Consider the following 56683-nt stretch of genomic DNA (forward strand, 5'->3'; position numbering starts at 1 on the left):
CTTGTCCCCTACGGCCCCGCCGGGGGTGGTGGCGGGCGGGCGCGCGCGGTGCGGGGCCGGGGGGGGGGGGGAGAGGGGCAGGGGAGCGCCGCGGCGCCCCCCCCCCGGGGGGGCCCCCCCCCACCTGGGGTGGGCTCAGCCGTTGACGAGGAAGGACGCGTTGTTGTTCTTCGTCACTCCCAGGTTGATGTTGCCGCAGGCAGGAACCGTGTCGTATGGACCGGACCAGTTGCTGTAGAAGAAGACCTGGACGTTGCCGTAGCAGACACCGGGGTACTGGTACGTGGCTGAGGCGGCATTGTTCTTGACGGGGATGCCCTGGCCCGGGCCGGGACTGAGGAAAGCACCGGCGTCGGACAGGTTCGAGAAGCCTCTGAAACCGGTGCTGAGGTCCCAGCCGGCCACCGAGCCGGACTGGTTGCTGTTGTACCAGAGACAGAATGCCCGCGCGCCGAGGCAGTTGGGATTGTTCGGGGCTGCCTGGGCGGGCGCCGTGCCGGCCAGGGTCGCCATGGTCGCCGCCGATGCGACGATCAGACCGGTCAACGCACGTTTGAACGGCACTGTTTACTCCCTTTGTTGAGGTTCATACGGTGAGTGCACCTCCGGCAGGTTAGGACTCGTTTTCGGATGGAATGCCGCGGTCCGGGGCCGTCCAGCGCGCTGCTGTGGCGGGCGGCGTCCGTACTGCCGACTGGCGCGGTCACGAGTATTGCCAAGGCTCCGCTGTGCCTGCATTGACTGTCAGCGCAAGCCTCTCTGGCATGTAGTGCACTGCGAGCCGTCCGGCGGCGTGCTCGCCTCCGCTCATGCGACGACCGGGCGTTAAATTCAAACTGGTGTTCGCATAGGGCGGGGTGATGATTTCCAACCTCGAAGTTTCGTGACGGTCCGCCGACGGAGTCGGTGGACCGTCTTCGTGCCATGGGCTGGGGGCGGGCAGGCCGAGAGCCCGAGTGTCGCCTCGGGGTGGCGCCGGGTTCCACTGCACCGGGTGTTGAGCTGCTGTCGTAGGGACGGGAGATTTGTCGGTCAGCCGGGGTTCGGCAGGAGTGCGAGCCGGTCGGTTCTGAGCCGCTTCGATGGCTTGAGAGACTTGGCCGCTCGGAGCTTCGTGACGACTCGACCGCCAATGGGGAGACGCGACTCGATCGCTGCTGTAGGACAACGTCGGCGAGGTCGTCTGCGGATGACGTGTGTGACGGCAAGCCGGCGGAGGTGACCGTGCCCAAGATCTGGGCCGGAGTGGACATCGGCAAGGATCACCACCACTGCGTGGTGATCAACGCGGACGGTGAACGGCTGCTGTCCCGCCGGGTCCTGAACGACGAGACCGAGCTGCTCCAGCTCATCGGTGACGTCCTGGCGATATCCACCGACGTGCTGTGGGCCGTCGACCTCAACCACGGCGCCGCCGCCCTGCTCATCGGCCTGCTCCTCAGCCACGACTACGAGCTGTCTCCTTGAGCCCAGCGGTCACACTCCTGTCCCGTCGGTCAAGATCGCCTGTCGAGCAACAGGGCCCGCAGCGTGCAGCAGCCGGCCGAGCTCCGCCGGACGGGGCCGTGGTCACAGACCAAGGGCTGCGGGCCGGGGCCGGCCGGCGGTTGCGTACGAGACGCGGCCCCGAGGCCGGGGGCGCGGCCGGGGGCGCGGCGGCCGGACGTAAGGCCGGCGGGGCAGCGCCAGACGTACGGCGGCCCGAGCCGGCCCAGCCCGGACCGGCGCTGCGGCAGGCGGCGGGGAACGGGCCGGGCAGCCGCGGGGCACAGGGACGGAGCGGCTCGGGCGTACGGGACCGGGCGCGGCCGGCGCGGGCACCGCGTGGCCGGACGCAGCGGACGGGAAGCAGCCCGGCGCGGCGCGTCCGGCAGGCTGGCGGCGGACAGCAGAGGCGGGGCCCGCGGGCGGGGCCGGGACAGGCACGGGACAGCCCGGCAGGCGGACGGTGGCGGGCACGGGCGCCGCGCGGCCGGGGACAGAGGGCCGGAACGGGCGTAGCGGGCGGGAGCGGCGTGGGAGCGGGATCGGCCGGACAGCAGCAGCGCGGAGGCCCGGCCCGGCCGACGTGGCTGGCACGGCATGGCTGACGGGTGGCCGGGCGCGGCCCGGCGGGACGGGCGGCACGGGGAGCGGGAGCGCGCACGGCCCGGGACCGGGGACGGGATGTGCGGACGGCCGTCGGCCGCGGGGCGCGGGCGGCCCGGCCGCCGTCACCAGCGCACTACGACTGGCTTGCAACTCGGCATCGTCAGCGGGGCTCGATGGCCGGCTGCTTTGCGGGAGAGGGCGGCGTCCGGCCGCCGCGCGGGGTGCGCCGGCGGCCGGTTCGTCCGGCTCACGACCCGTCGGTCTGCGGTTGCCGGCGGCGCTGGTAGCCGGCGCCGAGCCTTTTGAGCTTGCGGCGTACCCGCTCGCCCGTCGGCGCCGGCTGGCCGGAGGCCAGCACCGCCTGTTCCCACGCGCGGCCGGTGGTCGCGTAGCAGTCGGCAACCTCATGCTCGGCCGGGGCAAGCTTGTTCAGCACCCGGTTGACCCGCTCGTGATCCGCCATGTCCGGTGCCGGGCCCACGCCATCCATCAGGAGGTCGGGATCGTCGAGAGGTACCACGCGCCGGCGGTGCGCGGTGCGTTCCCACACTTCGCTGTCAGTGGTCTGCTGGCACACCGAGTACATGGGCCCGGCCGTCGGCGAACTGCGCGGGGCCGGCCGAGAGGTGGACGCCGAGGTCCTGGCGCACATCTCCCCGGCCCGCAGCTCGGTGGTGAACTACTACGGCTCCATCACCGTCGACTACGAGCACGAACTGGCCCGGCTCGACGAGCGTTGACACCGGCCGTTGAGGACCGTAGCCATGGACGATCCCGGAGCCGGACTGTAGAGCAGCGGCGTCACCTTGACGAACCGAAGTGACGTATCCGAGGTTGGTTCCACTGGCCGGGTGGGCACAGCGCCCGGCCCGATGATCTCGGGAACCGGGCGCTGGGCGCTCGCGGCGTGGAGCGTTGGCGGTGGCGCGGCTCCGTCTCCGCGCCGCTGACGTGTGTTGCGTTGGGCCGTGCCTCGGCCCGCTGCTCAGCAGCGGTTCGCGGTGCCGGTGGACCAGAGCGGGTGGGTGATGTCGCGGTAGATGGTGAAGTTGCCGTCGTTACTGATCCGCGCGAACGTCGCGCCCTGGCCCCAGGTGCCGGAGTCCCAGATCGGGATGTCCTCCTTGGTGTACACGACGAGGTTACCGTCGCCCTGGAAGACGGCGTAGGCACCGGGGTTGCCGTCGGTCGCGGTGTCCCACAGGTACTTGCCCGCAGGCGAGGTGCAGTAGAGGACGAAGTTGCCGTCCCCCTGCATGATCAGGTAGCCGCGGTCCGACTGGTAGTGGTCGTCGGGGTTGAAGCGGAAGTCGGGCTTGAAGTAGATGTGGGCCGCCTGCGCGGGTGAGGCGCTCGCCATGGCGATGCCGACCACCGCGAGGCATGCGGTGAGCGTGGTCATGAGTTTTCTTCGGAGCGGCAACGGTACCTCCTAGGGCGGGGTTTCCGGTTGGTTGCGTCACCGGCGTCGGCTGACGTCGCCGGCCTGTCCTGATACTGACGAAAGCGCAGCAGGTACTCCATCCCAGAAATCTGGGGGGTGCGCACGGGGCGGGGGCGGTTCAGTCCCCACGGGCACCCTTGAGGGGCGAGGGGGCCAATCCCCCGCCGGCGCCGCGCGCCGGTCGGTGAGGACAGCTAGCGCATCTCTCTTTGATGGGTTGGTCGGTTGATCGGATGTGTCCGTCCGATGGGTGATCACCGATGCGATGTGGGACCGGATCGAGCCGTTGATGTCGGCGGATCCGGTCCGCGGGCGGCGATGGGCCGACCACCGCCGCACCCTTGAGGCCATCGCGTGGAAGTACCGCACCAACTCGCCCTGGCGGGACCTGCCCGACGAGCTCGGCTCTTTCCGGACCGCTCACAAGCGGCTGATCAGATGGGCCGTGGACGGCACCTGGGAGATGATCCTCACCACCGTCCTGGCAGCGGCGGACGCCGACGAGGACATCGACTGGACCGTGTCAGTGGACTCCACGGTTGTCCGGGCTCACCAGCACGCTGCCGGAGCACTCCAAAAGGGGCGGCCCGCACCGGCGAGCCCGCCGATCACGCGCTCGGACGCTCCCGCGGCGGGCTGAGCACCAAGGTCCACCTGGCCGCGGACGGCCGCGCACGGCCTCTCGTCTTCACCGTCACCGCGGGCCAGGCAGGTGACGCACCCGCCTTCGAGACGGTGATGTCCCGCATCCGCGTGCCCCGCACTGGTCCGGGCAGGCCTCGGACCCGGCCCCTGGCCGTTCTCGCCGACCACGCGTATTCCTCCCGCGCCATCCGCAGCCACCTACGGCGCCGGGGTATCCGTGCGGTCATCCCGCAACCGTCCGACCAGATCGGTCACCGCCTGCGGCGAGGCCGGCTCGGTGGCGCCCGCCGCTTCGACGGGGCCCGCGCCTGCCGCCTGGCGGTCTTCCGCTGGACCACCCGCTACAACACCCGCCGACGGCACTCGGCGAACGGACAGCAGGCACCGATCGCTTACGAACAGCAGTCAGCTGCCTTGACACTCGCCGCATAACGACACGAACAGGTGTCCACTCCTCGGGGACAAGGCCCGTTCTCGGTGTTCGCCGTACCTATCCAGTACCTGAGCGGCGAGCGTCGTCCAGGACGTCACGCAGTGCCCAGTAGGCGGGTTTCGCCTCGTACGTCGCGTCCCAGGGAAGAGCGTTTCCCGGACTCGGGGGATAGTGTCGCAGGTCAGCCGTGGAGCCGTACTTGTCGGTGAAACCCCAGGTCGAGAACGAGGTGCAGTTGGGTTCTTCGCTGCAGACTGCGAGTTTCCCCGCCAACTGGCGGGCCTGGATGTCCTCTTCGTCCTCGTCGACGAGGACGTCCGCCTCCGAGACCCGGGCCTTCAGGCCGAGTTCGGCCAAAGCCCGGACCTTGCGTCGGAAGACCTCGGGGTCGGTACGGTCGCCGACGGCGTATTCGTGGTCCTGGAAACCGACGCCATCGATCGGAACGCCCCGCTCCTTCAGCCGGATCAGCAGCGCGTAGAGGGCGTCCCAGCGTGGACCGTCCTCCTCCACCCCGTACTCGTTGAGGTACAGCACCGCGTGCGGGTCGGCCTCGCGGGCAGCGTGGAAGGCGATGTCGATGTACTGCTCACCCATCGCTTCGAACCACAGCTGTGGCCGCACGCCCCGGTTGCCGTTGGAGTAGTCCTCATCCTCGTCGGACATGGGCTCGTTCACCACGTCCCATTCCGCCACCTTCCCCCGGAAGTGGCCCGCTACCGCGCGTATGTGCTCCACCATGACGCGCCTGCGTTGCTCGTGCGTCATCTCGGCACGCATCCATGCGGGCAGGGCTTCGAACCAGACGAGGGTGTGGCCGTGCACCTTCATCCTGTTGGCCTCGGCGAAGTCCACCAAGGTATCGCCTTCCGCGAACGCGAACACGCCGCGTCGAGGCTGGACGAACTGCGGCTTGAAGTCGTTCTCCGGCGTCAGCATGGAGAACTCCTCACCCGCCGTCCGGCGGTAGGCGCTGTCAGTCAGCAAGGGGCCCGCGGCCAGGGCGGTTCCCATACGGATCGGGCGTGGGAGAACCGCCGCCAGATCACGCATCGCATCGCTGGATCGGGGCACTCGCAGGCCGGGCGCGTCCACGACGGACATCCGGCCCCGTCCCAGTGACCGCGCGTGGAGATCGCTGAGGGTCCAGCCCTTCCCGCGGGCTCCCGCATCCGCGCCGAACCAGATGCGGCCACTGCCGAAGACGTCCCGCGCGGGAACGGTTCCCACGACCCTGCCGTCGGCCTCCAGCACAAGCCTGTGTGCGCGGACTTCGACGGCGAGGCGGACTTCGAGCCCCAGGCCGCTCCCGAAGGTCCGGGTCATCGCAGGTCTGTCGGAGTCCCCGTCCCAGCGGTCGATCCGGAGCCTCCCGCCGACCACGCCGATGCGCACGCCGCGCCGTTCGTAGCGCCATTCGTCGTAGATGACCGGCGTCTCACCGTACAGATGCAGGTAGGCATCCGTGTCATCCGTGCGCCGCAGGCCGGCTTCGATCCGGACATCCCCTCGGAACACCATGTGGGGACCGCGCAGGTTCACCGGTGGGTTCGGCTGTCCGCCGGTACCGTCCTGGCGTGTGATGCGCCGGTCGAGGGGTGTGACCCGTACCCCTGCGGGCGTGGGCTTCCCGCCGGCGAAGTGAGCCCAGTCCCTGCCGTTCAGGAGGTCCTCCACAGGTCCCCCCGCGGGCGCGGAGGTGCCGGCACGGTCCCCCGAGACACCAGCGACCAAGGCACACACGACCGCGACGACAGCGCTCTTCCGAAACCGCATGAACAGCAGCACTCCGTATCCTCAGCCCGTCTTCCGACGGCATCGCCGCCCTCAGCCACACCGCCGCCGAGCACGGTCCTCCCCGACCGCGGCAAGAACGGTGCACAACCGATCGCGCCCCCGCTGTGACCGATCGCCATTGTCTCAGGTGCGAGTGAGGGACCGTCGGCCGAGGACCGTTCGGGAACGACGGCCGGAAAGCGGTCGGTACGGTCGGCGGTGGGCCGGTACGGTCGGCAATGGGACCGTTTCATCCTGATTCCGCAGCTCGCGGTGCTGGTGTGGTCCGGGAGTGACGGACTCCTGCCGGTCAGCATCATGATCACTGCGGGGGTGATCGTCGGTCACCTCTGGACCCGGTGTTCGCGAGGACGAGGAGGGCCCGCAGGAGGGTGGTCGCGTGGCGGGCGTTCGTGCGGACCCCGGTCAGGATGCGCCAGGACTCGAGGTGGGCGAACCCGTGCTCGCCGGCGGCGCGTTCGCGGCTGATCAGCCGGTTCGCTTCCTTCTCGGCATCGGTGATCGGTGGTTCCGGGCGGGCTTGCGGCCGGTGACGATCACGGGGGCGTCGTCGGGCTGGTCGTCCAGGCCGACGAAGCCGAGGTCGGCCAGGGCGCCGAGGCCGGCCTCGCGGAGATGCGCGGTGATCTTGTCGTGGCGGGCGGCGGTGATCTCGCTGGACCGGCCGGGCCGGGCGGAGGGGATACCGGCCAGCTCCGCGCGCAACAGCTCCGCACGTTCCTCCGGCTCAAGCCGCTGCTGCACCGTCCGCGTCAGCACATCCGTCATGCCGCGGAACTTAGAGTTTGTCTCACGTGGTCTGAGCGGTGTGGGACATGGTGCTGCTCGTGGCTGGTGATCTTTCCTCTCGTCTTCTCCCTGACGGTCTGTGGGCTCTGACGGAGCCCTTGCTGCCGAAGTTCGCGCCTCGGAAGCAGGGCGGGGGCACGGCCCCGGTCGACGAGCGGCAGGTGTTCGCTGCGGTGGTATACGTGCTGGCCAGTAGGTGTGCATGGCAGTTGCTGCCCGGTACGTTCGGCGTCTCGCCGGCGACCGCGCACCGGCGGTTCACCGCCTGGACGAAGGCAGGAGTCCGGCGAAAGCTGCACCGGGCAGTTCTGGACGAGCTCGGGGCCCGCGGTGAGATCGACTGGACCTTGGCCATCGTGGACGCCGCCAACGTACGGGCGAAAAAGGGGGTTCGCTGACCGGGCCAAACCCGGTCGACCGAGGCAAGAAGGGCAGCAAGCTGCACGTTCTGTCCGATGCCCAGGGACTTCCTCTCGTCGTCGGCGCCTCCGGCGCGAACGTTCACGACACCCACGCCCTGCGGCCGCTGGTGCGGGGGATACCGGCGGTGCGCTCCCGGCGTGGACCGCGCCGCCGTCGGCCGGTCAAGCTCCGGGCCGACAAGGCATATCACTCCGCTGGGCACCGCAGATGGCTCCGCGAGCGGGGCATCGCCCCGCGCATCGCCAGGCCCGGCATCGAGTCCGGCGAACGACTCGGCCGTCACCGCTGGCGGATCGAGCGAACGATCAGCTGGCTCTTCGGCTACCGCCGCCTCACCGTCCGATACGAACGCAAGGGTGATCACTTCCTCGGCCTCGCCGCCGCCCTCACCTGCTACAAGAAACTGGCGAAAGCGGCCACGTGAGACAACCTCTAAATCATCGAGGATTTCTGAGTTCACTCGGGCGTAAATTGGGAGCCTCCGTCGAATCGGTAATCGGCGGAGGCTCCCAGGTGTTCGACGGCAACGTCAGCGGACAACTGCTGTGGCGGGCGAGTCGTCAGGCCCGTCGTTGGTTGAGTTGAGGGCGATGTCGAAGGTGTCGATGGCTTGGCGTTGCAGGTGAAGTCGGACGTGGGCGTAGGCGCCGGTTGTGACGCCGATGTGGGCGTGGCCGAGTCGCTCGTTCTCCACCTCTCCCGTTCTGATGTTCCGTCAGGTAAGTCGGCATCTGATCGGCATCAGTCCCCGAACTGTCCGAGACGGCTACCCGGACAAGCGCCTGGTCTGCGGTGTCACCGCAGCCTGGCTCGCACAGAAGCGCAGGCGGGAAGCCTGCTCGGTACGGTGCACGATGTTCTGCGAGGTCTTCGACCGGGAGGAGTGCCCGTATACAGTGAAGACCGCCCTTGACCTGCACAGAGCAGGCAGGGAGCCGTCTTCCGGGAGTCCAAAGTGCTGCGTACTCTGTTCAAGTCCAAGATCTAGCGTTTGGGCGTTTCCGCAGGTCAGAGCCCTGATCGCCGCCTCCAGGTCAGCAAACGGTCAGCATCGGGCCGGACGGTTTCCGGCTTGCTGACCTGCACCGCGGCAGGGGGCCTGCTGCCCTGCCCTGGGACTATTCCCGGCGCGGGGACGGATCCGCCGGGAAGGCCAGGCCGGTGACGTTGCCGGCCTGGACGATCGGGCCGTGCTGGGTGCCGCCGGAGACGGTGTTGTGCACCGTTGCTGGGCGGCCCGCTGCGGCCGCCAGTCGGCGCAGCGACGCCCCGAGAGCACTCAGTTCCTCGCCGGTGAGCGCCCCGGCTTCCACCAGCCCGCAGAGACGAGTCTGCCACTCGGCCGCGATGCCGGACGCGGCGCGCCCGTCCGCCCCGGTGCCCGTGAGGAGCAGCCGCGCACGTGCGTCGTCCAGGCCGGTGATCGCGACGGTGTCCGCGCCCGCACGTGCCAGGAACCGGCCCATCAGTGCGCGGGCGTGAGTCCAGGAATCGGTGACCATGAGGGAGACCAGGGTGGTGGCCCCCGATGCCGCCATCGCGGCCAGTTCTGCGTCCATCGCGTCCTCCTGGATGCGCGGGGATGAAATCTTCCGGTCGACGGTCAGACCGTGTCGGTCGGCGGCCCGGGGTCGGACGCCGGTTCCGCTCCGGTCTCGGGAGCGGGAGGTCTCGGCGGATCGAATCGGCGTAGGAGGTCCTCCGCGGTCTCGTGGCGGTTGTGCTGCTCGATGAGCTGCGAGAACTGTCGGGCCAGCATCGCCCGCCGGTCGTCGTCCTCCGTGAAGCCCATAGCTTCGAAGAACCCCGACAGGTGGTCTGCAGCCGAGGGCTCACGGGCTGGGAGATCGGCGGACTCCGTGCCGATGTCCGGCGTCCAGGGTCCTCCTGGCCGGTTCGGCAGCATCTCGAGCAGGCGCTCGGGGATGTCGGCGTCGTTGGCGGCGGAGGTCAGCTGCGCCAGCAAGGGGAGGTCGGCCACGGTCTTGGCCACGTGCTCGTCGTTCCTGGTGAGCCACCACACGACGGCGCTGCCGGTGTCCTTGAGGGCGTCCTCGCCCAGATACCGGCGCTTGCTCTGCTCGTACTTGCGCTGGTGCTCCCAGACCGCCTCGTCCTTGCGCACGCCGGCGAGCCGATCCAGACGCTCCTGGTCCTCGTCGGGCAACGTGAGGTTGATGTCCTCCGCCATCGCCCGGAGGTGGCCCGTGGAATCCGGGCACATGCGGCTGAGGGCGCCACCGAGTTCGTGCCGAAGGAGCGAGGCGTGGCCGGGTTCCCGCTTCTCGGCAATCGCGCGGGCCCGGCTGAGGACCGCGTCGACGGCGAGGCCGGCCGGGTTGACGACCGTGCCGCGCCCCGGACCGTCGGCGAAGCACCACCGTACGGTCGCTGAGAAGACGAAGTGGTAGTCGTCCCAGAGGCTCGGGAGCGCGACTCGGTTGACGCGGTACTCGGTTCGCTCCACCGGGGCAGCCGTGAGCTGCTCCTCGAAGCTGACCGGCACCGGGCCGCGGCGCTGCGAGGCCACCCGGAAGGTCACCGCGGGCAGTACGAGAAGAAGCGCGGCCAGCGCCGGCCAGGTCCAGCCGGGCCATCGCTGCACCAGGCCGACGATGGTCAGCAGCAGGCCGCACAGAACAGTGAGGAACACGGTCGTCGTCTTGCGTGTGGTCGTCATGATCGACTCCCTCTGGCCGATGCCGACGGGGTGGTAGGACCGAGGTTCTGTGCCACGCCGATCTTGTGGAGCAACAGGTCGGTCGTCTCGGCGGAGTGGGCGCCGGCGCCCGGAGAAGCGCACTCCGCCTGGCGCGCGGACGCGTACAACGCGGCGAACGCCGCGCCCCGGTCCTCCCCGCATCGGTCGGCGGCGGCGACCAGCAGGTCGAGGAGGACCTCCCCCCGGTCACCGGCGCCCTCGGCCGCCCAGTGCAGCCAGCTCTGTATCTCTGCCCGTGGTGCCACGCGTCGGCCTTCCGGCCGCGACACCGCGTGGGTCAGCACGGCACGCCAGCACGTGATCAGCGAGCGTCGTACCCCGTCCTCGTCGACCAGGGCGCGAGTGGTGACGGAGCGGTCCGTGAGCGGCTCCGGATCGCTGACGCGCAGAAAGATGGCCAGGTCGGTCGGTGCGAGGTCGCCGCGTGCCAGCCGGTCGAGCAGCCTTCGGCGTAGCCGTCGGCTGCCGGCCACCAGGTGGCACAGGGCCTGCAGCGCATGGGCCGTGCCGCGCTCACGCCGGGCGAGATGGTGCAGCCGGATCAGGGCGTGATCCGGATGGTCCAGCGCGAGGACGTCGGCGCAGACCTGGACCAGCACCTGGGCGAACTCACCGGTCAGCTGGCGGTACGCGCACCACTGGTAGATCCGCTCGCGGAAGTCCCTGCCATGGGCGGGGTCCGCGAGACCGCAGGTGAGGGCTTGGACCGCGGCCTCCGACCGGGCTCTGCCCGCTCCCTGTGCGCTCCACCGATCGGCGAGCGCGGCGAGCGCGTCGGGCCGCCCGGTTCGCAGATACTCACCCGCCAGCCGGGCCACCAGGCCGTCGCGGACGTCCGGCACGAGATGCGGGTCGCTCGACTCGACGACCCGCGCGGCCCACGCGCCGAGGTGCGGCCGCAGGTCGGGCATGTGGTCCCAGAAGTGGGCGCGGACGGCGGAGTCGTAGTCCAACTCGGTGAACCGCACGCGACCGTCCGGCCCGGGGCGGGCCGAGATCTCCGACAGCCGCTGGGCGAGGTCCTTGCGCTGGAGGAGCGGAGTCTCCTCCTCGGGGGCCCCGACCGTGCTCAGCAGAAGTGCGGCCGCCCGGTGGACCACGTCGGCGTGCGCGCCGTGGAGCATGGACACGGCGACCATCAGGGCGCGTTGGGAGGCGTCGGGCAAAGCGGCGACACGGTCGGCGACTTCGGCGCGGCGCCCGGCGCGCGCACGTTTCGCGGCCGCGCACCACTCGGGGAATCCCTCGCCGGTCCCGGCCGTTTCGCGGGCACGGCGTATGCGGTCGGCGAAGTCGGCGATCTCCCGCATGGGTTTGTGTTCGCTCAGGAACTCGTCGACAGTGACGTCGTTCCGGAGGAACTGCTCGTACGGCACGCCGTGGGCGCGCAGGTGTCGTCTGAGAACCTCCATGGGGAAAGCCGGCGGTCCGATCTCGACACGGAAGTGCTGCAGGTCGGGATCGAGGGCCCCTTCGTGCGGCATGACGACGACGAGATGGGCCCGCCGTTCGCGCACCGTCTGGCGCAGGGCGGGGAGGCCGCCCCGGGCCGCATGCCACGGACCGGCCTCCGCGGTGGACAGGTCGAGCAGCAGCCGGTCGCCCGGGTCGACGAAAGCCGGGTCGTCGTACAGCGGCAGCTCGTCCCGCTCGGCGGGCAGGAGTTCGCGGAAGGCACCGTCGGGACGGTGGTGTTCGCGCAACAGCACGCGAGCCGTGGCCGAGCGACCGCTGCCGGGAGCACCGTCGAGGATGACGGTGCCCGTCTCCTCGAGCGTGTCGCGTGCCCTTCCCATGTTGACCGGAGCGACTAAAACCCTCCGGGTCCAGCGCAGTTGGTCATCGGGAAGCTGCCGGAAGACCGGCTTTCGGGGTTCGTCGGCAGCGGAGCCGAGGTTGACGTAGATGTGGCCGTCGCCCGTGTGCGTGACGCCTCGCGTGCTCTCGACCCAGGTGGTGTGTTCTGTGCTCACCGTCGGTCGTCCTGGGGCCGCTCCGGCTCCCCGAACCGCTGGTGGACGTCCCCGTGGTGGTCGCCTTCGGTGTACGTCGTCCCGGTGCCCGAGATGTAGCGGTCGCCCGACACATGGCGTGAGTTGTTGTAGATGCTGCCGCTGCCCGTGTGGACCGTGCCGTGGGAGTTCTTCACGATCGTGCCGCCGACGTCACCGCTGAAGTCGCCCGCTTGGACGGACGTTCCACTCACGTCCTCGATCGAGTTGTGCACGCTGGTCGACGTCGGCGACGGCTCGCCGGGCTCGATCAGGTCCCGCAGCTCGGGCACCAGCTCGGCGACCAGATCGCCGATACGCCGGACGCCGGCCTCGGTGTCGTGGGTGCTGTCGAACGGTACGGACTGCAGATCGGCGAGCCGCGCCAGCTCGGGGGGCAGGGCCGCTTTGTTCAGCCGGTCGGTCTTGCGGCCGTCCAGCACGGGAACGACGACGAGCCCGCACTCGAACGCGGCCTCGATCTCCTTGCGCACCCAGTCGTCGGGATCTTGCAACCGACTGCGGAAGTTCGCCCAGTCCGGTCCTATGACGGCCAGCAGCACGCAGCTGTGGCGTAACGCGGTCAGGAGAACCTCGGGGTAGGCCTCCCCTGGGGTGATGGACCTGGACGCGCGGAAGACACGGTCCTGGCCGAAGCGACGTGACAGCTCCTGGTCGAGGAGGGCCGCGGTCCGCTCGCCGTCGCCGGTGCGGTAGTTGATGAACACGTGGGGCATGCCAGTGACTCCTTCATATGGTGGAGGGGCGCGACAACGTGCCGAGTCGCGGTCCCAGCCGGCGTACGGAGGAATGGTTCGCGTGGCGCGCCAGGGCGCGGGTGAGCCGTCTCAGGTCGGTCGTGACCGTGGCGGAACCCACGGCCTCCACTCCGTCGAGCAGGGGCGCCGCCAGGTCGCAGGCGTGGTCGATCTCGCCGGCCGACGCGTAGGCGAGTGCGCGGCGGACGCCGTACCTGACCTGGGTGCGAACCGCGTCCTCGCCGACCAGGGCGAGTTGTCGGTCCAGTTCCTCGCTCGCCTCCCGCGGCTGTCCGAGATCGACCAGGCACCAGCCGGTGACCATGCCGACCGGATCGGGAAGGTGCATGGTGCCGATCACCGGCTCGTCGGTCCCTTCGTCCTGGAGAGAAAGAAGCGCACGCGCGCGGTCCAGCGCGTCCAGACAAGCCCGGCGGTCACCCGCCAGGGCGTGGCCCTGGGCTTCGCGCTGTGCGGCGAGCCCGCGTATCCGCGGGGGCAGGGCCCTGCTCTGCGCGCGACGGGCCAGAGCGACCGTCTGCTCGGCGTCGTCCCGGTACAGCGTGATCAGGGCCCGGCGGACCAGCGCGTAACCCGCCAGTGCCCGGTCGCCGCCGGCGGCCGCCAGATCGACCGCGCGCTGCGTCCACCACAGAGCCGCCTGCTCGTCCCCGGTCTCCTGCACCAGCCAGCCGACGTATTCGGCGTACCGGGACCCAAGGGCCAGCAGGTGGCGACGGGTGCCGCTGTCACAGTGGGCGGACAGTTCCCGCAGGGTGTGGGTCTGTGCGATCAGAACGGGCAGGAGCAGACCGGGCGCCACCGTCTGGCCGAGTCTGCGGTAGTGGGTGAACAGCGAGCGGGAGGCTTCCACCATGTCCGCGCCCGCGGCCGGCGAGGCCGGGCCCGCGCTGTCGGACCGCCACGCCATCAGCGAAGCGGCACCGGCGCCTAGGGCATCCCGTCGACTCAAGGGCTGGAAGGTGTTCGGGCCGTCCGGCGACAACTGCATGATCCAGTCCTCCTCGTGGACAAAGCCCGGCGCCGGATCGACGGGCGGGTCGGTGGTCTCTGGTGCGAGCAGGGACAGCAGGGCCCCGCCGGCCCCGAGGGCGGCGTCACACAGGCGGGCGAGATCACGGCTGGGGGCCTTCAGGCCCCGCTCCACCTTGCTCAACTGCGCCTTGCTGTAGTGCACGGAGCCGGACAAGGCGGTAAGGCTGAGCCCTGCTTCCAGACGCCGCTTCCTCAACTCCTCGCCGAACCCGGTGGACGGCTGTGGCACGGAAACCTCCAACCCCTCCCGCCATCGGCCGAGTCGGCGCTGCACGTAGCGTGCGGCAGTCTGGCCGGGGCGGACAAGACGATCGATGCTGTTTCCCGTTTCCTTCTCCGACATGGGAACGCGACATGCGCGGCAGGGAGGACCGGAGAAACGGACTATCTGGAAGTCGTGCCGAAAAGGGAGGCGATCGTGCGCTCGACCACCCACCGGATGACGTCCAGGCCACTGCCGTGGTCCTCGCCACGCTCGGCGATCACCGGTGTGATGCCGAGAGCCCGCACAAGACGGCGGTACTTGTCATGGCCGCAGCCGCGGTCCGCGAGCAGGGCATCAGGCCGTCGGCGCGGGCGGCCGACCGGTCCCGCTACCCGCGGGATGCCCTGACCGTCGCCCGCCGCATGCCCTCTCGTCCACTGAGCCGGCGCCATGGGCCTCCTCGGGACCGTCGTCATTCCCGACGCCGAGACGGAAGCCGCAGCCGACTCCATCGCGGCGGTCCTCCGCGTGACCTGCTGTGCCACGATCACCCGCGCCCGCGAGCGGGGCTGGTCCCAGGTCGGCAGGGCAGCTGGTTGCTACGCCACCTGGGGTTGTATCGGTAGTAATCAATTCCATGGCGAACTCGGACTTCATCTGGAGGCGGTTGCTGCTGGTGTTCGGCCACCGAGGAGGCCGCTGGCAGGATCGAATGGACCAACCGTGACAAGTCGCGATCGAAGGTCCACCTGATCGCGGACCGGAACAACTGCCTCGGATTGAAGAAGTGGCTCCGTTGGAGAGCCGACCGTCACCGCATCGCCCGCAAGGGCGTCGAGGCCCTTAAGGCGGACACTGAAGCGAATCTGACGTGGCCTTTCTTGGTCTTGAAGATCGCGAAAGTTGCAGCCGGAGGCTCGGGGGCCGGGATGGAACTCTCGGGCGCTGACGAGGCGAAAGCGCTTGAGGTGCTGTTCGAGGAGCTGGATTCATTCCTGTCCGCAAGGAATGGTACTCATGGAGCAACCGTCATCATCGCGAAGTATCTAAAGATGCGCGGTTGACGAAATATCAGAAGCCCCACCGAGGAATCTTCTCGGTGGGGCTTCTGCGCTGTTTGATGGCAACGTCAGCTGACGACGGCCATTGCGGGCGGATCATCGAGGACGTCGTCGGTGGGGTCGAAGGCGTCACCCAAGGCGTCGATGGCTTGGCGTTGGAGGCGGAGTCGGACATGGGCGTAGACGCTGGGCGTGACTCCGATGTGGGCGTGGCCGAGTCACTCGTTCTCCACCTCTCCTGTTCCTGATGTCCCGTCAGGTAAGTCAGCATCTGATCAGCATCAGTCCCCGAACAGTCCGAGACGGCTACCCGGACAAGCGCCTGGTCTGCGGCGTCACCACAGCCTGGCTCGCGCAGAAGTGCAGGCGGGAAGCCTGCTCGGTGCGGTGCACGATGTTCTGCGAGGTCTTCGATCGGGAGGCGTGCCCGTGTACAGTGAAGACCGCCCTTGACCTGCACAAAGCAGGCAGGGAGCCGTCCTCCAGGAGTCCAACATGCTGCGCACCATGTTCAAGTCCAAGATCCACCGAGCCACCGTCACCCAGGCCGACCTGCACTACGTGGGATCCGTGACGATCGACGCCGAACTGCTCGATGCCGCCGATCTGCTGCCCGGGGAACTGGTGCACATCGTCGACGTCACCAATGGGGCCCGCCTGGAGACGTACGTCATCGAGGGGGAGCGCGGGTCCGGGGTGATCGGGATCAACGGGGCCGCCGCCCATCTCGTCCGGCCCGGCGATCTGGTGATCATCATCAGTTACGCTCAGGTGGCCGACGCCGAGGCGCGGGCGCTGGAACCCCGGGTGGTGCACGTGGACGGCGACAACCGCATCGTGTCCCTGGGGGCCGACCCGTCCGAACCGGTGCCGGGGTCGGACCAGGAACGCAGTCCGGGGGCCGTCACCACGGCCTGACCGGCGCAGACCGAGGCAGGAGGGTGACGGTGACCATGGGTGACATCGAGATCCGTGACGACCGGACGGCGGGCCGGCTCGAGGCGGTGGCGGACGGCGAGGTCGTCGGGCGGATCGAGTACTTCCCGCTCGACGCCCCCGGGCGTGCGCTCGTGCCCGTGCACACCATTGTCGAGCCCGCCCACGAGGGCAAGGGCATCGCGGGTTCCCTCGCCCGGGAGCTCTACGCCGTCGCCGCCCGCGAGGACAGCGCCGTCGCCCCGCTCTGCCCGTACGTCGCCACGTGGGCCGAGCGCCACCCCGACCAGGCCCCGGCGGCCGGGCCGGAGCTGATCCGGGCGGCGAAGGAGTGGCTGGCGGCGCATCCCGAGCGGTTCTGAGGTGCCCGTGCTCGCCCTGCTGCACACCTCGCCCGTGCACGTGCCCGTCTTCGACGCGCTGCGCGACGAGGCGCATCCCGGACTGGAGCTGCGGCATCTCGTCGCCGAGGACCTGTTGGAGCGCGCCCGCGCCGACGGCCCCGCGGCGGTCGCCGGCGACGTACGGGCGAGGGTGCGTGAGGCCGTCGGCCGTGGTGCCCGGGCCGTCCTGTGCACCTGCTCGACCATCGGCGGGGTCGCGGAGGCGGCTGCCGCCGGGGCCGGTGTTCCGGTGCTGCGCGTCGACCGGCCGATGGCGGCCGCGGCCGTGGCCGCCGGATCGCGCGTCGTCGTCCTCGCCGCCCTGGAGAGCACGCTCGGGCCGACGGTGGCGCTGGTCGAGGAGGAGGCCGCTCGCGCCGGACGGCCCGTCGAGGTGCGGACCGTGCTGGTCGAGGGCGCGTGGGCACGCTTCGAGGCGGGCGACCCGGCGGGCTGCGCACGTCGGGTCGCGGACGCCGCCGACGCGGTCGCCGATGCCGACGTGATCGTCCTCGCCCAGGCCTCCATGGCGCCGGCCGAGCGGCTCACCACGACCCGGGTGCCCGTGCTGTCCAGCCCCCGTCCGGGACTCGCCGCGGCGGCCCGGCTGCACTGAGGGCGCGGCCTCGGCGAGGCCGCGCCCGCCCCGGGAGCGCTCCTGCCCGGAATCCGACGTCTTCTCCGTGCGCGTCAGGTAAACGCGTGAGCCGGAAGTGGGCCGTCACATGCAACTCTCGTGTTGCATGCACTGTCGAGGTGTGCAACCGTTGAGTTGCACGTCAATTGGCGACGGAGGTACCCGTGAACGACGCCGTCCGCACCGAAGCGGAGTTGGCCGAGCTCGACCGGATCGCCCGGCGGATCGACATCGACGCACCCGCCGAGCGGGTGTGGGAGCTGGTCGTACGGCCCGGCTGGTACATCAACGACGGCGAGGTCGAGGCCGAGCCGGACCTGCGCCGCGAGGGCGAGGTGACCGTGGTGCGCCATCCGTCACTGGGTGAGTTCCGGTTCCGGACGGTGGAGTTGGACAAGCCGCGCTACGCGGCGTTCCGCTGGATCGGCACCCCGCACCGGGACGACTCGGCGCCCTCGACCCTGGTCGAGTTCTGGATCGACGAGCGGGACGGCGGCGGGGTGACCCTGCGCGTGGTGGAGAGCGGGTTCTCCGGCCTCGCCGACGACCCGGCGGAGTGGCTGAAGGAACGCGAGGGCAACGACAAGGGCTGGGTCACCGAGCTGGCGGCCGCGAAGACGTTCGTCGAGAAGAACGCGTCGGCCCCGGCGAGGCACCTGTGACCGCTTCCGCTCTTCCCGCCGTGTGCGCCGCGCTCGGCGACGCGACGCGCTGGGAGATACTCACCCGGCTCGGTGAGGGCCCCATGTCGGCGTCCGCGCTGGCCAGGGTCCTGCCGGTGAGCCGGCAGGCGATCGGCAAGCACCTGGAGGTGCTGCGCGAGGTCGGACTGGTCGAGTCGGAGCAGCGCGGGCGTGAGGTCGTCCACCTCGCCGTCGGCGCCCGGCTCGGTGCGCTGGCCCGAGAACTCGACCGGATCGGCCGCTCCTGGGAGACGCGTCTGCTGCGGATCAAGGAGCTGGCGGAGCGCCCCGAACCCGACACGGCCGGCTGACGGACAGCGGATCACGACGACGGACAGCGGTTCGCGACGACGGACAGCGACTTATGACGACGTACAGCGACTGGCGACTTACGAGGACGTACAACGACTCACGACGACGGGACAAGACCGTGACCGACCACGACAGCAGGCCCGCGGACCGCGCTCCGGCGCTGCCGCCGACGGCCGACCGTGCCACCTTCCAGGCCGAACTGGACCGTCTGCGGGCCCGGGAGAAGGCGCACACCCGGGAAGGCGACGCGATCGCCGCCGCCCGGCGGCGTCTGCCCATGGTCGAGGTGGCCGCCGACCTCGAACTGACCGGGCCCGACGGGCCCACCACCCTGCTCGAAGCCTTCGAAGGGCGCCGGCAGCTCATCGCCTACTACTTCATGTGGCACCACGGCCACGACGCGGCCGGGCAGTGCGAGGGCTGCACCTGGGTCACCACCCAGGTCCAGGGAGCTGTCGTACCTGCACTCGCGCGACATCACCTACGCGGTCCTCTGCCAGGGCCCGTACGAGGAGAGCCGCCGCTACCGCGACTTCATGGGCTGGGAGGTGCCGTGGTACTCGGCGGTGCCGTCGCAGGACGAGCTGCTGACCGGGCGCCACGTCGGCACGATGCACCTCGTGTGCTACCTGCGCGACGGCGACCGCGTGTTCGAGACGTACTGGACGACCCTGCGCGGCGTGGAGGCGATGGACTACAGCTACGCGCTCATGGACCTCACCGTGTACGGACGTCAGGAGCTGTGGGAGGACTCGCCCCCCGGCTGGCCCACCGTCCGGGGCACGCCCGTCGGTCATGTCCGGCTGCGGAGCGACGGACGCCCCATTCCCCAGTGGTCGCGCCTCGCGGCCGGCCGCTCCGACACGCTCACCCCGGGCCCCTGACCCTCCGGCCGGGCCGGCAGGGGCGGCAATCGGCCCCGCGCCGTCACGCGGGCGGGTGACTGGAGAGACGGCCGTCGGGTAGGCGGGGGAGTAGTCCAGAGCCGACGCCGAGCAACAGGCCGGAGGACACGCGCCATGACGAACCCTTATCCGGACCCCGTACCCCCGGGCCCCACGCCGGGACCCACCCCCGGCCCGGACCCCACCCCGCAGCCCCCGCCTCCGGGCCCGGGACCGGAGCCGACCCCGCCGCCCCCGGGGCCCGGTCCGGAGCCGACCCCGCAGCCCCCGGGCCCGGGGCCGCAGCCGCCCCCGCCGCATCCCGGGCCGCCGGAGCCGTCCCCGTCGCCGATCCCGCCGGGCCCCGAGCCGGTGCCGAACCCGGAACCCGGCCCACCGCTGAGCTGACCCGAACGGGAGAGGAAGCAGGGCGGTGGGCGGCCGCCCACCGCCCTGTCACCGGGCGCTAGGCCGAGACCTCCGACCGGTCCCCGCCCCACAGCGTGTGGAACGAGCCGTCGCGGTCCGTGCGCCGGTAGGTGTGCGCGCCGAAGTAGTCCCGCTGGCCCTGGGTGAGCGCGGCCGGCAGGCGCTCCGCGCGCAGGGCGTCGTAGTAGGCGAGGGCCGCGGCGAAGCCGGGGGTCGGCACGCCCTGGCGGGTCGCCGCGATCAGCACCTCGCGCCAGTCGTCCTGGGCGTCGGCGATCTCCTGTGCGAACGTCTCGTCCGACAGCAGGCTCGGCAGGTCGGCGCGGGCGTCGTAGGCGGCGCGGATGCGGTCCAGGAAGGCCGCGCGGATGATGCAGCCGCCGCGCCAGATCGCGGAGACCGCCCCGAGGTCGATGTCCCAGCCGTACTCCTCGCTGCCGGCCGCGACCTCGTGGAAGCCCTGGGTGTACGACACGATCTTCGACGCGTACAGCGCCTGCTCCACCCGGTCGGCGAACGCCCCCGCCTCCGCCTCGCCCAGCGGTGCGGCCTTCGGACCGGCCAGGGAGCGCGAGGCCTCGCGCAGCGCCGCGTGACCCGACAGGGAGCGCGCGAAGACGGCCTCGGCGATGCCGGACACCGGCACGCCCAGGTCGAGCGCGATCTGCACGGTCCAGCGGCCCGTGCCCTTCTGCTCCGCCTGGTCCACCACCACGTCCACGAACGGCTCGCCCGTCGCCGCGTCCACGTGCGACAGCACCTCGGCCGTGATCTCGATCAGGTACGAGTCCAGCCGGCCGGTGTTCCAGGTGCGGAAGATCTCCGCGATCTGCGCGGGGGAGTAACCGGCGACGTCGCGCAGCAGCTGGTACGCCTCACCGATCAGCTGCATGTCGGCGTACTCGATGCCGTTGTGCACCATCTTCACGAAGTGTCCGGCGCCGTCCGGGCCGACGTGCGTGACACAGGGGGAGCCGTCCTTCGCCTTCGCGGAGATCTTCTCCAGCATCGGGCCCAGGGAGTCGTACGACTCCTTCGGGCCGCCCGGCATGATGCTCGGCCCGTGCAGCGCGCCCTCCTCACCGCCGGAGACGCCCATGCCGACGAAGTGGATGCCCTGTTCGCGCAGCGCCTTCTCCCGGCGGCGGGTGTCCGCGAAGTGCGCGTTGCCACCGTCGATGATCATGTCGCCGGGTTCCAGCAGCGGGGCGAACTCCTCGATCACCGCGTCCGTGGGCTCGCCGGCCTTCACCATGACGACCAGCCGCCGCGGTCGCTCCAGCGCCGCCACGAACTCCTTGGCCGTCTCGGCCGCCACGAAGCCGCCCTCGTGTCCGAACTCCTCCACCAGCGCGTGCGTGCGTGCCGCCGTCCGGTTGTGCACCGCGACCGTGTAGCCGTTGCGGGCGAAGTTGCGTGCGAGGTTGCGGCCCATGACCGCGAGTCCCGTGACGCCGATCTGCGCTGAACTGCTCATTGGGGTGGCTCCTAGTGACCTTGGTATCGGTACTGCCGAGTCTCGGTGCTGCCGGCCGGTGCCCGCCAGTCCTGCCGTCGACCATCCTGACGCGCCGTGCGCGCGTGTGCACGCGCGGGTCGACACGACACCGCTCAGGCACATACGCGCGGATGCCCCTCGGCGCTCAGCGGGCGCACGCACGCGCGTGCCCCCGCGGACCGGCACACCCGCCCGCGCACGCCCCTCACGGGGTGCCGAGGGGGGCGCAACGGGCGAAGAATCCCGGCCACTTGGCGCATCCGTGCGGCCGATAGCCGTCTTGTCACGGCTGGTTCGCACCGCTTACTTTTGCCCCTCCTGACGCATTGTCGAGGGGGATTTCCATGGCCGTGCGCGGCCGGCATCGCCGGTATCAGCCGAACAGGATCAACCGGGCCTCGCTCACCGTCACCGCGGGCGGGGCCGGAATGGCGCTCCCGCTGCTGGGCACCGGCGCCGCCCAGGCGGCCGACGTGGAGACCTGGGAGAAGGTCGCCGCCTGCGAGTCCACCGACGACTGGAACACCAACACCGGCAACGGGTACTACGGCGGGCTCCAGTTCACCCAGTCGACCTGGGAGGCGTACGGCGGTACCCGGTACGCGCCGCGCGCGGACCTGGCCACCAAGGACCAGCAGATCGCCGTCGCCGAGAAGGTCCTCGACGGACAGGGGCCCGGCGCCTGGCCGTCGTGCTCGGTACGGGCCGGACTGACCCGGGGCGGCGGCACCCCCGACATCCGGCCGGCCGCCGACAGTCCCGGTGGAAAAGACGGGAGGACCGCGGGCAAGGACAGCGGCGACAAGGCCGGCCGGTCCTCCGTCGAGGACGTCAAACCGCACACCACGCCCCAGTCCCGCGCGGGCCGCGCCGAGATGTACACCGTCGTCCGCGGCGACACCCTCTCCGGCATCGCGTCGGACGAACGGGTCGGCGGCGGCTGGCGGAAGCTGTACGACGCCAACCGCTCCACCATCGGCGGCGATCCCGACCTGATCATGCCGGGCCAGCGGCTAGCCCTGCCCGACGGGACGACGAGGACGGCCGGGGAACCGGCGAAGTCGGCCGGGAAGAAGGCCGGGGAAGCCGAGAAGACCGAGAAGAAGACCGACAGGAAGACCGACAGGAAGTCCGAGAAGAAGGTCCCCTCCCAGCGCACCGGGGACCGTGCGGACCGTGCCACCAAGACCACCGGTGACCTGGTCGCCCCGGTCGGCGCCGCGCTCGGCACGCCGTACCACAAGGCCGGCTCCGCCTGGTCGAAGGGCTACCACACGGGCGTCGACTTCCCCGTCCCCACCGGCACGTCCGTGAAGTCGGTCGGGGCCGGCACCGTCGTCAGCGCGGGCTGGGAGGGGTCGTTCGGCTACCAGGTGGTGGTCCGGCACACCGACGGCCGCTACAGCCAGTACGCGCACCTGTCGGCGATCTCCGTGAGGAGCGGGCAGTCCGTCGGCGCGGGCCAGCGCATCGGCCGTTCCGGTTCGACCGGAAACAGTTCGGGCCCGCATCTGCACTTCGAGGTGCGGACGGGGCCCGGCTTCGGATCGGACATCGACCCGGTCGCCTACCTGAGGGCGGGCGGCGTCAGGATCTGACCCGCGTCCGGTGCCGGTCCACCACCGCCACCGGTACGTACGGGCCGCCGTAGAAGGGCGCGTACGACACCAGCGGCACCGGGGCGCACTCCGCGTCGTCCGGCGCGCCGCCCGGTGCCGGCACGGGGGCCGGCACCCGTACGTCCTCGGGGAGTTCCAGCGCGGCCAGCAGCCGCTCGGCGGGGTCGGCGGCCGGCTGCTCGCCGGCCTCCGCGGGAACCGCCCCGGGCGCGGGCTCCGGCACGGGGGCTTCCGCCGCCCGCGCCTCCTGGTGCTCACGTGACAGCCGCTCCGTCGTGAGCAGGATCAGACCGCCCGCCGCCACCACGCCACAGCTCAGTGCGAGCGCCGTGCCCGTCGTGCCGTAGCGGAAGGTCTCGCCGAACATCGTGATGCCGACCACGGCCGCCACCACCGGGTTCACCACCGTCAGCGTGGCCAGCGGGGCCGCGAGGCCGGCGCCCCGGTAGGACGCCTGGGAGAGCAGCATGCCGACCGTGGCCAGGACGCCGATCACCGCCAGGGAGGGCAGGTCCGCGCCCGGGACCCCGCCGGTCCAGTCGACCGCGACGGTCTTGGTGAAGACGGAGGACATGCCGAACGCGACACCGGACGCGATGGCCAGCAGGATGCTGCGCACCGCGGGATGCCGGTGCACGGCGCGCGCCGCGGCCATCAGCGTCACGACCGCCGCGGCCGTCCCCAGCGCCGCCGCCACCCGCTGCGTGGTGTTCAGCGACTGCGCGTCGGACGCGCCGACCAGGGAGAGCAGCCCCGCGAGGCCCACCGTCGCCATGATGGCGCCGCGCCACGCGGTCGCCCCGGCCCTCCGGCCGACGAACAGCGCGGCCATGGGCAGCGCGAAGACGATGGTCAGCGCGCCCAGGGGCTGGACCAGGCTCAGCGGACCGTAGGCGAGCGCCACCACGTGGAGCAGTCCGCCGAGGCCGTTGAGCGCGACCGCCGCCCACCAGCCCGGCCGGCGCAGCGGTGCGTACTGCTGCGCGCCGGGCGAGGACACCGCGACCTGCTCCTGCACGATCGCCCCTCCGGCGTACGCCACGGCAGAGACGAACGACAACAGCACGGACAACGCGAGGGCGCTCATCGGCTGCTCCTCTGCGTGAGGCCGGGGCGGTGCACCCGGCGCGGCGAACGGTCGGCTTCCATAATCAACACGATGCCCTGTCGAAGTGTTCCCGTCGTCGTCCCTGAGCACTCAATGAGTCCTACTGCCGATGGAGTACGACGGCGGCCCCGTCATCCCCAGGGTGGGTGCCTTCAGAGGGAGCGTCCCCGGTCGCCCCCTGGGGGCCCGGTCCTCCCGCGCGCCGTGGACCCCGCCCCGCCGCCGTGCCGGGACCCGGCGGGCGCGCTCCCGACGACCTGCGGCGGACCGGAGCACGACCGCCCCCTCTTCCCCACGAGCCCCGTCCTGGGTGACCATGAAGGTCGACGTCCGCTCAGACAGGGGGTTCACGGGTGCGAGTGGGACTGCTGACGCGGGAATACCCCCCGGACGTGTACGGCGGCGCGGGAGTCCATGTGGAGTTCCTCGCCAGGGAACTGCGGCCCCTGGTGGACCTGGAGGTCCACTGCTGGGGCGAGGGCGGGACGGACGGTGTGCTGCGCCACCGCCCCTGGACCGCGCTCGACGGCGCCAACGACGCGCTGCGCACCTTCTCCGTGGACCTCGCCATGGCCGCCGCGCTCCATGGCCGCGAGCTCGTCCACTCCCACACCTGGTACGCCAACCTCGGCGGCCACCTCGCCAAGCTGCTGTACGGCATCCCGCACGTGATGACCGCCCACTCCCTGGAGCCCCTGCGCCCCTGGAAGGCCGAACAGCTCGGCGGCGGCTACGCCCTGTCGAGCTGGGCCGAGCGCACCGCCGTCGAGGCGGCCGACGGCGTGATCGCCGTCTCCGGCGCCATGCGCGAGGACATCCTCGCCGCCTACCCGGCCCTCGACCCCGCCCGGGTGCACGTCGTGCACAACGGCATCGACACGGACCTGTACCGCCCCGACCCCGGTACCGACGCCCTGGACCGGATCGGCCTCGACCGCTCCCGCCCGTACGTGCTGTTCGTCGGCCGGATCACCCGGCAGAAGGGCGTGCCCCAGCTGCTGCGGGCGGTGCGCGGCATCGACCCGGCCGCGCAGGTCGTGCTGTGCGCCGGAGCACCGGACACCCCCGAGATCGACCGGGAGTTCCGTGAGCTGTACGAGGAGCTGAGCCGGGTCCGCGAGGGCGTGCACTGGATCCCGCGGATGCTGCCGCGGCCCGAGGTGATCCAGCTGCTGACGCACGCCGCCGTGTTCGTCTGCCCCTCGGTGTACGAGCCGCTCGGCATCGTCAACCTGGAGGCCATGGCGTGCGGCACGGCGGTGGTCGCCTCCCGGGTCGGGGGGATCCCCGAGGTCGTGGCGGACGGCTCGACGGGGGTACTCGTGGAGGCGGACGACGACTTCGAGGCGGGCCTCGCGCGGGCGCTCGACTCGGTGCTCGGCGACCCGGCCACGGCCCGGCGGATGGGCGTGGCGGGGCGGGAGCGGGCCGTCACCGAGTTCGGCTGGGACGCGGTGGCCCGCCGTACGGCCGGGCTCTACGAGGAGATCCTCGAACAGGCTTAGTCCGGCCCCCCGGGGGCAGTCTTGGGGAAATTCGGCGTGAGGGGAGCGGCCATGCGGCGTGGTGGTCCTTCGGTCCTGGGAATCGTGCTGGCGGGTGGCGAGGGCAAACGCCTGATGCCCCTCACGGCGGACCGCGCCAAGCCGGCGGTCACCTTCGGCGGCACGTACCGCCTGGTCGACTTCGTGCTGTCCAACCTGGTCAACGGCGACATCCTGCGCATCTGCGTGCTGACGCAGTACAAGTCGCACTCGCTGGACCGGCACATCACCACCACCTGGCGGATGTCCAGCCTGCTCGGCAACTACATCACCCCGGTCCCCGCCCAGCAGCGCCTCGGCCCGCGCTGGTACCTGGGCAGCGCCGACGCGATCCTGCAGTCGCTGAACCTGGTCTACGACGAACGGCCCGAGTACGTGGCGGTGTTCGGCGCCGACCACGTGTACCGCATGGACCCGCGCCAGATGCTCGCCCAGCACATCGAGAGCGGGGCCGGGGTCACGGTGGCGGGGATCCGGGTGCCGCGCTCGGAGTCCTCCGCCTTCGGCGTGATCACGCCGGGCCCGGACGGGCGGTCCGTGGACCGCTTCCTGGAGAAGCCGGCCGACCCGCCCGGACTCGCGGACGACCCCGAGTGCGTGTTCGCGTCCATGGGCAACTACATCTTCACCACCAAGGCGCTCATCGAGGCCCTCCACCGGGACGCCGAGGACGAGAACTCGGTGCACGACATGGGCGGTTCGATCCTGCCCCAGCTCACCGAGCGGGGCGAGGCCGCGCTGTACGACTTCAGCTCCAACCACGTGCCCGGCGAGACCAGCCGCGACCAGGGCTACTGGCGGGACGTCGGCACGCTGGACGCGTACTACGAGGCGCACATGGACCTGATCGCCGAGCGCCCCGCGTTCAACCTCTACAACCGGCAGTGGCCCGTCTACACCCACTCCGGCCAGCTCTCGCCGGCCCGCTTCAACGCGGGCGGCATGGCGAGCGAGTCGATCATCAGCGCCGGCTGTCTGATCCGGGGCCAGGTCACCCGGTCCGTGCTGTCGCCGGGCGTGGTCGTCGATCCGGGGGCCGTGGTGCAGGGCTCGGTGCTCCACGACAACGTGCACATCGGGCGGGGCGCGGTGGTGCGCGGCGCCGTGCTCGACAAGAACGTGGAGGTGCCGCCGGGCGCGACGATCGGCGTCAACCCCGAGCGGGACACCGAGCTGTACACGGTGTCCAAGGGCGGGGTGATCGCGCTCGGCAAGGGACAGATCGTGCCGTAGGCGCCGGTGCACGGGCCCCGGCCGGCCGTGACCACCGGGGTCTTTGTCATGTCCCTGGACGGATGACGGAATCCGTGTTGTCATGCCAGTCGCTGTTCTTTGACAACGTTGTACGGGTGAGTGCGGCGCACAGAACAGCACACGCACAGCACCAGATCCACGTACTGAGCAGCGAGCCGTCACCTTCCTCACCGACGGAGGATCCGTGCGCATCAGACGACTCAGGGACCGATTCACGCTTCTGCTGGCCGCCGCGCTGGGCGTCACCGGACTCACCGCGACCGGCCCCGCCGCGACCGCGGCGGAGGACGACCCGGTGGAGATCCACGGGCTGAGGGGCGAGTACTACACCGCCTCCGCCCCCGGCGCCTTCGACTTCCACGAACTCGAGGCCACCGCCTTCGACCCCGACCTCGACTTCGACAACCTGGAGCCGCGCCTGAACTTCACCACCGGCCGGTCGGACGACGTCAGCGTCCGCTGGACAGGGAAGATCGTGCCGGAGAGGACCGGCGCCCACACCTTCTCGGTCAGCGCCGACAACGGCTTCCGCCTGTGGATCGACGGCGAGATCGCCATCGACCACTGGGTCGACGACTGGGACCGCGAACAGACCGCCGAGCCGGTCGAGCTGACCGCCGGACGGGCCCACGACATCAAGGTCGAGTACTTCGAGCACTACGGAGGCTCCAACTTCCACCTGCGCTGGACCGAGCCCGGCGGCGGCAAGGAGCCCGTACCGCAGTCGGCGTTCCGGCTGCCGGACGGCTTCCCCTACGACGGCGCCCTCGCCGCCACCGTCCTCGCCTCCGGCCGCACGCTGAAGCTGGACTTCCCCCAGCCGCTCGCAGCACCCCCGGCCGGATTCACCGACCACGTCGACGCGGTGATCGGCGGCGCCCACTGGCCCCTGGAGTCGGCGGAACCCGACCCGGCCGACCCGAAGGCGCTGCTGGTCACGCTCGCCGAGCCCGTCGTCGGCAACAGCACCGGCACGGCCCGCGGCGGCGCCGACATCCGCTATGACGGCGAGGGCGGCCTGACCGCCGCCGACGGCGACCCCGTGGACGCGTTCCTGAGCAGCGGCCCCAACCGCTCCACCTACGAGCTGAGCACCGAGTGGACGGACGAGGTGGGCCCCGGCAACGCCCTTCCCGAGTACCCGCGCCCCCAGCTCACCCGTGACGAGTGGCGCAACCTCAACGGCCGCTGGCAGTTCGCCGCCGCCGAGGAGGGGGAGCGGCCGCCCGTCGGCAGGACGCTGGAGGAACGCGTCCTCGTCCCCTACCCGGTGGAGTCCCGGCTCTCCGGCGTCCAGCGGCACGAGGACCGCATGTGGTACCGCCGCACCTTCACCGTGCCCCGCGACTGGCACATCGGCTCCGCCAAGCGCCTCAGGCTCAACTTCGGCGCCGTCGACTGGCGCTCCGAGGTGTACGTCAACGGCACCAGGGTCGCCGAGCACGAGGGCGGCTACGACAAGTTCGCCGCCGACGTCACCGACGCGCTGAAGCCCGGCCGCACCCAGGAGCTGATCGTCGGCGTGTACGACCCGACCGACGCCGCGGACGGGGAGAATCCGCCGCTCGGCAAGCAGCGCCTGGACCCCAGCGGCATCTGGTACACGCCCAGCTCGGGCATCTGGCAGACCGTCTGGATGGAGCCCGTCGCCCGCGACCACGTCGACTCCCTCCGGCTGATCCCGGACGTGCCCGGCGAGCGGCTCACCGTGGAGGCGAAGGGCGTCCGGGACGGCGTACCGGTCAGGGCGACCGCGTACGAGGGACGGCGCAAGGTCGCCACGGCGACCGGCCGCACCGGTGGGCCGCTCACCCTGGAGATCCACGACCCGCGCCTGTGGTCGCCCGACGACCCGTTCCTGTACCGCCTGGAGGTGACCGTCGGCGCCGACCGCGTCGGCAGCTACTTCGGGATGCGCTCCATCGCCGTCGAGCAGGTCGACGGCGTGCCGCGCACGGTCCTCAACGGTGAGCCCGTCTTCCTGATGGCCACCCTCGACCAGGGCTTCTGGCCGGACGGCCTGCACACCGCGCCTACCGACGAGGCCCTCGCCCACGACCTGGAGGCGCACAAGCGGCTCGGCTTCAACTCCGTGCGCAAGCACATCAAGGTCGAACCGGACCGCTGGTTCCACTGGGCCGACCGGCTCGGACTGCTGGTCTGGCAGGACATGCCCGCCATGACGGCCGGGAGGAACCCGGACGCCGGGGCCCGCGCCCGTTACGAGCGCGAGATGAAGCAGATGATCGACGAGCACATCAGCAGCCCGTCGATCGTCATGTGGGTCACCTTCAACGAGGGCTGGGGCCAGTACGACATCGGCCGGATCGCCGAACAGGCCAAGGCATGGGACCCCAGCCGGCTGGTCAACAACCAGTCCGGGCTCAACCTGGGGGCCGACGGGAACGCCGGCGACATCATGGACGAGCACGGATACCCCAGCCCGGCGCTCCCGCCCCGCCCGGACGGCAGGCGTGCCCTGGTCAGCGGCGAGTACGGCGGCCTCGGTCTCGCCGTGCCCGGACACGCCTGGTCCGTGCAGCAGTCGTACGTCGACGTCGACCCGGCGACCTACACCGACGACTACCTCGCCAAGCTCGACGAGGTGCGCGCGCTGGTGTGCCGGGGCGGCAACGGCGCCGTGTACACCCAGATCACGGACGTCGAGGGCGAGCTCAACGGTCTGCTCACCTACGACCGGCGGGTGATGAAGCCGGACGCGGCCCGGGTGAAGGCCGCCCACGAGGCCCTCGTCCGGGACGCCTCCCGGGCACGGCCCGCGGGCTGCCCGGCGGCGGGCGCCGCGCGATGAACCGTTCCTCCGGCGGGCCGCGCCCGTCCGGGTGACGTCCGTGAGCCGTGAGGCCGTGATCACGCGGCAGTGGCCCCGTCCGTGACGTCCGTCCCGCCCCTTCCGCCGCACCGGTGGGAGGGGCGGAGACGTCACATGCTGTTAACTATGTGTAGCCAGATCGTACTTGACCGTAATCGGCCGGGAGCGATTGACTGCTGATCCGTTCCCGTCGTCGACGCGAGGCCCCGCCCATGACCGCAGACCCGCTCGCCCCTCTCGACCTGGCGTTCTGGAACATCGAGTCCGCCGGTCACCCCATGCACCTCGCGGCGCTCGGCGTCTTCTCCGCCCGCTCGCCCTCCGCGGCGGCCCACGCCGCCGATCTGCTGGCGTCCCGGGCCGCCGCCGTGCCGGGGCTGCGCATGCGCATCCGCGACACCTGGCAGCCGCTCGCCCTGCGGCAGCCACTGTCGGCGCTGCGCCGCACCTGGCCGGCGCCCGGCGAGCCCCTGACCGCCGCACTGCGGCAGCCGCTCGCCTCCGCCCTGCGCCGGTCCCTCGCCTTCGGCGGCGCCACCCGCGAACCCGACCCCGGCTTCGACCCCCTCGACCACGTCCGGCTGCACCCCTCGGCCGCCGACTTCCACACCGCGGCCGGCCGGCTCATGGGACGCCCGCTGCAACGCACCCGGCCGCCCTGGGAGGCCCATGTGCTGCCGGGGGAGGACGGCACCTCCTTCGCCGTCCTGTTCAAGTTCCACCACGCGCTCGCCGACGGACTGCGCGCCCTCACCCTCGCCGCCGCGCTGATGGACCCGACGGACCTCCCCGCACCCCGGCCCCGCCCCGCCGAGCCGCCGCGCGGACTCCTCCCGGACGTGCGCGAGATGCCCGGTCTCGTCCGGGACGCCCTCGCCGACGCGGGCCGGGCCCTGGACATCGGCGCCGCCGTCGCCCGCTCCACCCTGGACATGCGCTCCTCGCCCGCGCTGGCCTGCGCGCCCAGCGGCACCCGCCGTACCGCCGGCGCGGTCGTCGACCTCGACGACGTGCACCGGATCCGCAAGAGCGCCGGCGGCACCGTCAACGACGTACTGATCGCGGTCGTCGCCGGCGCCCTGCGCCGCTGGCTCGACGAGCGCGGCGACGGCAGCGAGGGCGTCGCCCCCCGCGCCCTCATCCCCGTCTCCCGGCGCCGGCCGCGCACCGCCCACCCGCAGGGCAACCGGCTCTCCGGGTACCTGATGAGGCTCCCCGTCGACCAGCGGGACCCGCTCGCCCGCCTCGCCCGGGTGCGCACCGCCATGGACCGCAACAAGGACGCGGGGCCGCACCGGGGCGCGGGCGCCGTCGCCCTGCTCGCCGAGCACGTGCCGCCGCTCGGCCACCGGCTCGGCGGACCGCTGCTCGGCCAGGCGGCCCGGCTCTGGTTCGACGTCCTGGTCACCAGCGTGCCGCTGCCCGGCTTCGGCCTGAGGCTCGGCGGCGACCCGCTCGGCGCCGTCTTCCCGCTCGCGCCACTGGCCCCCGGCCACTCCCTCGCGGTCGCGGTCTCCACCTACCGCGGACGCGTCCACTACGGCCTGGTCGCCGACGGTGCGGCCGTCCCGGACCTCGACCGGCTGGCCCGCGCGCTGAGCGAGGAGGTGACGACGCTGACCGCCGTCTGCGACCGCTGAGGGACGCGGTTTGGTGCTGCGGCCCGCCGCTGAAGTAAAATCCCGCGTTCGACAGCGGACGCGAACGGAGCGCCGCGAGAAGCAGAGCGGGAACGGCAGCGGCGATGACGGTGACACAGGACGGCCCCGGGGCCACGGACGCGGTGGCACACGGGCCCGGCATCGACCCGGAGCGGCTGGCCGTCTGCCTCGGCGTGCTCGAGGAACTCGACAAGCTCGACGTCGACCACCCGGACGCGATACTGGTCCGCCGGGCCACCTCGCACATCTACCGCACGGTCAAGCAGCGCCGCCGCCAGGAGCGCCGGGCCGCCAAGACCGCCCACGACAAGGCCGTCACCGAGGCCACCGCCACCGGCTCCGCCGAGCGCATCGACGACGAGACCGAAGGCATCCTGCCGTCCTCCCGCGTCGAGCCCGGCAGGATCGCGGGAATACTCCAGCGCCCGCGCTCCTGCTACACCTGCAAGACCCGCTACGTCGAGGTCGACTACTTCTACCACCAGCTCTGCCCGAAGTGCGCCGCCGAGAACCGGGCCCGGCGGGACGCCCGCACCGACCTCACCGGCAGGCGGGCGCTGCTCACCGGCGGGCGCGCCAAGATCGGCATGTACATCGCGCTGCGGCTGCTGCGCGACGGCGCCCACACCACGATCACCACGCGCTTCCCCAAGGACGCCATCCGCCGCTTCAAGGCCATGGACGACTCCGCGGACTGGATGCACCGCCTGGAGGTCGTCGGCATCGACCTGCGCGACCCCGCCCAGGCCGTCGCGCTGGCCGACCGGGTCGCCGAGCAGGGCCCGCTCGACATCCTGATCAACAACGCCACCCAGACCGTGCGCCGTCTGCCGTCCGCCTACGCCGCGCTCGTCGAGGGTGAGGACGCCCCGCTGCCGGCCGGTGAGCTGCCCGCCCACCACGTCATCGGCGCCTTCAACTCCGGCGCGGTCGACGGACTGGCCGCGCTGCCCGTCGGCGTCAGCGGACTCGACGCGCAGAAGGTGGCCGACCTCGCGCTGGTCGCGGGCAACGCCAGCGTGGTCCGGCACCGGGACGGCACCGCCATCGACGCGGGCGGCCTGCTCCCCGACGTCGTCGACTCCAACACCTGGGTCCAGACCATCGAGCAGATCTCCCCGGTGGAGCTGCTGGAGACCCAGCTGTGCAACTACACGGCGCCCTTCATCCTCATCAGCAAGCTGCGTCCGGCGATGGCCGAGGCCGCCCGCCGGGCGTCCACCGGGCGTGCGTACGTCGTCAACGTCTCCGCCATGGAAGGCGTGTTCGACCGCGGTTACAAGGGCGCCGGCCACCCCAACACCAACGCCGCCAAGGCGGCCATGAACATGGTGACGCGGACCAGCGCGCAGGAGATGTTCGACGCCGACCGCATCCTGATGACCTCGGTCGACACCGGCTGGATCACCGACGAGCGGCCCCACTTCGACAAGCTGCGCCTCGCCGACGCCGGTTTCCACGCCCCGCTCGACCTGGTCGACGGCGCGGCCCGCGTCTACGACCCGATCGTGCGCGGCGAGGCGGGCGAGGACCTGTACGGCGTCTTCATGAAGGACTACGCGCCCGGCCGGTGGTGAGGGCGGGGGCCCGGGGGCCTCAGTCGACCATGCCCAACCGGGAACCGCGCGCCGCCAGCAGCTCCAGCACGGTGCGCCAGTCCTCCAGCACACCGGCGTCGAAGCAGGCGGTGCGGGCCTCCTCGTCCGCCGCGCGCAGGGTGAGGAGGTCGTCGTCGGCCGGGAGGCCGTACCGGGCGTGCCGGCGGACCAGGCCGGCCACCCGCTCGCCGAGCAGCGCCCGCACCGCGTCCGCCGTACGGTCGGCGGCCGCCGGTTCACCCGGCCACAGCAGCTGGCCGACGGGCCGCACCAGGCCCGCCACCTGGAGTTCCTTGTCCGCGGGCCGGCCGCGGCGCAGCAGTGCGGCGGTGCGCAGGGCGTGGTCGTGCGCGTCGACCGGGGTGCCGCCACCGCCCCGGACGTCCCGCGTGCCCCGGCACGCGTACAGCAGGTCCATCAGCTCCTCGACGGTGCGCAGCTCCATGCGCAGGTCCTCCCGGGAGTAGGCCGTTGCCGTGCGGCAGCAGACCATGACGAGCTTGCGCAGCGGCCAACGGGACCTGAACTGCGCCCCGACCACGCGGCCCGGTCGAAAGCGCGGACGCCCCTGTACTTCGAACGAGCGACTACAGCCGGTCCCGTTCATAGGGAAATGGGAGCATATTTCGACGATTGGGTACGGTCCGAAACGCGATTGTTACCGTGAGTTTTGAGCCCCATCGAGCGGGGGGGCGCTCATTTGGTTAGTCTGGTTCGGACGGACAGCAGTCAGGGTTCCACCCGCACCCACGGTCCGTCATGGGACCAGCCGGTTCACCCCGGCCTGCTCTCCCTCGAGTCGCCGGCGCCACCGCGTCCGAACGGTTTTCCACTCAGACCCGAGCGGACGCAGGCGCCAGGCACAGGGCCGACGCGGTACGTCCCGAGGGTGACCGACACATAAAGGAGTGCGCGGTGACGCCGGAGCAGACGAAAAGCGATCAGCGCCCCAAGGAACGCACGGAGCGCGCCGCCCGCCGGCCGGGGGAGCTCGGCATCCTCGACGTGTGGGCCCGTTCGGCCCCGATCCGCCTCGCCGGCTACGAGGACGACCTCGCCGAACCCCACATCCTGCCCAGCGTCGACTGACGGCGCGTCCGGGCGGTTCGCGCTCCGCCGCTACGGCCGGACGTAGGGCCGCGTCATGATCTCCATGTTGTGGCCGTCCGGGTCGTCGAAGTAGGCGCCCCGTCCCCCGAAGAGGCCGTTGACCCGGCCGGGCTCGGTGTGGCTCGGGTCCGCGTAGTAGGTGACCCCGGCCGCCTCCAGGCGCGCGATCGCGGCATCGAACCGCTCCTCGGGCACCAGGAACGCGTAGTGCTGGCTCTGGACCGGTTCGTCCCGCTTCTCGTAGTAGTCGAGGGTGACGCCGTTGCCCAGGTCGACCGGCAGGAACGGGCCGAACGGGGCGCCGACCTCCAGTCCCAGTATCCCGGCGAGGAACTCGGCGGAGTGCCGGCGGTCACTGGCGTAGACGGCGGTGTGGTTCAACTGGACGTGCTGTGCTGCGGACATGGCTGGATTCGTCTCCGGTGTCGGTTTCCACGGGGGGAGGGGAACACGGAGAGAAGGGGCGGGCCACGGGCTTCTGCCCGGCCGCGCGCGAGCGGGGGCGCGCCCCGCACCGGCCTCACACCGAGGCCGGGAGCGCCTCGCATGAATGGCCCACGGCCGACCCGGCAGTCACCCGGCAGACCCTAGGCCCTCGCGGCCGGTCGCCGCAACACCGTTGCGGCCGGGGCGAGTTGTGCTTACCCGCCGTGGCGTGCGGTCGCCGGAGGACGTCCCGCGGCGCCGGGGCCGTGCCCGGGGACCGGGCCGGGCGGACCGTGGAGGCGGTCCTCGGCCCCGGCTCCGACGGGGACACGCCCGGCTTCCGGTACGAGGACCCGGTGCACCGGCCCGACGGCACCCCGTGAAGTGCCCCGGCCCGCGCGGCCGGTGGGTGCGGACCGTCCGCTCCTTCGGCGGCTCCCGGGTCGTCGGGGTGCCGACGCCGCGGCTGGAGCGGGCCCGGCCGGCTCAGCCCTCCAGTCGGGCGCGCAGCCACTCCTCCACCGCGCCCACGTGCGCGGCCGCCGCCGCCCGCGCCGCCTCCGGGTCGCGGGCGGCCAGGGCACGGTGGATCGCGGCGTGCTCGCGCCGGGTGCGGGCGAAGGCGCCCTCCTCCTGGTAGCCGCGCCAGACCCGGGCCCGGAAGGTGCGCGAGGACAGGCCCTCCAGGATCGCGGCCATCGTCCCGTTGCCGGCGGCCGCCGCGATCTCGCGGTGGAAGGCCAGGTCGTGGGCGAGGATCTCCTCCGGGTCGTCGGTGGCGTTCATCGCCGCCAGGTGCCTTCCGATCTCGGCCAGCCGGTCCGCGGTGATCCGCGCGGCGGCCAGCGCGGTCGCCGTCGACTCCAGGACGCGGCGCACCTCCAGCAGCTCGACCAGGCTCGGCCCCCGGGACAGATCGGCCACCACCCCGAACGTCTCCAGCAGGTCCCCGGCCTCCAGCCGGGTGACGTAGATGCCCGAGCCGTGCCGGGCCTCGACCACGCCCAGCACCGTGAGCGCGCGGATCGCCTCCCGCATCGAACTGCGGGAGATGCCCAGCCGGGCGGCGAGCTCCCGCTCGGTGGGCAGCCGCTCGCCGGGCTCCAGTTCGCCCTCGCGGATCATCGCCGTGATCCGCTCGATGGCGCGCTGCGTCACCGTGCCCTTCTGCGGGGCCGTCTCCTCCACGCCACTCCTCCACTCACCCGGTCCGCCGCAGTCTAACGACGGAAGTGGTCCGACCACCAAGGGTCGAAAAGCGCGAGATCTCCGTACGAGGGCTGTTGGAATCGCCAAGTGGTCTGATAAGTATGCGGCCGTACCCCGGACTGACGCCCTACCGCCCCCGTCGCCCACCGAAAGGTCCCCCGTGCCCCCGCGACCCGCCCGCATCACCGCCGTCGACACCTACGACGTCCGCTTCCCCACCTCGCGCGAACTCGACGGCTCCGACGCGATGAACCCCGACCCCGACTACTCGGCGGCCTACGTCGTCCTGCGCACGGACGCCGCCGACGGACACGAGGGGCACGGGTTCGCGTTCACCATCGGGCGGGGCAACGACGTCCAGGTCGCCGCGATCGAAGCGCTCCGCGGCCATCTCGTCGGACGGTCCGCCGACGAGCTCTGCGCCGACCCCTCCGTCCTGAACCGCGACCTGACCGGCGACAGCCAGCTGCGCTGGCTCGGACCCGAGAAGGGCGTGATGCACATGGCGATCGGGGCCGTCGTCAACGCCCTCTGGGACCTGGCCGCCAAACGCGCGGACAAACCGCTGTGGCGACTGCTCGCCGAGGCCGACCCCGCGTGGCTGGTCCGCCAGATCGACTTCCGTTACCTCACCGACGCCCTCACCCCCGAAGAGGCCCTCACCCTCCTGCGCCGCGGCCGGAAGGGCGCCGAGGAGCGCATCGCCCTGCTGCTGGAGCGCGGCTACCCCGCCTACACCACCTCGCCCGGCTGGCTCGGCTACGACGACGGGAAACTCACCCGGCTCGCCGCGCAGGCGGTCGCCGACGGCTTCCGCCAGATCAAGCTCAAGGTCGGCGCCGACCTCGACGACGACCTGAGGCGCTGCCGGGCCGCCCGCGCGGCCGTCGGGCCGGACGTGCGCATCGCGGTCGACGCCAACCAGCGCTGGGACGTGGACGAGGCGATCCGCTGGACCAAGGCCCTCGCGGAGTTCGACCCGTACTGGATCGAGGAGCCCACCAGCCCCGACGACATCCTCGGCCACGCGGCCGTCCGCCGCGCCGTCGCCCCGGTGAAGGTGGCCACCGGCGAGCACGCGCAGAACAGGATCGTCTTCAAGCAGTTCCTCCAGGCCGGCGCCCTCGACATCGTCCAGATCGACGCCGCCCGGGTCGGCGGGGTGCCCGAGAACCTCGCCGTCCTGCTGCTCGCCGCCAAGTACGGCGTCCCCGTGTGCCCGCACGCCGGCGGGGTCGGCCTGTGCGAACTCGTCCAGCACCTGTCGATGTTCGACTACGTGGCCCTCACCGGCACCACCGAGGACCGGGTCATCGAGTACGTCGACCATCTGCACGACCACTTCCTCGACCCGGTGGTGATCCGCGACGGCCACTACACGGCACCCCTCGCACCGGGGTTCTCCGCCGCCGTGCGACCGGAGTCCCTGGCGCGCTACACCTACCCCGACGGCACCTTCTGGGCAGCCGACCCGGACACGCAGAAGGACAAGGAGCGGACCGCATGAGCGACTTCGAGGGACTGACGGCCCTGGTGACCGGCGGCGCCTCGGGCATCGGCCGGGCCACGGCGGACCTCCTCGCGGAGCGCGGCGCCACCGTGGCCGTACTCGATCTCGACCCCTCGACGGTCGGCGGACCCCTCACCGGGCACCGCGCCGACGTCACCGACGACGCCTCGGTGCGTGCGGCGGTGGCCGCCGCCGTCGACGGCCTGGGCGGCCTCGACGTACTGGTCAACAACGCCGGCATCGGCGCCCGGGGCACGGTGGAGACCAACTCCGACGAGGAATGGCACCACGTCTTCGACGTCAACGTCCTCGGCATGGTCCGCACCGCCCGCGCCTGCCTGCCGCACCTGCGCGCCTCCGCGCACGCGGCGATCGTCAACACCTGCTCCATCGCCGCCACCGCGGGCCTGCCCCAGCGGGCCCTGTACAGCGCCACCAAGGGCGCCGTGCACGCCCTCACCCTCGCCATGGCCGCCGACCACGTCCGCGAGGGCATCCGCGTCAACTGCGTCAACCCGGGCACCGTCGACACCCCCTGGATCGGCCGGCTGCTGGACGCGGCCGACGACCCGGCCGCCGAACGCGCCGCCCTCGAGGCCCGCCAGCCCACCGGCCGCCTGGTCTCGGCCGCCGAGGTGGCCGGCGCCATCGCCTACCTGGCGAGCCCGCTGTCCGGCGCCACCACCGGCACGGCCCTCGCGGTCGACGGCGGCATGCAGGGACTGCGGCCGCGCCCGGAGAGCCGGTGAACCGGCAGCGGCTCGGCCGCAGCCGCGTCGAGGTCACCGCGCTGGCCCTCGGGACCTCCGGCATCGGCAACCTGTACACCGAGGTCGGCGAGGAGGAGGCGCACGAGGCGGTGCGGGCCGCCTGGCAGCGCGGCGTCCGTTACTTCGACACCGCCCCGCACTACGGCATCGGCCTGGCCGAACGCCGCCTCGGGGCCGCCCTGCGCGAGCACCCGCGCGACGCGTTCACCGTGTCCACGAAGGTGGGCCGCCGCCTCGAACCCTCCGGCGCCGGCGGCGACGACCTCGCCCACGGCTTCGCCGTCCCCGCCACCCACCGCCGGGTCTGGGACTTCAGCGCCGACGGCGTACGCCGCACCCTGGAGGCGAGCCTGGAACGCCTCGGCCTGGACCGCGTCGACGTCGTCTACCTCCACGATCCCGACGACCACGCCGAGCAGGCCTTCCGCGAGGGCTACCCGGCCCTGGAGAAGCTCCGCGCGGAGGGCGTCGTCGGGGCGATCGGCGCCGGCATGAACCAGACCGCGATGCTCACCCGCTTCGTCCGCGACACCGACGTCGACGTCGTCCTGTGCGCCGGCCGCCACACCCTGCTCGACCACAGTGCCCTGACCGACCTGCTGCCCGCCGCCCTGGAGCACGGCACCTCCGTCGTCGTCGGCGGCGCCTTCAACTCCGGCCTGCTCGCGGACCCGAGGCCGGGAGCGACGTACGACTACACCCGCGCGCCCGCCGAGCTGCTGGACCGCGCCCTGCGGCTGAAGGAGGCCGCCGAGCGGCACGGCAGCACCCTGCGCGCCGCCGCCCTGACCTACTGCGCCGCCCATCCGGCGGTCGCGAGCGTGCTGGTCGGCGCCCGCTCGGCGGCCGAGGTCCACGACTGCGCCGACCGGTTCACGGCCCCGGTGCCCGCCGCCCTCTGGCGGGAACTGCGTGCCGGCGGCCTGCTGCCGCCCGAGGGGGAGCCGGCGTGACCGTCGACGCGCACCACCACGTCTGGGACCTGTCCGTGCGCGACCAGGACTGGCTCACCGGTCCCGGACTGCGGCCGCTGCGGCGGAACTTCGGCCTGTCCGACCTCGCGCCCGAGGCGAGCGCGGCCGGTGTCGACCGTACCGTCCTGGTGCAGACCGTCACGGTCCCCGAGGAGACCCCCGAGCTGCTGGCGCTCGCCGAGGCCCACGAGCCGGTCGCCGGGGTCGTCGGCTGGACCGACCTCACCCGCCCCGACATCGCCGACGAGCTGGCCCGGCTGCGGGCGCTGCCCGGCGGACGGTACCTGAAGGGCGTCCGCCACCAGGTGCAGGGCGAACCCGACCCCGGGTGGCTGCTGCGCCCGGACGTACGGCGCGGACTCGCCGCCGTGGCCGACGCCGGCCTGGTCTACGACCTGGTGGTCCTGCCGCGTCAGCTGCCGGCCTGCGTGGCGGCGGCCGGGGCGCTGCCCCGGCTCACCTTCGTCCTGGACCACCTGGGCAAGCCGCCCGTCGCCTCGGGGGCGCTGGAACCCTGGGCGTCCGACGTCCGCGCCCTGGCCGCCCTGCCCAACACGGTGTGCAAGCTCTCCGGCCTGGTCACCGAGGCCGACCGGGCCTCCTGGACCGTCGACGACCTGCGCCCGTACGCCGACGTCGTGCTGGACGCCTTCGGCCCCGGCCGGCTGATGTTCGGCTCGGACTGGCCGGTGTGCACCCTCGCGGCGGCGTACGGCGACGTCCTCGCCACCGCGCGGGCGCTGACCGGCGGTCTCGACGCCGCCGGACGCCGTCAGCTCTTCGAGACCACCGCCACCCGCGTCTACGGCCTCTGAGCCGCCCCCGTCAGCCGGGTCGGCGGCAGGAACTCCCGCACGTACGTCCGCTCCCAGCACGCGCCCGTCTCCCGCAGCTCCCGCCACGTCGTGTAGCGGTAGCGGAAGAGGCGGGCGCGGATGTGCCGGGGCGGCGCGTCCGCGGGGAACGGGGAGCGGCGCAGCAGCCTCAGCGTGTCCCGGTCGCCCTCCAGCAGCCGCTCCACCAGCGCGCCGAACCACGGCCCGGCGTACGCGGGCGACAGCGCGGCGAACCACATCAGCCAGTCGAGCCGCAGATGGTACGGCGCGAACTGCCGCGGCCAGCGCCGCGGATCACCCGGCTTGCCCTTGAACTCGTACTCCCGCCAGTCGGAGTCCTTCCGGGGCACCTCGTCCGCCGTCCCCTCCACGACCACCTCGTACCGGATCCGGCTGACGCTGCCGAAGGCGCCGTAGGTGTTGACCAGGTGCAGCGGGTCGAAGGAGCGGTTCATCACCTGGCGGCGGGAGAGCATGTTGCGCACCGGCCGGTGACTCAGGCCGAGCAGCAGCGCGGACACCGCGAGGACGACCGCCACATACCACAGCGGCGCCCCGGACACCGCCGGCGGATCGGAGGGGAACGCGACCGCGGGCAGGGCCAGCACGATCGTGATCCAGTTCAGCCACGCGAAGTTGCCGGACAGCACCAGCCACAACTGGGTGACGATCATCAGCACGGCGGCGGCCGTGGCGACCGGCTGCGGGGCGAACAGCAGGAACGGCACGACGAGCTGGGTGACGTGGTTCGCGGCCACCTCGATCCGGTGCAGCGGCTTCGGCAGACGGTGGAAGAACCAGCTCAGCGGCCCCGGCATCGGCTGGGTCTCGTGATGGTGGTCCAGGCAGGTCAGCTTCCGCCAGCACGCGTCGCCGCGCATCTTGATCAGTCCCGCCCCGAACTCCACCCGGAACAGGATCCACCGCAGCAGGAACAGCACCACGACGGGCGGCGCCACCTCGTCGTTGCCGAGGAAGACGGCCAGGAACCCGACCTCGAGGAGCAACGACTCCCAGCCGAACGAGTACCAGGTCTGCCCCACGTTGACGATCGACAGGTACAGCGCCCACGGCACCAGCCACAGCAGCATCCCGCCCCACAGCGGAAGCAGCGAGTCCAGCCCCGCCAGCAGCGCCGCCGACACCGCGCACCCCGTCCAGGCGCACACCGCGAAGAACCGGTCCGAGTAGTGCCAGTGGAACAGGCTCGGCGACCGGCGCAGCGGCACCCGCTCCACGAAACGCGGCACCGGCAGCATGCCGCGCTCCCCGATCAGCGCACGGAACTGCAGCGCCGCCGTCAGGAACGCGACCAGATACAGCCCGGCCAGCGCCCGCTGGAAGACCAGCCGGCCCGTCCAGTACTCGGATGCGGTGAACCACTCCACGGCCGCGCGCTCCCTCCTGCCTCGTCCCGCCGGGACCTCTGTGACTCTCCGTATACCACCGGGCGGTCCGCGCAACCCACGGGCGGAAGGCGCCCAGCGGTCGAAGAATCGCGTGAATCCTGGCAAGGTGGGCCCATGGCTGATCGGGGAGCGAGCCCCCTGTCTCTCCCGGACGACTGGCCGGACCACCCGGACCCGATCCTGGCGCTCAACCGCATGGGCAGTTTCGACTGGGACCTGGACGCCGGGGTGATGCAGATGGACGCCCAGGCGCACGAGATCTTCGACCTGCGCCCCGACGAGTACGACGACAGGCCCGAGTCCCTGGAGAGCCGGGTCCCCTCCGGCGAGGCCCTGCGCCTGGACAGCGTCGTGTCGCGGGCGCTGAAGGCCGGCCGCGAGAACTACGGCGCCTACTTCCGCGTCCGCCGCCGCGACGGCTCCCTGCGCTGGACCCACACCCAGGGCTACATCCGCCGGGACGAGGACGGCCGGCCCCGCCGCATCATCGGCATCGTCCGGGACGCCACCCAGGAGCTCAGCGACAGCGAGGCCAGACGCGAGCAGGCCGCCCAGGAGGACCACCGCCGCCGGCAGACCAACGTCGTCCAGCTCACCACCGCCGCCCTCGCCCACGCGCGCACCGTGCAGGACGTCATCGACGTCCTCAAGGACACCCACGGCCTCACCCATCTGGGCGCGGCCAGCCTCGTGATGGGACGGGTCGAGGCGGGCAGGATCCGGCTCATCGCGGAGGGCCCCGAGGGCAGCTTCGTGCCCGGCACCGACGTCACCGGGATCGACGAGCCGTACCCGATGAGCGAGGCGGTGCGCACCCTCAGCCCGTGCTTCATCGAGTCCCCGGAGGACTTCGCCGAGCGATATCCGCGGCTGTGGCAGGGCATCACCGGCCTGAACATCACCTCGGCGGCCTATCTGCCGCTGATCGTCCAGGCCCGCCCCATCGGCGCGATGGGCCTGCTCTACAGCGACCGGCGCGGCTTCTCCGCGGAGGAGCGCAACATCCTCGTCGCCCTGGGCAGCAGCATCTCCCAGAGCATGCAGCGCGCGATGTTCTACGAGCAGGAGATGGACCTCGCCCAGGGGCTGCAGCAGGCCATGCTGCCGCGCACCATCCCCAGCGTGCCCGGCGCCGACCTCGCGGTCCGCTACCGCGCCGCCTCCATCGCCGGTTCCCCCGGCCGGGACATCGGCGGCGACTGGTACGACCTGATCCCGCTGCCGGGGGGCCGGGTGGGCGCCGTCATCGGCGACGTCCAGGGCCACGACACGCACGCCGCCGCCGTCATGGGCCAGCTGCGCATCGTGCTGCGTGCCTACGCGGCCGAGGGCCATCCGCCGGCCACCGTGATGGCCCGCGCATCCGTCTTCCTGGACGAGCTCGACACCGACCGCTCCGCGACCTGCCTCTACGCCGAGGCCGACCTGTCCACCGGCGTGCTCCAGGTGGTCCGGGCCGGCCACCTCGATCCGCTGGTGCGCCGCACCGACGGCTCCTGCCGGCGCGTCCCCGTCCCCGGCGGGCTGCCGCTCGGCCTGTCCGCGGAGTTCGGGCGGCTCGACTACCCGGTCGGCACGATGGAGCTCGCCCCCGGCGACACCCTGCTGCTGTGCACCGACGGCCTGGTCGAGCAGCCCGGCGCCGACCTCGACGACGGCATGGAAACCCTCTCGGCGCTGATCGCCGCCGGCCCCGACGACGTACGCGACCTCGCCGACCGGCTCATCGACGTGGCCGGGGAACGCGGCGGCGGCGACGACGTGGCGCTGCTCCTGCTGCGCCGCCGTGCCCTGGACGGCACGCGGCCCGGCGGCCGGCTCAGGCAGCGGGTGACGCCCGGCGATCCGGAGGCGCTGGCCGAGGCCCGGCGCATGATCCGCACGGTGGCGGGCTCCTGGGGCGCGGAGGACCGGGCCGACGAGATCGAGCTGGTCGCCGACGAGATGATCACCAACGTGCTGATGCACACCGAGGGCTCGGCGGTCGTCACCCTGCGGGTCCTCACCGGCAGCGAGCGGCGCGTGCGGGTGGAGGTCGAGGACTCCTCCAGCGCCCTGCCGCGCCGCCGGGAGGCGGGCGAGTCGGGTGTCTCCGGGCGGGGCCTGCTCCTGATCGAGACGCTCACGGACGTATGGGGCGTGGAGGCACGCGGCGGCGGCAAGTGCGTGTGGAGCGAGTTCGTGGTGGCGAAGGGCTCCGACCCGGCCTGAGCCCGTGCGGGCGCGGCCTCACCGGGGCCTCAGCGTCACCAGGTTCTCGCCCTCCGTCGTACGCACCTCGTAGCGGGCGATGTCCTCGGGGTGCAGGGCGGAGCCGCCGAGCACCGTGTGGGGGCGGGCGTCGTGACGGGGCACGCTCCAGCTGGTCACCGTCTCCTCGGAGCCGTCCCGGCCGACCGCCACCAGACGGCAGGCGCGGGGACCGGCACCGTCCTTGACCTCGATCGCCACGTTGCTGCCCCAGGCCTCGTCCTCGGTGGTCACCTGCGCCCACACCCCGGACCGTTCGCCGGTCGCCGCGATGCTCACGGCGCTCCCGCCGTCGTCCCGCGCCATCGTCGCGACCGCCGGCGCGGACACCGCGACCACCACCGAGGCGGCCAGCGCCAGCAGCAGCCGGCGACGCCCCGCGCGGTCGCGGGCCGCCACCTGTGACAGCAGCCGGTCCAGCATCCCCGGGCCGGGCGCGGCCAGCGGGTGCACCAGGCGCGGGGTGGAACTCCGGTACAGCATCAACTGGCGTGCCGCAGGGCCGAACTCGGTCACCTGGACAGCGCACCGAGGGCACTCCACGAGGTGGTCCTCGAAGCGGAACGCCTCCGCCTCGTCCAGCACGCCGAGCGCGTAGGCGCCGACGTCGCGATGCCTCTCCAGGGACCTCATGCCGAATCCTCGTGCCGTTGGGTGCGGGTGGGGTTACTCCTTGCTCCCACCGGTACGCACCAGCCGGCCGAATCACTCAAGAGGCGTGCCGAATCGTAACCAAGGGGTTCGGAGCCGATCGGCCCGCGGATTGGCCGGACCGGCGAGGAACCTAGAAAAGATGGATGGCGAGGTGCCCGAGCGGCAGCCCGAGCTGCCAGGCCGGCGTCCACACCTTGGGGCCCTCGTCCTCACCGGTCACCGCACCCCCGCCCGGCACCGCGTTCAGGTCGGGCGCGAGCAGCTCCGTCTCCCGCAGCCAGCGCCAGGCCTCCCGGGCCAGCTCCAGGTCCGGGTCCGGCGCGCTCCGGCCGGCCGCGGCGGCGTCCGCGGACAGGTCCCGCAGGCGCCCCTGGACCCACTCCTGCCACGGCTGGTCGTACGCGGTCAGCGACAGCCAGGTCTCCAGCTGGGTGACCACCCGGATGCCGGACAGCTCGCCGTCGGTGTCGGACAGGAACACGGTCAGTGCCAGCGCGTCCCGTCCCGCGCGGAACTCGAAGGACGTCGGCGGCATCAGATCACCGCTGCGCAGCAGTTCGTCGGCGATGTACTCGGCGTACAACCAGGCCATGGGGACGGTCAGTCCACCGTCGCCGGTGCCGTCCGTGCTCTCTCGACCTCTGTGCAGCATCCCTTCCTGCCTTCCTCCGGTGCGTGCGCGTCGCCCGAACCCGGGCCCCCGGTCCGGAACACGGATGAGGACAGCCGATTACTCAACCGGGGTGGTCGGCAAGGCGCTTTGCGAAGGCTTGACTCCGGCTCCGGTTTCACCGCACGTCGGAGGCGTATCCGGGAAGCACCCGGCGCAGGGCGCGCAGCGCGTAGTACGCGCGTGACTTCACGGTACCGGGCGGAATCCCGAGGGCCGTCGCGGCTTCCGCCACACTCGCCCCCTGGAAGTACACGAGCACCAGGACTTCACGGTGCTCCGGAGTGAGTGTCTTCACAGCCTCGCGGACATCGAGCGCGGCCGCGGCCCGCTCGGCGTGGTCGGAGATCACCCGGGCGTTCTCCAGCACGGCGTCCCCGACCTCGGCCGGCCGGGCCTGCCGGGCCCGCCGCGCGTCGATGGCGAGCCGCCGTCCCACGGTGAGCAGCCAGGGCCGTACGGAGTCGAAGTTCTCGGCGCGCAGGGCCTCGGGGTGCTGCCAGGCGCGTACGAGGGTCTCCTGGACCAGATCCTCCGCGCGCTGCCGGTCCCCGTCGCAGAGCCGGAGCAGCAGCGCGAAGAGGGGCCGGCCGTGCTCGCGCTGCAGTGCGGCGAGCTCGTGCTCGGCGGTCGTCCCGTTCATGAGTGTGGTTCCGGCCGTCATGGCCGTATGGCAGCGCACGGCGCGACGAGGGGACAGGGCGCGCACACGGGCGTGCGGCGGACGGTCGATCGCGTCGACGAACGGTTCGACGAACGGTCGAGGCGGCCGTCCGCGCACGCCGGACGGCCTAAAGAGCGTGTCGGAACGGCGACGGGCCCGACGCAGCTTCTTACCTGTTTATCCATAAATACGACTACAACGGGGTGGAGTGATGATCACACGCAGTCGACAGGTGGCCCTGGTCCTGACCGTCGTCCTCGCCGCGGGAGCCGCCTGCCAGGCCCGCGACCACCGACCGCCGGAACCGGGGCGTCCGGCCCCTTCCGCCACGGGACCCCGCGGCTTCACCCTGGTCGCCTCGGGGGACGTCCTGCCCCACGACTCGATCATCGAACGCGCCCGCTACGACGCGGGCGGCACCGGGTACGACTTCCGGCCGATGCTCTCCGGCGTCCGCTCCGTCGTCGGCTCCGCCGATGTGGCGCTCTGCCACATGGAGACCGTGTACGGCACAGACGGCGACTACACCGGCTACCCCCTCTTCAAGTCCCCGCCCGAGGTGGCCGCCGGTCTCGCCGCCACCGGCTACGACGGCTGCTCCACCGCCTCCAACCACTCCCTGGACGACGGTGCCGAGGGCATCCGCCGCACCCTGGATGCCCTCGACCGGGCCGGTGTGCGCCACGCCGGCTCGGCGCGCACCGAGCAGGAGGCCCGTACGGCGACCGTGCTGCGCGCGGGCTCGGCGCGGGTCGCCCACCTCGCCTACACCTACGGCACCAACGGCCTCCCGCTGCCGCCGGACGGGCCCTGGGCCGTCAACCTCGTCGACGAGGCGCGGATCGTCGCCGACGCACGGGCCGCCCGGGAGGCCGGGGCCGATGTCGTCGTGGTCTCGCTGCACTGGGGCACCGAGTGGCAGGAGGCACCCGACGAGCGGCAGCTCTCCCTCGCCCGCTCGCTCACCGCCTCGGCCACCGGGGGCCGCCCCGACATCGACCTGATCCTCGGCACCCACGCCCACGTCCCGCAGGCCTACGAGAAGGTCAACGGCACCTGGGTGGTCTACGGCATGGGCGACCAGGTGGCCGGCGGGATGACCAACCACGAGGGCGTCCAGGACCCGCGCGGCAACCAGTCCACCCTGGGCCGTTTCACCTTCGCCCCGCCGAGACGTCCCGGCGGGCGCTGGGAGGTGTCCCGGGCCGAGTTCGTCCCGCAGTTCTTCGACGTGGACGCCGGCCGGGTCGTCAACCTCAACCGGGCGATCGCCCGGGGCGCCGAGGTGCAGTCCGTGCGCGACCGGATCCGGAACGTGGTCCTCAGCCGGGGCGCCGCGCAGGACGGGCTCGTGATGGGGGAGTGAGGACCGTCGGCCGAGGCGGCGTGGCCGAGCCGGCCCTCGCGACCGGGCCCGCGAACTCCGCGTACGGCAGCGCGGCGGCGACGCCACACCCCGGCACGCCCTCGACGGAGGACGCCCCGCGCACCGTGGGCACGCCCGTGCGGGACTACGGCACCACCGTCACCGGCCACCGCCCGGCCTTCACCAGCCGCACCGCGACCGAGCCGATGATCCGGTGGCCCGCCTGCTGCGAGGCGCCCACCACCACGGCGTCCGCCGTGAGGTCGTCGGCCGCCTTCACCAGTCCGTTGTAGGGGTCGCCGCGGAAGGTGTGGAACTCCCAGCGGAGGTCGAAGACGCCCTTGACCCGCTCCATCGCCTCCCTGACCTGTGCCACCAGGTCCTCGGCCGTCTCCTCGGCCGCGTCGGCCACCGGCGCGCCGAGCGCCGCTCCCGCGGCCTGCACCGGCTGCACGTACACGAGGGCGAGCAGCGCGCCCTGGCGCCGGGCCAGACCGGAGGCGTACGCCGCCGCGCGCAGCGAGGAGTCCGAGCCGTCCACGCCGGCCACGATCACCTTCGGGCCGTCCGTGCCCCGTTCGAACCGAGGGGACCGCTGTTCCGTCACGGCAGTGAGGCTATCGGAGTCCGGCCCAGGCCCCTACGCGTCCCCGGGCCCTCGCGCATCCCCGGGGTCCGCCGCCCCGCACTGCGTCGATCGGGTGAAACCGTACCGCCGCACCGGTGTCACCGGGGTGCGCCGGGTCTCCGCGGGGCGACTGATGAGTCATGCAGAAGGATCAGTTGCCGACCCGGCGCCGGGCGCTGCTCGCCGGCGCCGTCTCCCTGGGCGCGGCCGGTGCGGCCGCGGTGCTGGTGCCGGGCGCCGGGAAGGGGGCCGCCCCCGCGCCGCCCCCGGCCGCCGGTGCCCGGGCGGCCCGCCGCCCGCTCAGGCCCTCCGAGTACCGGCTGAGGCCCCTGACCGGCCACGGCCCGCCGCCCGCCCCGCAGGGCGGGACGCCGGTGCGGCGCGAGCCCCTGCTGCGCGTGCCCGGAGACGGCCGCACCATGGTGCTGAGCTTCGACGACGGACCCGACCCCCGCTACACCCCGCACATCCTCGACACCCTGGCCCGCTACGAGGTGCGGGCGATGTTCTTCGTGTGCGGGGAGATGGCGGCCGGCAACCGGGACCTGCTGGCCCGGATGGCCGACGAGGGGCACGTGGTCGGCAACCACACCTGGAGCCACCCCCTGCTCACCCGGCTGCGGCGGGCCCGGATCCGCTCCGAGATGGAACGCACCAGCGACGTCATCGAGCAGGCCTGCGGCGAGCGCCCCGAGTGGTTCCGCGCACCCTACGGCGCCTGGAACCGCGCCGCCTTCCGGCTCGGCGCCGAGCTGGGCATGGAACCGCTGGCCTGGACGGTCGACACCCTCGACTGGACCACGCCCGGCACCCGCACCATCGTCGGGCGGGTGGCGGACGGCGCCGCCCCCGGCGTCGTGGTGCTCTCGCACGACGCCGGGGGCGACCGCTCGCAGAGCGTGCGGGCCCTGCGCACCTATCTGCCCGGACTGCTGGACTCCGGGTACCACGTCACCGTGCCGCGCCGGCAGTACGTCTGAGCGGGGACCGCCCGCCCGGCCGCGGACCGCTCAGCGGTCCCCGGCCAGGCGGGCGAAGACGACCACGTTCCCGTCGTAGCCGTTCTGCGGGGAGAAACCGCCGCCGCAGGTGATGACCCGCAGTTCCGCCGTCCCCTTGGAGGCGTAGACCCGGTCGCCGGGGAAGTCGTTCTTCGCGAAGACCTCGACGCCGTAGATCTCGAACACGGCGGTCTTCCCGTCCTTGCGGGCGATCTCGACGTGGCTGCCCTTCTTCAGCGCCCCCAGCCCGTAGAACACGGCCGGTCCCTGCGCGTTGTCGACATGACCGACGACGACCGCCGTGCCCTTCTCGCCCGGTGAGACGGCGCCGGTGAACCAGCCCGCCAGATTGGGGTCCTGGGGCGGCGGCGCGTCCACCCAGCCCTGCGCGTCCAGGCCCACCGGGATGATGGGCGCGTCCACCTGGATCGCCGGGATCCGGACCCGGTCCGGGACCCCGTACGGCAGCGGTCGCACCGCCGCGGCCGTGGTGCCGCCGGGCGTCCGGCTGTCGGCGGCGGCCGCGCCGGCCGGCTGCGGCGGGCCCACGTCGAATTCCCCCGAGCCGTTCCGGATGAGCGCGAGGCCGGTGAGCAGAACCAGCGCTATCACGCCCCACGGAGCGCGCCTTCTCCGCCGCGCCTCCCATTCGGCTTCGGCCGGCTCGAAAGCAGACATTCGCCTTCCCCTCTCGACACGGCCGTCGCCGTACCACTCGCGCATGACGAAAACGCTAGATGCCGCACGCGCAACCGGCGACGGGGCGGCGCCGAACGGGTGGCCCCGGCGCGACCGGGTGCGCCATCCGGGGCGGTACCGGACGAAGATTTTCTGACGGTCCGTGACCTGCGGCGATTCCCCTCCCGCGGTTTTCCGCGCGGGGTTCGCCTCACCGGTACGGACCATTCCCGAAATGCGGCCGCGCACAGGGCAACTGAGGGTCTTTCCGGGAGGCGCTTTCTCGCCGATCGACCGGGAACGGGACCCGGGGCGTCTTCCGCGGAGGATCACATGCGCAATTCACGTGCCCTGGCGGCCGCCGGCGCCGCGGTCGCCGTCCTCGGGGTCGCCGCCCCGGCGGCGGTCGCGGACTCCGGCCGGGTTCCCAACCCGTCCAACATCGTCGCCCTGCCCAGCGTCATCGCCCGCGGCGGCCAGCTGACCATCACGGTCGACGGCTGCCCCCACGGCGGCACGGCGACCTCCAACGCCTTCCCCCGGACGGAACTGACGCCCATCAACGGTGCCAACGACACCTCGAAGGGCATCGCCACCATCGACGCCGACGCCCGTCCCGGTCCCTACGACATCACGGTCCACTGCTCCGGCCGGAGCCTGACCCGGCCGGCCGCCTTCACCGTCATCGGCGGTGTCCGCGGCGGCATCGGCGGCAGCAGCACCAGCGGGGCGACCCCGACCGACATGGCCATCGGAGGGGCCCTGGTGACCGCCGCGGCCGTCGGCAGCGGGGTCTTCTGGATGCGCCGTCGCACCGAGAAGCGGATCTGAAGCGCTGTCCCCTCCGGGCCGCCGTCGCGCACGAGTTCGCACGCCGCTCGCCCCGGATCCCGCGGGATCCGGGGCGGCGCTCCGCTCCCCGCGGGCGGTGTCAGCCCCCGATGTGCGGGAAGAGCCGCAGGAACGGGTCCGCCGACGTGGCGAGGCCCCGGCTGTAGGGGGCGTCGAAGTCCCAGATGAGGAAGAGCAGGAAGGCGATCAGCGCCGAGAACAGCCCGGCGAGGACCATCTCCCGGGTGGTGCGCCGGATCTGCAGCGCGAAGATCATCCCGATGGTGATGACGGCTCCGGAGATCAGCCCGAACCACACCACGCCCGGCATGGTCTCCCCGGTCGACCCGGCCCGTGCGCTGCGCGCCTGGTCGGCGGCGGCCACCTGGTCCACGAGCGGCTGGTAGGCCTGCGCCTCGAAGTCCGTCCGCGGCTGGTGGTCGGTGACGTCCCGGCGGACGCGGTCGAGGAGTTCGGTGCCCCGCTCGGTGACCCGTCCGTCGTCGGCCATGGCCCGCCACTCGACGGTGACGACGTGTCCGACATAGGCGTTGACATCGTCCCGGATGCGGTCACGCACCTCGGCGGGGTAGACCCGTACCCGCTCGGAGATCTCGTGCAGCGCCACCGCCTCCGCCCGTACGTGCTCCTGGGCGGCGCTGCGTCCCTCCCAGACGCCGGCGATGGCGAGACCCAGGACGATGGCGTACACCACGCCGATCCACATCGTCATGTACTCGATGACGTCCGGGGTCTCGCTGGGATCCTCGTCCTCGGCCGCCCTGCGGTGCCGTACGAGGGTGATGACCACGACGACCGCACAGGCGGCGAGCATCGCGAGGGTGAGAACAAGCCATTCCGGCAAGAGGTGCCTCCAGGAGGGGTCGGGCCGGTCCGTGCCTCAGCGCGGACGCAGCGCGGCGACGGCGACCACGGCGGGCGTCGCGATGAGCAGGACGAAGGTGAGCGGCGACGTGGCACCGCCGGAGGGCCGCCGGACCGGGACCGCGCGGTACCGCGGGTAGTGCACGGGCGTCACGGACGGACGCGGCTTCGGCGAGGCCGACGGCGTCGGGGCCGGTGAGGGCGGCGGCGAGGGGCGCGGGCGCGGTGGCGGGGTGGGAGCCGGCGTCGGACGGGCGGCGGGCGGTGCCGGACGGGCGGCCGGCGGGGGTGGTGGTTCCGGGGGAGGGGTGGGGCGGGGTTCCGGTGACGGCGGCGGTGTGGTCGGCGTGGGCTCGGGCGGGGGCGGGGGCGGTGGCTCCGGAGGGTGCGTGGGGGTGGGGGTGGGAGTGGGGGTGGGGGACGGCGGTGGTGAGCAGAACGGGGGGTCGGTCCAGGTGACGTGTCCCGCGACCGCCACCGCCTCCGTGCCGTCCGGCCCCGTCGAGGCGTAGGCGCAGGCGTCGGCCACGGCCGTGCCGGGTGTGCCGACGAGCGTCCAGATCAGCGTCGCCACGGCCAACGCGCGTGCGAAGGAGCGGGATTGGGTCGGTACGAGTACGTGCACGACGAAGATCATGAGTCGTGTGCCGCCGGGCCGCGCCCGGGATCCCGCTGATTGCCCCGAAGGAGTTAACAAAAGAAATCCGGGTCGCCGTTGAACACGACCCGTGCTCCCGTGCGTACCCATCGTCGAGCGGCGGCACAGCAGGGCGCTGCAAGACCCTTGCGATGATGTGGAGTTGACGATGAAGACCTCCTGGCGGACCGCCTCACTGGTGGCGAGCGCCGCGGCGGTGCTGGCCCTGACCACGGCGTGCGGTCAGGACAGTCCGCCGCCCGCCTCCAGCCAGAACGTCGGTGCCACGGCCGCGGCCGGGGACGTCGGCAGCATCGGCACCGGCGCGGGCCAGGCGGGCGGCGGCGCACAGGCGTCGGCGGGCCCCTCCGGCACGGCGGGCGAGCTGAACGTCTCCACCAACGCCGAACTGGGCAAGGTGGTGACCGACAGCCTCGGTCTGACCCTGTACCGCTTCGACCAGGACACCGCCGAGCCGCCCGCGTCCAACTGCGAGGACGACTGCGCCAAGACCTGGCCGCCGGTGCCCGCCGACGACGCCGCGGCCGGCGAGGGCATCGACGAGGCGCTGCTCGGGTCGGTCACCCGGGCCGACGGCACCGAGCAGCTCACCGTCGCCGGCTGGCCGGCCTACCGCTACGTCAAGGACGTCAACGCCGGTGACGTCAAGGGCCAGGGTGTGGGCGGCAAGTGGTACGCGCTGAACCCCGAGGGCAAGAAGGCGCAGGCGGCCGACCTGCCCGGGCTCTCCACGCGCGAGGACCCGGAACTGGGCGAGATCGTCGTCGACGGGAACGGCATGACCGTCTACCGCTTCATGAAGGACGAGGCCTGGCCGAAACCCGTCTCGGCCTGCACCGGCGCCTGTCTGGAGAAGTGGCCGGTGGTCCGGCCGGTCGACTTCGACGACACCGAGGGCATCCAGAGGAAGGGCTACATGACCTTCACCCGCCCGGACGGCGCCGACCAGCAGACGATCAACTGCTGGCCCCTCTACACCTTCGCCGGCGACAAGGCTCCCGGCGACACCAACGGCCAGGGCGTCGGCGGCACCTGGTACGCCGTACGGCCCGACGGAAAACCGGTCGGCGCGTCGGAGAAGTAGCAACCTTCCCGGGCGTCGTCCGCCCCGGACGCCGCCGGCCGTATGTCCGCCCCTCCGCAGCGTGCGGAGGGGCGGACCGCTGTGCCGTCACGCACCGGCAACCAGGGACTGACCGGCGCCTTCTCCCCGTGCACCCCGCGGCGTCCCGGAACTCTCCGGGACGCCGCGGACACCTGTCGTCACGCCCCGAGGGGGACGCCGGACAGGCACGTGCCACTGGCAGTGACCGGGAACGGATGGTCAATTTCCGTTTGGGGTCGCTCCTTTGGCGGGCGATCAGTAGCCTCTGCTCGAACACCGGATCGCCTACGCCTCGGAGAGATACATGGAGCGTCCCGCCTGGGCCCCACGGAGCATCGACATCTCGGTGCCCAGCGTCTCCCGGATGTACGACTACTACCTGGGCGGTTCGCACAACTTCGAGGTCGACCGGGAAGCGGCCCGCAGGGCCATGGAGTTCATGCCGGGCCTGCCCAAGATCATGCAGGCGAACCGTGCCTTCATGCGGCGGGCGGTGCGTTTCGCGGCCGGTGAGGGCATCACCCAGTTCCTGGACATCGGCTCCGGCATCCCGACGTTCGGCAGCGTCCACGAGGTGGCCCGGGCGGCCGTACCGGACGCACGGGTGATGTACGTCGACCACGACCCGGTGGCCGTGGCGCACAGCCAGGCCGTCCTGGAGGGCGACGACGGCGCGGACATCGTCGCCGCGGACCTCCGCAAGCCGCGGGAGATCCTCGACAGCCCCGAAGTGCTGCGGCTGATCGACCTGAACCGGCCAGTGGCGCTGCTCCTCGTTGCCATACTGCACTTCGTGGAAGACGCGGACGACCCGTACGCGGCGGTGGCCGAACTGAGCCGGGCCCTCGCGCCGGGCAGCATGCTGGTGCTCACCCATGCCGCGTACGAGGGAATCCCGCTGCCGGCGGAGCGGGCCGAGGGGGCGGTGGACGTGTACCAGGACATTCGCAACCCGCTGATCATGCGCACGCGCGAGGAGATCGCGCGGTTCTTCGAGGGGTACGACATGGTGGAACCCGGACTGGTGCCGATGCCGAGGTGGCGGCCGGACACCGCACCGGAGGACGAGGATCCCTACGCGTTCTCCGGTTTCGCGGGCGTGGGGCGTACGGCGTGAGCGCGAAGCCGGACGGGCCGGAGGACAGACTGCGCCGGTTCGCGACGATCTGGAGCCGGGCGGTCTTCCCGGTGACCTCGACGTCGTCGACCCGCCCGGAGTTCGAGGAGCGGCTGCTGCCGCTGGCCCGGCTGCTGAGCGAGGCGCTGCGGGCCCGGTCGTTCGACGCGGACGCGGGCCGGACGGCCGGGGCCGCGCTGGTGGAGGCGCACTGCACCGACCCGGAGGCGCTCAGCCGGACCCTGGACTGCGTGGACGCCTACCTCGTCCTGTACTGCGGCGGGGACGGCGACCGGGAGGACCTGCGGGCACGCTCCGGCAGGCTCCAGCACGCCATGGCCGCCGGGTTCGCGCAGGCGCTGCGCGAGCGGACGCTGGCCGAGCAGGAGGCCATCGCGCAGGCCGCGCTGGAGGCCCAGGGCGTGGTGGCGCAGGCGCTGCACGCCACCGAGGCCCGGTTCCGCGCGGTGTTCGAGGGCGCGGCCATAGGCATCGGCATCGCCGACCTGGAGGGCAACGTCCTGCAGGTCAACGGCGCGCTGCGGCGCATGTTCGGTCTGTCCGAACAGGCCTTGCGCGGCCGCAAGGTCAAGGAGTGGGTCCACCCCGACGACGCCCCGCAGACCTGGCGGCTCTACGACGAGCTGGTGAGCGGCGCGCGCGAGCACTACCACCTCGAGAAGGCGTTCCACCGCCCGGACGGAACGGTCCTGTGGACCAATCTGACGGTGTCCCTGCTGCGCGACGCCGACGGCGACCCGCAGTACCAGCTCGCCCTCATGGAGGACACCACCGAACGGCGGCTGCTCAACCTCCGGCTGCGCTACGAGGCCACCCACGACGCGCTCACCGGGCTGCCCAACCGGGCGTTCTTCTTCGAGCGGCTGGAGAAGGCGCTCGGTGCCGGCGGGGGCCAGCGGTTCGGGCTGTGCTACCTCGACCTGGACGGCTTCAAGACCGTCAACGACAGCCTCGGGCACGCGGCCGGCGACCGGCTGCTCGTCGAGGTCGCCGACCGCCTGCAGGCCTGCGCCACCGCGTCCGGCGAGATGGTGGCCCGGCTCGGCGGCGACGAGTTCGTGGCGTTGACCACCGGCCCCGACACCGAGCGCACCGTCGACGAGCTCGCCGCCCGCATCATGAACGCGCTGCTCGCCCCGATCAGCGTGGACGGCCGGGAGCTGACCGTGCGCGGCAGCATCGGCATCGTCGAGGGGCCGGCCGGGGAGCGCAGCGCGGCGGAGGTGCTGCGCAGCGCCGACATCACCATGTACCGGGCCAAGTCGGCGGGCGGCAACCGGTTCGAGCTCGCCGACCCGGAGGCCGACGCCCGCGCCATCACCCGGCACGGACTCACCACGGCGCTGCCGACGGCCCTGGACCGGGGCGAGTTCTTCATCGAGTACCAGCCGCTGGTGCACCTCGGCGACGGCAGCGTGCGGGGCGCGGAGGCGCTGGTGCGCTGGCTGCACCCGCAGCACGGGGTGCTGTCCCCGGACCGGTTCATCCCGCTCGCCGAGCACACGGGGCTGATCGTCCCGCTGGGCCGCTGGGTGCTGGAGCAGTCGGTGCGGCAGGCCCGTGAGTGGCGGGACCGGCACGGGGGCGAGGCGCTCGGTCCGCTGCGCATCAACGTGAACCTCTCGCCCTGCCAGCTCACGCATCCCGGGCTGGTGCAGGACACGGTGGACATCCTGGAGCGCACCGGTGTGGCCCCCGACGCCCTGTGCCTGGAGGTGACGGAGTCGGCGCTGATCGGCGCGGACGACGACCTGCTGAAGCCGCTGCGCCGGCTGGCGGAGATGGGTGTCGACATCGCGCTGGACGACTTCGGCACCGGCTACTCCAACCTGGCGAACCTGCGCCGGCTTCCGGTGAGCGTCCTGAAGCTGGACCGCTCCTTCACGCAGAGCATGCAGCAGTTCCCGGCCGACCCCGTCGACCTGAAGATCGTCGAGGGGATCGTCTCCCTCGCCCACAGCCTCGACCTCGCGGTCACGGTGGAGGGCGTGGAGACCGGGGCCCAGGCCGAACAGCTCCGCGTCCTCGGCTGCGACACGGCCCAGGGCTGGTACTACGCCCGCCCGGGCCCGCCGGACCGGCTGCACGAGCTGGCGCTGGTGGACGCGACGGGCTAGCCGCCCGGCGGCCGCGGGCCGGTGGTGACTCGTCGCGCGCCCACGCGGCTTAAGCCGCGCACGTGCCGGCCCCGCGCCCCTGGGGGCGCAGCTCTCACGGACGGAGAAGGATCAGATGGGATCTGACCGGGACAGGGGCGCGGTGAGGGCGGCGATCGAGGGGGAGCCGCGGCTCATGGCCCCGGCCGTGCGTTCCTCGCCCGCCGAGGCGGTGAGCCTGCTGGACCCGGAGTTCACCGAGGTGGGCGCCTCCCGCCGCAGCTCCCTCTGGCGCAAGCACGACGACCGGACGGGCCGGCGCATGTACCACCACCGGGGCATCCCGGTCCCCTGAAGGGGCGCGGGGGGACTGCGCGACGGGGGTCCGGGGGCGAAGCACCCGGGGAACGGGACGGGAAGGGGCGGCGGGGGCGAGGGAACCCCACGCACGGCCGTGTCAGCGTTCCAGCAGCATCCGCTGCAGTTCGCGGGCCGCCCGGGGCGGGGCCACGTCGCTGCGGTGGGCCAGGGCGATGGTGCGGTGCAGGCCCGGACGGGCCAGCGGGGTGACGCGCAGTCCGTGGCCGGAGCGGGCGGCCACCATCCGCGGCACCACCGCCACTCCCAGCCCCGCCCGTACGAAGCCCAGTACCGCGTCCATCTCGCCGCCCTCCACCGCGAATCCGGGCTCGAAGCCCTCCGCCCGGCATGCCGCCACGGTCAGCTCGCGCAGGTCGTAGCCGTGCCGGAACATCACCAGGCGTTCGCCCTCCAGGTCGGCGATGCGCACGGTGCGCCGGCTCCTCCCCGGCCGCGGGGCGTCCGGGGAGGAGACGACCACCAGGTCCTCGCGCAGCAGCTCCACCGTGGTGAGCGCGGGGGAGGGCGTCGGCAGCGGCAGCACCACCAGGGCGAGGTCGAGGGCGCCGCGGGCCAGCTCCCGCACCAGGTCGTGGGAGCCGCCCTCCTCGACCAGCAGCCGGACGCCCGGGTAGCGGTCGTGGAAGGCGCGCAGCACGTC

The 56683-nt window shown here is 72.3% G+C and carries 53 protein-coding genes and 3 pseudogenes (1 of these 56 cut by a window edge); 30 read left to right on the plus strand and 26 right to left on the minus strand.

Annotation, left to right across the window (positions count from 1 at the left end):
* Positions 1-135: 135 nt before the first annotated feature.
* Positions 136-564 (minus strand): hypothetical protein, encoded by a 429-nt coding sequence (locus tag ACFY3N_RS31905; protein ID WP_390820270.1) that lies wholly within the window; start codon positions 562-564, stop codon positions 136-138.
* 660 nt (positions 565-1224) lie between these two features.
* On the opposite strand from ACFY3N_RS31905, the pseudogene ACFY3N_RS31910 reads away from it, so the two are divergent.
* Positions 1225-1449, plus strand: a pseudogene (locus ACFY3N_RS31910) (transposase); the annotation flags it as partial.
* 889 nt (positions 1450-2338) lie between these two features.
* On the opposite strand, the gene ACFY3N_RS31915 reads toward ACFY3N_RS31910, so the two are convergent.
* Entirely contained in the window at positions 2339-2668 is a 330-nt protein-coding gene (locus ACFY3N_RS31915) for a hypothetical protein (protein ID WP_390820271.1), read from the minus strand.
* 7 nt (positions 2669-2675) lie between these two features.
* On the opposite strand from ACFY3N_RS31915, the gene ACFY3N_RS31920 reads away from it, so the two are divergent.
* Positions 2676-2831: a hypothetical protein gene (locus tag ACFY3N_RS31920; protein ID WP_390820272.1), complete on the plus strand. Its 156-nt coding sequence runs from the start codon at positions 2676-2678 to the stop codon at positions 2829-2831.
* A 245-nt stretch (positions 2832-3076) separates the two neighbouring features.
* Here the strand turns inward: ACFY3N_RS31920 and ACFY3N_RS31925 are convergent, their stop codons facing one another.
* Positions 3077-3493 (minus strand): hypothetical protein, encoded by a 417-nt coding sequence (locus tag ACFY3N_RS31925; RefSeq protein ID WP_390820273.1) that lies wholly within the window; start codon positions 3491-3493, stop codon positions 3077-3079.
* Positions 3494-3770: 277 nt separating this feature from the next.
* Between ACFY3N_RS31925 and ACFY3N_RS31930 the strand changes: the two genes are divergently transcribed.
* A protein-coding gene (locus tag ACFY3N_RS31930) for an IS5 family transposase (RefSeq protein ID WP_390820274.1) occupies positions 3771-4612 on the plus strand; the annotation gives its coding sequence in 2 pieces (ribosomal slippage) (positions 3771-4107 and positions 4107-4612; 843 coding nt in all).
* Positions 4613-4670: 58 nt separating this feature from the next.
* On the opposite strand, the gene ACFY3N_RS31935 is transcribed toward ACFY3N_RS31930, so the two are convergent.
* On the minus strand, positions 4671-6401 hold the full coding sequence (locus tag ACFY3N_RS31935; RefSeq protein WP_390820275.1) for an endo-1,4-beta-xylanase: 1731 nt from the start codon (positions 6399-6401) through the stop codon (positions 4671-4673).
* 477 nt (positions 6402-6878) lie between these two features.
* Positions 6879-7178, minus strand: coding sequence for a hypothetical protein (locus ACFY3N_RS31940; protein ID WP_390820276.1), 300 nt, complete (start codon positions 7176-7178; stop codon positions 6879-6881).
* Between the two features lie 47 nt (positions 7179-7225).
* On the opposite strand from ACFY3N_RS31940, the gene ACFY3N_RS31945 reads away from it, so the two are divergent.
* A protein-coding gene (locus ACFY3N_RS31945; RefSeq protein ID WP_390820277.1) for an IS5 family transposase occupies positions 7226-8046 on the plus strand; the annotation gives its coding sequence in 2 pieces (ribosomal slippage) (positions 7226-7580 and positions 7580-8046; 822 coding nt in all).
* Between the two features lie 105 nt (positions 8047-8151).
* Here the strand turns inward: ACFY3N_RS31945 and ACFY3N_RS31950 are convergent.
* The 7 genes and pseudogenes from ACFY3N_RS31950 to ACFY3N_RS31980 all read right to left on the minus strand — a co-directional run.
* Positions 8152-8316: an integrase gene (locus tag ACFY3N_RS31950; RefSeq protein WP_390820278.1), complete on the minus strand. Its 165-nt coding sequence runs from the start codon at positions 8314-8316 to the stop codon at positions 8152-8154.
* A gap of 424 nt (positions 8317-8740) precedes the next feature.
* Complete coding sequence (locus tag ACFY3N_RS31955; protein WP_390820279.1) at positions 8741-9181, minus strand: hypothetical protein; 441 nt, start codon at positions 9179-9181, stop codon at positions 8741-8743.
* Between the two features lie 44 nt (positions 9182-9225).
* Positions 9226-10302: a hypothetical protein gene (locus ACFY3N_RS31960; protein WP_390820280.1), complete on the minus strand. Its 1077-nt coding sequence runs from the start codon at positions 10300-10302 to the stop codon at positions 9226-9228.
* Positions 10299-12317 (minus strand): hypothetical protein, encoded by a 2019-nt coding sequence (locus ACFY3N_RS31965; protein WP_390820281.1) that lies wholly within the window; start codon positions 12315-12317, stop codon positions 10299-10301. Before ACFY3N_RS31965 ends, ACFY3N_RS31960 begins: the two co-directional genes overlap by 4 nt.
* Positions 12314-13072 (minus strand): toll/interleukin-1 receptor domain-containing protein, encoded by a 759-nt coding sequence (locus tag ACFY3N_RS31970; RefSeq protein WP_390820282.1) that lies wholly within the window; start codon positions 13070-13072, stop codon positions 12314-12316. Before ACFY3N_RS31970 ends, ACFY3N_RS31965 begins: the two co-directional genes overlap by 4 nt.
* A 13-nt stretch (positions 13073-13085) precedes the next feature.
* Positions 13086-14378, minus strand: coding sequence for a helix-turn-helix domain-containing protein (locus ACFY3N_RS31975; RefSeq protein WP_390820283.1), 1293 nt, complete (start codon positions 14376-14378; stop codon positions 13086-13088).
* Positions 14379-14548: 170 nt separating this feature from the next.
* Positions 14549-14755: pseudogene (locus ACFY3N_RS31980) on the minus strand (IS5/IS1182 family transposase); the annotation flags it as partial.
* A gap of 378 nt (positions 14756-15133) precedes the next feature.
* Between ACFY3N_RS31980 and ACFY3N_RS31985 the strand changes: the two are divergent.
* The 7 genes and pseudogenes from ACFY3N_RS31985 to ACFY3N_RS32015 all read left to right on the plus strand — a co-directional run bounded on the left by ACFY3N_RS31985 (position 15134) and on the right by ACFY3N_RS32015 (position 19250).
* Positions 15134-15418 carry a hypothetical protein gene (locus tag ACFY3N_RS31985; RefSeq protein WP_390820284.1) on the plus strand — a complete coding sequence of 95 codons (285 nt, stop codon included), beginning with the start codon at positions 15134-15136 and terminating at the stop codon, positions 15416-15418.
* A 492-nt stretch (positions 15419-15910) separates the two neighbouring features.
* Complete coding sequence (panD, locus tag ACFY3N_RS31990; RefSeq protein ID WP_390820285.1) at positions 15911-16333, plus strand: aspartate 1-decarboxylase; 423 nt, start codon at positions 15911-15913, stop codon at positions 16331-16333.
* Between the two features lie 35 nt (positions 16334-16368).
* Positions 16369-16713, plus strand: a complete 345-nt coding sequence (locus tag ACFY3N_RS31995) for a GNAT family N-acetyltransferase (RefSeq protein ID WP_390820379.1) — start codon at positions 16369-16371, stop codon at positions 16711-16713.
* A 7-nt stretch (positions 16714-16720) separates the two neighbouring features.
* A complete protein-coding gene (locus ACFY3N_RS32000) occupies positions 16721-17350 on the plus strand; it encodes an aspartate/glutamate racemase family protein (RefSeq protein ID WP_390820380.1) in 630 nt (209 codons plus the stop codon).
* Between the two features lie 185 nt (positions 17351-17535).
* Positions 17536-18033: an SRPBCC domain-containing protein gene (locus ACFY3N_RS32005; RefSeq protein ID WP_390820286.1), complete on the plus strand. Its 498-nt coding sequence runs from the start codon at positions 17536-17538 to the stop codon at positions 18031-18033.
* Positions 18030-18365, plus strand: coding sequence for an ArsR/SmtB family transcription factor (locus ACFY3N_RS32010; RefSeq protein WP_390820287.1), 336 nt, complete (start codon positions 18030-18032; stop codon positions 18363-18365). Before ACFY3N_RS32005 ends, ACFY3N_RS32010 begins: the two co-directional genes overlap by 4 nt.
* A gap of 119 nt (positions 18366-18484) precedes the next feature.
* Positions 18485-19250 (plus strand): annotated as a pseudogene (locus ACFY3N_RS32015) (DUF899 family protein).
* Positions 19251-19716: 466 nt separating this feature from the next.
* Here ACFY3N_RS32015 and gndA read toward each other — a convergent pair.
* Entirely contained in the window at positions 19717-21156 is a 1440-nt protein-coding gene (gene gndA / locus ACFY3N_RS32020) for an NADP-dependent phosphogluconate dehydrogenase (protein ID WP_390820288.1), read from the minus strand.
* A gap of 365 nt (positions 21157-21521) precedes the next feature.
* On the opposite strand from gndA, the gene ACFY3N_RS32025 reads away from it, so the two are divergent.
* Complete coding sequence (locus ACFY3N_RS32025; RefSeq protein ID WP_390820289.1) at positions 21522-22775, plus strand: transglycosylase family protein; 1254 nt, start codon at positions 21522-21524, stop codon at positions 22773-22775.
* On the opposite strand, the gene ACFY3N_RS32030 is transcribed toward ACFY3N_RS32025, so the two are convergent.
* Positions 22765-23883: a DMT family transporter gene (locus ACFY3N_RS32030; protein WP_390820290.1), complete on the minus strand. Its 1119-nt coding sequence runs from the start codon at positions 23881-23883 to the stop codon at positions 22765-22767. The genes ACFY3N_RS32025 and ACFY3N_RS32030 overlap by 11 nt on opposite strands.
* Positions 23884-24257: 374 nt before the next feature.
* On the opposite strand from ACFY3N_RS32030, the gene glgA reads away from it, so the two are divergent.
* The 5 genes from glgA to ACFY3N_RS32055 all read left to right on the plus strand — a co-directional run bounded on the left by glgA (position 24258) and on the right by ACFY3N_RS32055 (position 32773).
* Positions 24258-25409 (plus strand): glycogen synthase, encoded by a 1152-nt coding sequence (gene glgA, locus ACFY3N_RS32035; RefSeq protein ID WP_390820291.1) that lies wholly within the window; start codon positions 24258-24260, stop codon positions 25407-25409.
* Between the two features lie 51 nt (positions 25410-25460).
* Positions 25461-26681, plus strand: coding sequence for a glucose-1-phosphate adenylyltransferase (gene glgC, locus ACFY3N_RS32040; RefSeq protein ID WP_390820292.1), 1221 nt, complete (start codon positions 25461-25463; stop codon positions 26679-26681).
* 205 nt (positions 26682-26886) lie between these two features.
* Positions 26887-29514, plus strand: coding sequence for a PA14 domain-containing protein (locus ACFY3N_RS32045; RefSeq protein WP_390820293.1), 2628 nt, complete (start codon positions 26887-26889; stop codon positions 29512-29514).
* Between the two features lie 233 nt (positions 29515-29747).
* On the plus strand, positions 29748-31175 hold the full coding sequence (locus ACFY3N_RS32050) for a wax ester/triacylglycerol synthase family O-acyltransferase (RefSeq protein ID WP_390820294.1): 1428 nt from the start codon (positions 29748-29750) through the stop codon (positions 31173-31175).
* A 104-nt stretch (positions 31176-31279) separates the two neighbouring features.
* Positions 31280-32773, plus strand: coding sequence for an SDR family NAD(P)-dependent oxidoreductase (locus tag ACFY3N_RS32055; protein ID WP_390820295.1), 1494 nt, complete (start codon positions 31280-31282; stop codon positions 32771-32773).
* 19 nt (positions 32774-32792) lie between these two features.
* On the opposite strand, the gene ACFY3N_RS32060 is transcribed toward ACFY3N_RS32055, so the two are convergent.
* The gene (locus tag ACFY3N_RS32060; protein WP_390820381.1) at positions 32793-33239 is read right to left on the minus strand and encodes a hypothetical protein; all 447 of its coding nucleotides are present in this window, start codon (positions 33237-33239) and stop codon (positions 32793-32795) included.
* Positions 33240-33709: 470 nt separating this feature from the next.
* On the opposite strand from ACFY3N_RS32060, the gene ACFY3N_RS32065 reads away from it, so the two are divergent.
* Positions 33710-33883, plus strand: a complete 174-nt coding sequence (locus tag ACFY3N_RS32065; RefSeq protein ID WP_390820296.1) for a hypothetical protein — start codon at positions 33710-33712, stop codon at positions 33881-33883.
* A gap of 30 nt (positions 33884-33913) precedes the next feature.
* Here ACFY3N_RS32065 and ACFY3N_RS32070 read toward each other — a convergent pair whose 3' ends face one another.
* Positions 33914-34309, minus strand: coding sequence for a VOC family protein (locus ACFY3N_RS32070; protein ID WP_390820297.1), 396 nt, complete (start codon positions 34307-34309; stop codon positions 33914-33916).
* A gap of 507 nt (positions 34310-34816) precedes the next feature.
* Positions 34817-35518, minus strand: a complete 702-nt coding sequence (locus ACFY3N_RS32075; RefSeq protein WP_390820298.1) for a FadR/GntR family transcriptional regulator — start codon at positions 35516-35518, stop codon at positions 34817-34819.
* Between the two features lie 181 nt (positions 35519-35699).
* Between ACFY3N_RS32075 and ACFY3N_RS32080 the strand changes: the two genes are divergently transcribed.
* Genes ACFY3N_RS32080 through ACFY3N_RS32095 form a run of 4 tightly spaced genes read left to right on the plus strand, consistent with a single transcriptional unit; the run spans position 35700 to position 39608 of the window.
* The gene (locus ACFY3N_RS32080) at positions 35700-37046 is read left to right on the plus strand and encodes an enolase C-terminal domain-like protein (protein ID WP_390820299.1); all 1347 of its coding nucleotides are present in this window, start codon (positions 35700-35702) and stop codon (positions 37044-37046) included.
* The gene (locus ACFY3N_RS32085; RefSeq protein ID WP_390820300.1) at positions 37043-37798 is read left to right on the plus strand and encodes an SDR family NAD(P)-dependent oxidoreductase; all 756 of its coding nucleotides are present in this window, start codon (positions 37043-37045) and stop codon (positions 37796-37798) included. The genes ACFY3N_RS32080 and ACFY3N_RS32085 overlap by 4 nt, the downstream gene beginning before the upstream one ends.
* Positions 37795-38772 (plus strand): aldo/keto reductase, encoded by a 978-nt coding sequence (locus ACFY3N_RS32090; protein ID WP_390820301.1) that lies wholly within the window; start codon positions 37795-37797, stop codon positions 38770-38772. Before ACFY3N_RS32085 ends, ACFY3N_RS32090 begins: the two co-directional genes overlap by 4 nt.
* On the plus strand, positions 38769-39608 hold the full coding sequence (locus ACFY3N_RS32095) for an amidohydrolase family protein (protein WP_390820302.1): 840 nt from the start codon (positions 38769-38771) through the stop codon (positions 39606-39608). The genes ACFY3N_RS32090 and ACFY3N_RS32095 overlap by 4 nt, the downstream gene beginning before the upstream one ends.
* Here ACFY3N_RS32095 and ACFY3N_RS32100 read toward each other — a convergent pair.
* Complete coding sequence (locus ACFY3N_RS32100; protein ID WP_390820303.1) at positions 39596-41017, minus strand: lipase maturation factor family protein; 1422 nt, start codon at positions 41015-41017, stop codon at positions 39596-39598. The genes ACFY3N_RS32095 and ACFY3N_RS32100 overlap by 13 nt on opposite strands.
* Before the next feature lie 135 nt (positions 41018-41152).
* Here ACFY3N_RS32100 and ACFY3N_RS32105 point away from each other — a divergent pair, with 135 nt between their 5' ends.
* Positions 41153-43249 (plus strand): SpoIIE family protein phosphatase, encoded by a 2097-nt coding sequence (locus ACFY3N_RS32105; RefSeq protein WP_390820304.1) that lies wholly within the window; start codon positions 41153-41155, stop codon positions 43247-43249.
* Between the two features lie 18 nt (positions 43250-43267).
* Here ACFY3N_RS32105 and ACFY3N_RS32110 read toward each other — a convergent pair whose 3' ends face one another.
* The 3 genes from ACFY3N_RS32110 to ACFY3N_RS32120 all read right to left on the minus strand — a co-directional run bounded on the left by ACFY3N_RS32110 (position 43268) and on the right by ACFY3N_RS32120 (position 45276).
* Entirely contained in the window at positions 43268-43921 is a 654-nt protein-coding gene (locus ACFY3N_RS32110) for a zf-HC2 domain-containing protein (protein WP_390820305.1), read from the minus strand.
* 151 nt (positions 43922-44072) lie between these two features.
* Entirely contained in the window at positions 44073-44594 is a 522-nt protein-coding gene (locus ACFY3N_RS32115; protein WP_390820306.1) for a hypothetical protein, read from the minus strand.
* Between the two features lie 136 nt (positions 44595-44730).
* Positions 44731-45276 (minus strand): sigma-70 family RNA polymerase sigma factor, encoded by a 546-nt coding sequence (locus ACFY3N_RS32120; protein WP_381226779.1) that lies wholly within the window; start codon positions 45274-45276, stop codon positions 44731-44733.
* Positions 45277-45487: 211 nt separating this feature from the next.
* Between ACFY3N_RS32120 and ACFY3N_RS32125 the strand changes: the two genes are divergently transcribed.
* The gene (locus ACFY3N_RS32125; RefSeq protein ID WP_390820307.1) at positions 45488-46642 is read left to right on the plus strand and encodes a CapA family protein; all 1155 of its coding nucleotides are present in this window, start codon (positions 45488-45490) and stop codon (positions 46640-46642) included.
* Between the two features lie 145 nt (positions 46643-46787).
* On the opposite strand, the gene ACFY3N_RS32130 is transcribed toward ACFY3N_RS32125, so the two are convergent.
* Positions 46788-47249 carry a universal stress protein gene (locus ACFY3N_RS32130; protein ID WP_390820308.1) on the minus strand — a complete coding sequence of 154 codons (462 nt, stop codon included), beginning with the start codon at positions 47247-47249 and terminating at the stop codon, positions 46788-46790.
* 161 nt (positions 47250-47410) lie between these two features.
* On the opposite strand from ACFY3N_RS32130, the gene ACFY3N_RS32135 reads away from it, so the two are divergent.
* On the plus strand, positions 47411-48250 hold the full coding sequence (locus ACFY3N_RS32135; protein ID WP_390820309.1) for a polysaccharide deacetylase family protein: 840 nt from the start codon (positions 47411-47413) through the stop codon (positions 48248-48250).
* Between the two features lie 30 nt (positions 48251-48280).
* Here ACFY3N_RS32135 and ACFY3N_RS32140 read toward each other — a convergent pair whose 3' ends face one another.
* Entirely contained in the window at positions 48281-48949 is a 669-nt protein-coding gene (locus ACFY3N_RS32140; RefSeq protein ID WP_390820310.1) for a class F sortase, read from the minus strand.
* 333 nt (positions 48950-49282) lie between these two features.
* Here ACFY3N_RS32140 and ACFY3N_RS32145 point away from each other — a divergent pair, with 333 nt between their 5' ends.
* A complete protein-coding gene (locus ACFY3N_RS32145) occupies positions 49283-49780 on the plus strand; it encodes a hypothetical protein (protein ID WP_390820311.1) in 498 nt (165 codons plus the stop codon).
* Between the two features lie 100 nt (positions 49781-49880).
* Here the strand turns inward: ACFY3N_RS32145 and ACFY3N_RS32150 are convergent, their stop codons facing one another.
* Both ACFY3N_RS32150 and ACFY3N_RS32155 read right to left on the minus strand, forming a co-directional pair.
* The gene (locus tag ACFY3N_RS32150) at positions 49881-50645 is read right to left on the minus strand and encodes a hypothetical protein (protein WP_390820312.1); all 765 of its coding nucleotides are present in this window, start codon (positions 50643-50645) and stop codon (positions 49881-49883) included.
* Positions 50646-50681: 36 nt separating this feature from the next.
* Positions 50682-50810 carry a hypothetical protein gene (locus ACFY3N_RS32155; protein ID WP_390820313.1) on the minus strand — a complete coding sequence of 43 codons (129 nt, stop codon included), beginning with the start codon at positions 50808-50810 and terminating at the stop codon, positions 50682-50684.
* A 661-nt stretch (positions 50811-51471) separates the two neighbouring features.
* Between ACFY3N_RS32155 and ACFY3N_RS32160 the strand changes: the two genes are divergently transcribed.
* The 4 genes from ACFY3N_RS32160 (at position 51472) to ACFY3N_RS32175 (ending at position 56017) form a co-directional block, all read left to right on the plus strand.
* Entirely contained in the window at positions 51472-52407 is a 936-nt protein-coding gene (locus ACFY3N_RS32160; protein WP_390820383.1) for an SCO0930 family lipoprotein, read from the plus strand.
* A 325-nt stretch (positions 52408-52732) separates the two neighbouring features.
* Complete coding sequence (locus ACFY3N_RS32165; RefSeq protein ID WP_390820314.1) at positions 52733-53545, plus strand: SAM-dependent methyltransferase; 813 nt, start codon at positions 52733-52735, stop codon at positions 53543-53545.
* Positions 53542-55683, plus strand: a complete 2142-nt coding sequence (locus tag ACFY3N_RS32170) for a putative bifunctional diguanylate cyclase/phosphodiesterase (protein ID WP_390820315.1) — start codon at positions 53542-53544, stop codon at positions 55681-55683. The genes ACFY3N_RS32165 and ACFY3N_RS32170 overlap by 4 nt, the downstream gene beginning before the upstream one ends.
* Positions 55684-55798: 115 nt before the next feature.
* Positions 55799-56017 carry a hypothetical protein gene (locus ACFY3N_RS32175; RefSeq protein ID WP_390820316.1) on the plus strand — a complete coding sequence of 73 codons (219 nt, stop codon included), beginning with the start codon at positions 55799-55801 and terminating at the stop codon, positions 56015-56017.
* A 102-nt stretch (positions 56018-56119) separates the two neighbouring features.
* On the opposite strand, the gene ACFY3N_RS32180 is transcribed toward ACFY3N_RS32175, so the two are convergent.
* Positions 56120-56683 carry the 3' portion of a LysR family transcriptional regulator gene (locus tag ACFY3N_RS32180; protein ID WP_390820317.1) on the minus strand. 321 nt of this gene lie beyond the right edge of the window, so only the last 564 of its 885 coding nucleotides appear in the window; its start codon lies beyond the right edge, outside the window; its stop codon occupies positions 56120-56122.

The organism is Streptomyces sp. NPDC000348, assembly GCF_042898795.1.
GTDB lineage: Bacteria > Actinomycetota > Actinomycetes > Streptomycetales > Streptomycetaceae > Streptomyces.

What these genes read in the sequence shown, in the direction of transcription:
- ACFY3N_RS31920 (WP_390820272.1), top strand. Translation starts at nt 2,676, where the DNA reads ATGGGCCCGGCCGTCGGCGAACTGCGCGGGGCCGGCCGAGAGGTGGAC.
- ACFY3N_RS31925 (WP_390820273.1), bottom strand. Translation starts at nt 3,493, where the DNA reads ATGACCACGCTCACCGCATGCCTCGCGGTGGTCGGCATCGCCATGGCG.
- ACFY3N_RS31940 (WP_390820276.1), bottom strand. Translation starts at nt 7,178, where the DNA reads ATGACGGATGTGCTGACGCGGACGGTGCAGCAGCGGCTTGAGCCGGAG.
- ACFY3N_RS31955 (WP_390820279.1), bottom strand. Translation starts at nt 9,181, where the DNA reads ATGGACGCAGAACTGGCCGCGATGGCGGCATCGGGGGCCACCACCCTG.
- ACFY3N_RS31960 (WP_390820280.1), bottom strand. Translation starts at nt 10,302, where the DNA reads ATGACGACCACACGCAAGACGACGACCGTGTTCCTCACTGTTCTGTGC.
- ACFY3N_RS31970 (WP_390820282.1), bottom strand. Translation starts at nt 13,072, where the DNA reads ATGCCCCACGTGTTCATCAACTACCGCACCGGCGACGGCGAGCGGACC.
- panD (WP_390820285.1), top strand. Translation starts at nt 15,911, where the DNA reads ATGCTGCGCACCATGTTCAAGTCCAAGATCCACCGAGCCACCGTCACC.
- ACFY3N_RS31995 (WP_390820379.1), top strand. Translation starts at nt 16,369, where the DNA reads ATGGGTGACATCGAGATCCGTGACGACCGGACGGCGGGCCGGCTCGAG.
- gndA (WP_390820288.1), bottom strand. Translation starts at nt 21,156, where the DNA reads ATGAGCAGTTCAGCGCAGATCGGCGTCACGGGACTCGCGGTCATGGGC.
- ACFY3N_RS32025 (WP_390820289.1), top strand. Translation starts at nt 21,522, where the DNA reads ATGGCCGTGCGCGGCCGGCATCGCCGGTATCAGCCGAACAGGATCAAC.
- ACFY3N_RS32030 (WP_390820290.1), bottom strand. Translation starts at nt 23,883, where the DNA reads ATGAGCGCCCTCGCGTTGTCCGTGCTGTTGTCGTTCGTCTCTGCCGTG.
- glgC (WP_390820292.1), top strand. Translation starts at nt 25,461, where the DNA reads ATGCGGCGTGGTGGTCCTTCGGTCCTGGGAATCGTGCTGGCGGGTGGC.
- ACFY3N_RS32050 (WP_390820294.1), top strand. Translation starts at nt 29,748, where the DNA reads ATGACCGCAGACCCGCTCGCCCCTCTCGACCTGGCGTTCTGGAACATC.
- ACFY3N_RS32055 (WP_390820295.1), top strand. Translation starts at nt 31,280, where the DNA reads ATGACGGTGACACAGGACGGCCCCGGGGCCACGGACGCGGTGGCACAC.
- ACFY3N_RS32060 (WP_390820381.1), bottom strand. Translation starts at nt 33,239, where the DNA reads ATGGAGCTGCGCACCGTCGAGGAGCTGATGGACCTGCTGTACGCGTGC.
- ACFY3N_RS32070 (WP_390820297.1), bottom strand. Translation starts at nt 34,309, where the DNA reads ATGTCCGCAGCACAGCACGTCCAGTTGAACCACACCGCCGTCTACGCC.
- ACFY3N_RS32085 (WP_390820300.1), top strand. Translation starts at nt 37,043, where the DNA reads ATGAGCGACTTCGAGGGACTGACGGCCCTGGTGACCGGCGGCGCCTCG.
- ACFY3N_RS32105 (WP_390820304.1), top strand. Translation starts at nt 41,153, where the DNA reads ATGGCTGATCGGGGAGCGAGCCCCCTGTCTCTCCCGGACGACTGGCCG.
- ACFY3N_RS32110 (WP_390820305.1), bottom strand. Translation starts at nt 43,921, where the DNA reads ATGAGGTCCCTGGAGAGGCATCGCGACGTCGGCGCCTACGCGCTCGGC.
- ACFY3N_RS32115 (WP_390820306.1), bottom strand. Translation starts at nt 44,594, where the DNA reads ATGCTGCACAGAGGTCGAGAGAGCACGGACGGCACCGGCGACGGTGGA.
- ACFY3N_RS32120 (WP_381226779.1), bottom strand. Translation starts at nt 45,276, where the DNA reads ATGACGGCCGGAACCACACTCATGAACGGGACGACCGCCGAGCACGAG.
- ACFY3N_RS32125 (WP_390820307.1), top strand. Translation starts at nt 45,488, where the DNA reads ATGATCACACGCAGTCGACAGGTGGCCCTGGTCCTGACCGTCGTCCTC.
- ACFY3N_RS32135 (WP_390820309.1), top strand. Translation starts at nt 47,411, where the DNA reads ATGCAGAAGGATCAGTTGCCGACCCGGCGCCGGGCGCTGCTCGCCGGC.
- ACFY3N_RS32140 (WP_390820310.1), bottom strand. Translation starts at nt 48,949, where the DNA reads ATGTCTGCTTTCGAGCCGGCCGAAGCCGAATGGGAGGCGCGGCGGAGA.
- ACFY3N_RS32145 (WP_390820311.1), top strand. Translation starts at nt 49,283, where the DNA reads ATGCGCAATTCACGTGCCCTGGCGGCCGCCGGCGCCGCGGTCGCCGTC.
- ACFY3N_RS32160 (WP_390820383.1), top strand. Translation starts at nt 51,472, where the DNA reads ATGAAGACCTCCTGGCGGACCGCCTCACTGGTGGCGAGCGCCGCGGCG.
- ACFY3N_RS32165 (WP_390820314.1), top strand. Translation starts at nt 52,733, where the DNA reads ATGGAGCGTCCCGCCTGGGCCCCACGGAGCATCGACATCTCGGTGCCC.
- ACFY3N_RS32175 (WP_390820316.1), top strand. Translation starts at nt 55,799, where the DNA reads ATGGGATCTGACCGGGACAGGGGCGCGGTGAGGGCGGCGATCGAGGGG.